The 54200-nt window shown below is 41.3% G+C and carries 59 protein-coding genes; 40 read left to right on the forward strand and 19 right to left on the reverse strand.

The features are described from left to right. Positions 1-135 precede the first annotated feature (135 nt). From mtnK to PHY84_RS09460, 3 genes are read left to right on the forward strand one after another with little or no spacing between them, the layout of a single operon-like run. A complete protein-coding gene (gene mtnK, locus PHY84_RS09450) occupies positions 136-1362 on the forward strand; it encodes an S-methyl-5-thioribose kinase (RefSeq protein WP_299859202.1) in 1227 nt (408 codons plus the stop codon). After that, entirely contained in the window at positions 1352-2431 is a 1080-nt protein-coding gene (gene mtnA / locus PHY84_RS09455) for an S-methyl-5-thioribose-1-phosphate isomerase (RefSeq protein WP_299859204.1), read from the forward strand. The genes mtnK and mtnA overlap by 11 nt, the downstream gene beginning before the upstream one ends. A 3-nt stretch (positions 2432-2434) precedes the next feature. Then, on the forward strand, positions 2435-4396 hold the full coding sequence (locus tag PHY84_RS09460) for a bifunctional aldolase/short-chain dehydrogenase (RefSeq protein WP_299859206.1): 1962 nt from the start codon (positions 2435-2437) through the stop codon (positions 4394-4396). Here the strand turns inward: PHY84_RS09460 and PHY84_RS09465 are convergent. After that, positions 4393-4839 (reverse strand): hypothetical protein, encoded by a 447-nt coding sequence (locus PHY84_RS09465; protein ID WP_299859208.1) that lies wholly within the window; start codon positions 4837-4839, stop codon positions 4393-4395. The genes PHY84_RS09460 and PHY84_RS09465 overlap by 4 nt on opposite strands. Positions 4840-4954: 115 nt before the next feature. Here PHY84_RS09465 and PHY84_RS09470 point away from each other — a divergent pair, with 115 nt between their 5' ends. The 5 genes from PHY84_RS09470 to PHY84_RS09490 are packed head-to-tail and all read left to right on the forward strand — an operon-like array spanning position 4955 to position 12801. Then, positions 4955-7753: a helicase-related protein gene (locus PHY84_RS09470; RefSeq protein ID WP_299859210.1), complete on the forward strand. Its 2799-nt coding sequence runs from the start codon at positions 4955-4957 to the stop codon at positions 7751-7753. 17 nt (positions 7754-7770) lie between these two features. Continuing rightward, positions 7771-8667, forward strand: a complete 897-nt coding sequence (locus PHY84_RS09475) for a DMT family transporter (protein WP_299859212.1) — start codon at positions 7771-7773, stop codon at positions 8665-8667. 29 nt (positions 8668-8696) lie between these two features. Further along, positions 8697-10841 (forward strand): EAL domain-containing protein, encoded by a 2145-nt coding sequence (locus PHY84_RS09480; RefSeq protein WP_299859213.1) that lies wholly within the window; start codon positions 8697-8699, stop codon positions 10839-10841. Between the two features lie 2 nt (positions 10842-10843). After that, positions 10844-12601: a Na/Pi symporter gene (locus PHY84_RS09485; RefSeq protein ID WP_299859214.1), complete on the forward strand. Its 1758-nt coding sequence runs from the start codon at positions 10844-10846 to the stop codon at positions 12599-12601. Next, entirely contained in the window at positions 12598-12801 is a 204-nt protein-coding gene (locus PHY84_RS09490) for a hypothetical protein (RefSeq protein ID WP_299859216.1), read from the forward strand. Before PHY84_RS09485 ends, PHY84_RS09490 begins: the two co-directional genes overlap by 4 nt. Here the strand turns inward: PHY84_RS09490 and PHY84_RS09495 are convergent. After that, positions 12798-13577, reverse strand: a complete 780-nt coding sequence (locus PHY84_RS09495; RefSeq protein WP_299859310.1) for a CheR family methyltransferase — start codon at positions 13575-13577, stop codon at positions 12798-12800. The genes PHY84_RS09490 and PHY84_RS09495 overlap by 4 nt on opposite strands. Beyond that, positions 13577-14146: a CheB methylesterase domain-containing protein gene (locus PHY84_RS09500; RefSeq protein ID WP_299859218.1), complete on the reverse strand. Its 570-nt coding sequence runs from the start codon at positions 14144-14146 to the stop codon at positions 13577-13579. The genes PHY84_RS09495 and PHY84_RS09500 overlap by 1 nt, the downstream gene beginning before the upstream one ends. 77 nt (positions 14147-14223) lie before the next feature. Between PHY84_RS09500 and luxS the strand changes: the two genes are divergently transcribed. The 6 genes from luxS to PHY84_RS09530 all read left to right on the forward strand — a co-directional run bounded on the left by luxS (position 14224) and on the right by PHY84_RS09530 (position 16878). Further along, complete coding sequence (luxS, locus tag PHY84_RS09505; RefSeq protein WP_299859220.1) at positions 14224-14727, forward strand: S-ribosylhomocysteine lyase; 504 nt, start codon at positions 14224-14226, stop codon at positions 14725-14727. Between the two features lie 4 nt (positions 14728-14731). After that, positions 14732-15034 (forward strand): hypothetical protein, encoded by a 303-nt coding sequence (locus PHY84_RS09510; RefSeq protein WP_299859222.1) that lies wholly within the window; start codon positions 14732-14734, stop codon positions 15032-15034. Beyond that, positions 15018-15518: a hypothetical protein gene (locus PHY84_RS09515; RefSeq protein WP_299859224.1), complete on the forward strand. Its 501-nt coding sequence runs from the start codon at positions 15018-15020 to the stop codon at positions 15516-15518. Before PHY84_RS09510 ends, PHY84_RS09515 begins: the two co-directional genes overlap by 17 nt. Positions 15519-15617: 99 nt before the next feature. After that, positions 15618-15911, forward strand: a complete 294-nt coding sequence (locus PHY84_RS09520; RefSeq protein ID WP_299859226.1) for a BrnT family toxin — start codon at positions 15618-15620, stop codon at positions 15909-15911. Then, entirely contained in the window at positions 15908-16120 is a 213-nt protein-coding gene (locus tag PHY84_RS09525) for a BrnA antitoxin family protein (RefSeq protein WP_299859228.1), read from the forward strand. The genes PHY84_RS09520 and PHY84_RS09525 overlap by 4 nt, the downstream gene beginning before the upstream one ends. Then, complete coding sequence (locus tag PHY84_RS09530) at positions 16108-16878, forward strand: MnmC family methyltransferase (protein ID WP_299859229.1); 771 nt, start codon at positions 16108-16110, stop codon at positions 16876-16878. Before PHY84_RS09525 ends, PHY84_RS09530 begins: the two co-directional genes overlap by 13 nt. Positions 16879-17061: 183 nt before the next feature. Here the strand turns inward: PHY84_RS09530 and recQ are convergent, their stop codons facing one another. Genes recQ through PHY84_RS09580 form a run of 10 tightly spaced genes read right to left on the reverse strand, consistent with a single transcriptional unit; the run spans position 17062 to position 27356 of the window. Next, positions 17062-18840: a DNA helicase RecQ gene (recQ, locus tag PHY84_RS09535; protein WP_299859231.1), complete on the reverse strand. Its 1779-nt coding sequence runs from the start codon at positions 18838-18840 to the stop codon at positions 17062-17064. Next, positions 18837-19448 carry a riboflavin synthase gene (gene ribE, locus PHY84_RS09540; protein ID WP_299859233.1) on the reverse strand — a complete coding sequence of 204 codons (612 nt, stop codon included), beginning with the start codon at positions 19446-19448 and terminating at the stop codon, positions 18837-18839. The genes recQ and ribE overlap by 4 nt, the downstream gene beginning before the upstream one ends. 2 nt (positions 19449-19450) lie before the next feature. Further along, a complete protein-coding gene (locus PHY84_RS09545; RefSeq protein WP_299859235.1) occupies positions 19451-19726 on the reverse strand; it encodes a type II toxin-antitoxin system RelE/ParE family toxin in 276 nt (91 codons plus the stop codon). After that, positions 19713-19973: a hypothetical protein gene (locus PHY84_RS09550; protein WP_299859237.1), complete on the reverse strand. Its 261-nt coding sequence runs from the start codon at positions 19971-19973 to the stop codon at positions 19713-19715. Before PHY84_RS09550 ends, PHY84_RS09545 begins: the two co-directional genes overlap by 14 nt. A 32-nt stretch (positions 19974-20005) precedes the next feature. After that, positions 20006-20692 carry a tetratricopeptide repeat protein gene (locus tag PHY84_RS09555; RefSeq protein WP_299859239.1) on the reverse strand — a complete coding sequence of 229 codons (687 nt, stop codon included), beginning with the start codon at positions 20690-20692 and terminating at the stop codon, positions 20006-20008. Positions 20693-20703: 11 nt separating this feature from the next. Then, a complete protein-coding gene (locus tag PHY84_RS09560; protein WP_299859241.1) occupies positions 20704-21483 on the reverse strand; it encodes an HDOD domain-containing protein in 780 nt (259 codons plus the stop codon). Continuing rightward, positions 21476-23809: an ATP-binding protein gene (locus PHY84_RS09565; RefSeq protein ID WP_299859243.1), complete on the reverse strand. Its 2334-nt coding sequence runs from the start codon at positions 23807-23809 to the stop codon at positions 21476-21478. Before PHY84_RS09565 ends, PHY84_RS09560 begins: the two co-directional genes overlap by 8 nt. Continuing rightward, positions 23793-25883 carry a nitrate- and nitrite sensing domain-containing protein gene (locus PHY84_RS09570; protein WP_299859245.1) on the reverse strand — a complete coding sequence of 697 codons (2091 nt, stop codon included), beginning with the start codon at positions 25881-25883 and terminating at the stop codon, positions 23793-23795. The genes PHY84_RS09565 and PHY84_RS09570 overlap by 17 nt, the downstream gene beginning before the upstream one ends. Before the next feature lie 13 nt (positions 25884-25896). Then, positions 25897-26256 (reverse strand): response regulator, encoded by a 360-nt coding sequence (locus PHY84_RS09575; protein WP_299859247.1) that lies wholly within the window; start codon positions 26254-26256, stop codon positions 25897-25899. Continuing rightward, positions 26253-27356, reverse strand: a complete 1104-nt coding sequence (locus PHY84_RS09580; RefSeq protein ID WP_299859249.1) for an HD domain-containing phosphohydrolase — start codon at positions 27354-27356, stop codon at positions 26253-26255. The genes PHY84_RS09575 and PHY84_RS09580 overlap by 4 nt, the downstream gene beginning before the upstream one ends. Before the next feature lie 120 nt (positions 27357-27476). On the opposite strand from PHY84_RS09580, the gene mnmG reads away from it, so the two are divergent. The 5 genes from mnmG (at position 27477) to PHY84_RS09605 (ending at position 32986) form a co-directional block, all read left to right on the forward strand. Beyond that, positions 27477-29351 carry a tRNA uridine-5-carboxymethylaminomethyl(34) synthesis enzyme MnmG gene (gene mnmG / locus PHY84_RS09585; RefSeq protein WP_299859250.1) on the forward strand — a complete coding sequence of 625 codons (1875 nt, stop codon included), beginning with the start codon at positions 27477-27479 and terminating at the stop codon, positions 29349-29351. After that, positions 29348-30214 (forward strand): hypothetical protein, encoded by an 867-nt coding sequence (locus PHY84_RS09590; protein ID WP_299859252.1) that lies wholly within the window; start codon positions 29348-29350, stop codon positions 30212-30214. The genes mnmG and PHY84_RS09590 overlap by 4 nt, the downstream gene beginning before the upstream one ends. A gap of 61 nt (positions 30215-30275) precedes the next feature. Continuing rightward, on the forward strand, positions 30276-30800 hold the full coding sequence (petA, locus tag PHY84_RS09595; RefSeq protein WP_299859254.1) for a ubiquinol-cytochrome c reductase iron-sulfur subunit: 525 nt from the start codon (positions 30276-30278) through the stop codon (positions 30798-30800). A gap of 13 nt (positions 30801-30813) precedes the next feature. Beyond that, on the forward strand, positions 30814-32028 hold the full coding sequence (locus tag PHY84_RS09600; protein ID WP_299859256.1) for a cytochrome bc complex cytochrome b subunit: 1215 nt from the start codon (positions 30814-30816) through the stop codon (positions 32026-32028). Positions 32029-32038: 10 nt separating this feature from the next. Then, positions 32039-32986: a c-type cytochrome gene (locus PHY84_RS09605; RefSeq protein ID WP_299859259.1), complete on the forward strand. Its 948-nt coding sequence runs from the start codon at positions 32039-32041 to the stop codon at positions 32984-32986. A 292-nt stretch (positions 32987-33278) separates the two neighbouring features. Here the strand turns inward: PHY84_RS09605 and PHY84_RS09610 are convergent, their stop codons facing one another. Continuing rightward, positions 33279-33743 carry an RDD family protein gene (locus PHY84_RS09610; RefSeq protein ID WP_299859261.1) on the reverse strand — a complete coding sequence of 155 codons (465 nt, stop codon included), beginning with the start codon at positions 33741-33743 and terminating at the stop codon, positions 33279-33281. 336 nt (positions 33744-34079) lie between these two features. On the opposite strand from PHY84_RS09610, the gene PHY84_RS09615 reads away from it, so the two are divergent. From PHY84_RS09615 to PHY84_RS09645, 7 genes are all read left to right on the forward strand, one after another. After that, the gene (locus PHY84_RS09615; RefSeq protein WP_299859263.1) at positions 34080-35279 is read left to right on the forward strand and encodes a hypothetical protein; all 1200 of its coding nucleotides are present in this window, start codon (positions 34080-34082) and stop codon (positions 35277-35279) included. A gap of 197 nt (positions 35280-35476) precedes the next feature. Continuing rightward, a complete protein-coding gene (locus PHY84_RS09620; RefSeq protein ID WP_299859264.1) occupies positions 35477-36121 on the forward strand; it encodes a DUF2846 domain-containing protein in 645 nt (214 codons plus the stop codon). A 19-nt stretch (positions 36122-36140) separates the two neighbouring features. Beyond that, entirely contained in the window at positions 36141-36350 is a 210-nt protein-coding gene (locus PHY84_RS09625) for a hypothetical protein (RefSeq protein WP_299859265.1), read from the forward strand. Beyond that, positions 36328-36663 (forward strand): type II toxin-antitoxin system PemK/MazF family toxin, encoded by a 336-nt coding sequence (locus PHY84_RS09630; protein WP_299859266.1) that lies wholly within the window; start codon positions 36328-36330, stop codon positions 36661-36663. Before PHY84_RS09625 ends, PHY84_RS09630 begins: the two co-directional genes overlap by 23 nt. 21 nt (positions 36664-36684) lie before the next feature. Continuing rightward, on the forward strand, positions 36685-37650 hold the full coding sequence (gene moaA, locus PHY84_RS09635) for a GTP 3',8-cyclase MoaA (protein WP_299859268.1): 966 nt from the start codon (positions 36685-36687) through the stop codon (positions 37648-37650). Further along, a complete protein-coding gene (locus PHY84_RS09640; RefSeq protein ID WP_299859270.1) occupies positions 37650-38408 on the forward strand; it encodes a 7-carboxy-7-deazaguanine synthase QueE in 759 nt (252 codons plus the stop codon). The genes moaA and PHY84_RS09640 overlap by 1 nt, the downstream gene beginning before the upstream one ends. After that, a complete protein-coding gene (locus PHY84_RS09645; protein WP_299859272.1) occupies positions 38408-38989 on the forward strand; it encodes a 6-carboxytetrahydropterin synthase in 582 nt (193 codons plus the stop codon). Before PHY84_RS09640 ends, PHY84_RS09645 begins: the two co-directional genes overlap by 1 nt. 239 nt (positions 38990-39228) lie before the next feature. Here the strand turns inward: PHY84_RS09645 and glp are convergent, their stop codons facing one another. Continuing rightward, a complete protein-coding gene (gene glp, locus PHY84_RS09650) occupies positions 39229-40449 on the reverse strand; it encodes a gephyrin-like molybdotransferase Glp (protein ID WP_299859274.1) in 1221 nt (406 codons plus the stop codon). A 69-nt stretch (positions 40450-40518) separates the two neighbouring features. Here glp and PHY84_RS09655 point away from each other — a divergent pair, with 69 nt between their 5' ends. The 12 genes from PHY84_RS09655 to PHY84_RS09710 all read left to right on the forward strand — a co-directional run bounded on the left by PHY84_RS09655 (position 40519) and on the right by PHY84_RS09710 (position 50807). Further along, complete coding sequence (locus PHY84_RS09655; protein ID WP_299859276.1) at positions 40519-40908, forward strand: hypothetical protein; 390 nt, start codon at positions 40519-40521, stop codon at positions 40906-40908. Then, positions 40905-41576, forward strand: coding sequence for a 16S rRNA (uracil(1498)-N(3))-methyltransferase (locus tag PHY84_RS09660; protein ID WP_299859278.1), 672 nt, complete (start codon positions 40905-40907; stop codon positions 41574-41576). The genes PHY84_RS09655 and PHY84_RS09660 overlap by 4 nt, the downstream gene beginning before the upstream one ends. Positions 41577-41692: 116 nt before the next feature. Beyond that, complete coding sequence (gene rpmE / locus PHY84_RS09665) at positions 41693-41893, forward strand: 50S ribosomal protein L31 (RefSeq protein WP_299859280.1); 201 nt, start codon at positions 41693-41695, stop codon at positions 41891-41893. A gap of 12 nt (positions 41894-41905) precedes the next feature. After that, positions 41906-42721 (forward strand): 16S rRNA (cytidine(1402)-2'-O)-methyltransferase, encoded by an 816-nt coding sequence (gene rsmI / locus PHY84_RS09670; protein WP_299859282.1) that lies wholly within the window; start codon positions 41906-41908, stop codon positions 42719-42721. A 47-nt stretch (positions 42722-42768) separates the two neighbouring features. Next, on the forward strand, positions 42769-43449 hold the full coding sequence (rlmB, locus tag PHY84_RS09675) for a 23S rRNA (guanosine(2251)-2'-O)-methyltransferase RlmB (protein WP_299859284.1): 681 nt from the start codon (positions 42769-42771) through the stop codon (positions 43447-43449). Next, complete coding sequence (locus PHY84_RS09680) at positions 43446-44309, forward strand: hypothetical protein (protein WP_299859286.1); 864 nt, start codon at positions 43446-43448, stop codon at positions 44307-44309. The genes rlmB and PHY84_RS09680 overlap by 4 nt, the downstream gene beginning before the upstream one ends. Continuing rightward, positions 44303-45130, forward strand: coding sequence for a hypothetical protein (locus tag PHY84_RS09685; protein WP_299859288.1), 828 nt, complete (start codon positions 44303-44305; stop codon positions 45128-45130). The genes PHY84_RS09680 and PHY84_RS09685 overlap by 7 nt, the downstream gene beginning before the upstream one ends. A 45-nt stretch (positions 45131-45175) precedes the next feature. After that, positions 45176-46396 carry an LL-diaminopimelate aminotransferase gene (locus tag PHY84_RS09690; RefSeq protein WP_299859290.1) on the forward strand — a complete coding sequence of 407 codons (1221 nt, stop codon included), beginning with the start codon at positions 45176-45178 and terminating at the stop codon, positions 46394-46396. Between the two features lies 1 nt (position 46397). Further along, on the forward strand, positions 46398-47660 hold the full coding sequence (locus tag PHY84_RS09695) for a homoserine dehydrogenase (protein ID WP_299859292.1): 1263 nt from the start codon (positions 46398-46400) through the stop codon (positions 47658-47660). Positions 47661-47665: 5 nt separating this feature from the next. Beyond that, complete coding sequence (locus PHY84_RS09700; protein ID WP_299859294.1) at positions 47666-48406, forward strand: SDR family NAD(P)-dependent oxidoreductase; 741 nt, start codon at positions 47666-47668, stop codon at positions 48404-48406. Positions 48407-48410: 4 nt separating this feature from the next. Continuing rightward, positions 48411-50474 carry a molybdopterin-dependent oxidoreductase gene (locus PHY84_RS09705; protein ID WP_299859296.1) on the forward strand — a complete coding sequence of 688 codons (2064 nt, stop codon included), beginning with the start codon at positions 48411-48413 and terminating at the stop codon, positions 50472-50474. Beyond that, positions 50475-50807 (forward strand): YraN family protein, encoded by a 333-nt coding sequence (locus PHY84_RS09710; RefSeq protein WP_299859298.1) that lies wholly within the window; start codon positions 50475-50477, stop codon positions 50805-50807. A 23-nt stretch (positions 50808-50830) separates the two neighbouring features. Here PHY84_RS09710 and PHY84_RS09715 read toward each other — a convergent pair whose 3' ends face one another. The 4 genes from PHY84_RS09715 to PHY84_RS09730 are packed head-to-tail and all read right to left on the reverse strand — an operon-like array spanning position 50831 to position 52138. Beyond that, positions 50831-51184, reverse strand: a complete 354-nt coding sequence (locus PHY84_RS09715; RefSeq protein WP_299859300.1) for a HepT-like ribonuclease domain-containing protein — start codon at positions 51182-51184, stop codon at positions 50831-50833. Next, entirely contained in the window at positions 51177-51494 is a 318-nt protein-coding gene (locus tag PHY84_RS09720) for a nucleotidyltransferase domain-containing protein (protein ID WP_299859302.1), read from the reverse strand. The genes PHY84_RS09715 and PHY84_RS09720 overlap by 8 nt, the downstream gene beginning before the upstream one ends. Before the next feature lie 51 nt (positions 51495-51545). Beyond that, on the reverse strand, positions 51546-51938 hold the full coding sequence (locus PHY84_RS09725) for a thioredoxin family protein (protein WP_299859304.1): 393 nt from the start codon (positions 51936-51938) through the stop codon (positions 51546-51548). Further along, positions 51935-52138: a hypothetical protein gene (locus PHY84_RS09730; protein ID WP_299859306.1), complete on the reverse strand. Its 204-nt coding sequence runs from the start codon at positions 52136-52138 to the stop codon at positions 51935-51937. Before PHY84_RS09730 ends, PHY84_RS09725 begins: the two co-directional genes overlap by 4 nt. Positions 52139-52203: 65 nt before the next feature. Here PHY84_RS09730 and PHY84_RS09735 point away from each other — a divergent pair, with 65 nt between their 5' ends. Next, positions 52204-53619 (forward strand): aldehyde dehydrogenase family protein, encoded by a 1416-nt coding sequence (locus tag PHY84_RS09735; protein WP_299859307.1) that lies wholly within the window; start codon positions 52204-52206, stop codon positions 53617-53619. Positions 53620-53707: 88 nt separating this feature from the next. Beyond that, positions 53708-54124: a substrate-binding domain-containing protein gene (locus PHY84_RS09740; protein WP_299859308.1), complete on the forward strand. Its 417-nt coding sequence runs from the start codon at positions 53708-53710 to the stop codon at positions 54122-54124. Positions 54125-54200 lie beyond the last annotated feature (76 nt).

A 54200-nucleotide genomic window follows, 5' to 3' on the forward strand; every position in this document is an offset into this window, starting at 1 on the left:
TATTTGATTGATGTTTTGTATTATTTTTGTGGTAAAAAATTATAACATTTACATGATTTCAAAAGGCTTTTTAAAATTTAAATTAGCTTAAATTATTGGTTGTTTGCGGGAATCTGCAAGTGGCTCAGGTGAATTATGGATTATAAAGAATTAAACAAAACAACTGTTTTGGAGTATGTTGCAAATGTTGATAGTGTCGCGGATTATTTTGCAACTGATGAGCTAGAAGTAGTTGAAGTAGGGGATGGAAATCTCAACTACGTTTATAAGATAGCCTCATTGAATGATTCAAAAAAGGCACTTATCCTCAAACAGGCGGTGCCGTATCTGCGTTGTGTCGGCGAGGAGTTTTTGTTAAGCAGGGATCGGATGCGTTTTGAAATACGTGCACTTCAAAAATTTTACTCTATCTTTCCATCATTTGTGCCAAAAGTCTATCATGCAAATGAGGATATGAGTTTGGTAGTGATGGAATACTTAGATGAGCATATTATCATGCGCAAAGGATTGATGGAAGGGGTTGTTTATAAAAATTTTAGCGAACATATCTCTACCTATATGGCGGCAACACTTTTTTATACCTCTTTGCTTCATATAAGCAGCGGTGAGAAAAGGGCGCTTGTAGAAAAATTTAACGGCAATGCGGAGTTGTGCAAACTAACAGAAGATTTGGTTTTTAGTTTCCCCTTTATGGAGCATGAAACCAACGATAATGAAAATGTAAAAGAGAATCATGATGCACAAAAACTTTTTTTAGATATGGAATTTAAAGAGAGAGTTTTAGGGCTGAAATATAAGTTTATGACACAAAGCGATGCACTTATTCACGGGGATTTGCATACTGGCTCGATTATGATTAATGAAAAAGAGACCTATGTAATCGATCCTGAGTTTGCATTTGTCGGACCTTTTGGTTTTGATATAGGCGCACTTTTGGCAAATTTGGCAAACAGCTATGTACATCACAGTGTTGTGACAAAAGACGAAGAGTATAAAACATGGCTTTTGCAAACCATCAGAGAGGTTTTAGAGAAGTTTAGTGAAAAATTTTTGAGCTTTTGGAGCGAATCGAAAAATTCTGCGCTTGTAGTAGATGGTTTTTTGGATGGGGCTGCGCTTCAAAAATATAAAGAAAAGTTTGTTTTGAATATTTTGCGAGAGAGTGTCGGATTTGCAGGATGCAAGATGGGGCGCAGGGTTTACGGTGTTGCCGGCGTTGCAGAGATACGCGGGATAAAAGATAGTAAGTTGAGAAGGCGAGCCGAATCAATGGCGCTGAGTGTTGCTAAAGCTTTTGTAATGGGGTATGATAAGATTCAAAATTGTGATGAGGTAGTGGAGATAATTAAAAATGCAGGGTAACTACAGGGCTTTATGGCTGAGTGATGCCATGTTTGATGAGTGTTTAGAGGTTATTGACCAGCGTCAACTCCCCTTCGTTTATGATACAAAATATTTGACAAACACCCAAGAGGTTGTAAATGCTATAAAAAATATGACTGTTCGCGGTGCCGGAGTGATTGGGAGTGTTGCGGCATTTGGGATTTATATAGCCGCCATAGAGGTTGATGGGGATTATGAAGCACTTTGTGAAAAAGCGGTTTTGATAAGAGAGTCTCGCCCCACGGCAGTCAATCTTATGTGGGCAGTCGATACGATGATGGAGCATCTTGAAGGTTCGGACGATGTTATAGAAGACGCAAGGGCTTTTGCCATAGAACTTAACGATAAAGAGGCGCAGGAGAGTAAAAAGATAGCGGAGTTTGGCTGTGACATCATAGAGGACATTTTAAAAAAGAGCGGCAAAACAAAGATAAATATACTTACCCACTGCAACGCCGGCTGGCTTGCGGTTATTGACGAGGGAACGGCACTTGCACCCATTTATGAGGCAAAGCGAAGGGGCATCGATGTGCATGTATGGGTGGATGAGACACGCCCCCGAAATCAAGGTGCGTCACTCACGGCATGGGAGCTATCCCAAAGCGGTATAGATTATACAATCATAGCTGACAATACCGGTGGGCATTTGATGCAGCATGGAATGGTGGATATGGTTATTGTCGGTGCCGACAGGGTAAGTGCAAACGGCGATGCGGCAAATAAAATAGGAACGTATCTCAAAGCGCTCTCGGCGTATGACAACGGTGTCCCGTTTTACGTGGCGCTTCCTATGTCAACTTTTGATTTTGAGATAGATGAGGGTCTTAAAGAGATACCTATAGAGCAGAGAAGTGCGGATGAGGTAGTGTTTATCAAAGGGATAGATGCAGAGGGCATTGTTCGTGAAGTTCGTATAACCCCGCAAGATTCAAAAGCACTAAATTACGGCTTTGATGTTACCCCTGCAAGACTGATAACGGGGCTGATAACAAACAGAGGGGTTTGCAAAGCGGACTTTGATGAGATAAAAGAAAAATTGAGAGGATAAAGAGTGAAAAGTTTATGGGATGATAAAGAGGCGTTAAATTATAAAATGGATTTGGATTTGAGGGTTTATACTTCAAGGCTGTTGGGGCGCGATACATCTTTGGTGCTTCACGGCGGCGGAAATACTTCTGTAAAATCAACTGCCGTAAATCTTTTTGGCGAGAGTGAAGAGATACTTTATGTCAAAGGCAGCGGTTGGGATCTTGCAACTATTGAGCCTGAGGGCTTTTCTCCCGTAAAGATGGATACGCTTCTTAAAATGGCGGAGTTGCAAGAGCTAAGCGATACCGACATGGTCAAGTATCAACGTCTTGCCATGACAAACCCGTCTGCTCCAAACCCGTCAGTTGAAGCGATTTTGCATGCCATCATCCCTTTTAAGTTTGTTGACCATACGCATGCCGATGCGGTTGTAACCATTACAAATACCCATGGCGGCGAGGAAAAAATCAGAGATATTTACGGCGATAAAGTACTTATAATCCCATATATAATGCCTGGGTTTGTGCTTGCAAAACTTGTCTATGAGATGACAAGAGATGTTGATTGGAGTGCTTTGGAGGGGATGGTTCTTATGAATCACGGGCTTTTTACATTTAGCGACAATGCCAAAAAATCTTATGAGAAAACCATAGAGTTGGTTGGCATGGCAAAGGAGTATCTTGAGAAAAAGGGTGCCGCTTTGGAGCTTGACAGCGTGGCTTCTTCAGTGGAGCTGCTCACCCTTGCAAAAATCCGCAAAGAGGTCTCAAACCTAAAAGGCGCTGCGGCTATCTCCATCTTTAACGACAGCGATTTGGCTGTGCATTTTTCAAAGCAGGATGTTGAGAAAATTGCAACGCAAGGACCGCTTACGCCTGACCATGTTATACGTACAAAAAGAGTTCCCGCCATTTTGGGAGATGATTTTAGCGCCGATTCGGCGGATTATGTAAAAGAGTATAAAGAGTACTTTCAAGCTTACAAAAAAGATGAGACACTCCTAAATCCTGCACCTAATTTTGCAATCCTTAAAAGCGGGGGAACGCTTTGTTTCGGTGCAAACGCAAAAGAGGCAAATATCATCAAAGATATAAACGAGCATACCTACGAGGCGATTCTTAGAGCGCAAAAGCTTGGCGGTTATAAGGCGCTTAGCGCTGCGGAGATTTTTGAAGTGGAGTATTGGTCGCTTGAGCAGGCAAAACTCAAAGGCGGCGCAAAGCTGCCGGAGTTTAGCGGAAAAGTGGCTCTTGTTACGGGTGCGGCAAGCGGGATAGGTTTGGCAATCGCCAAGATGCTAAATGCAAGGGGCGCAGCAGTTGTTGCCCTTGATATTAATGGCGAAGTTGAGAAAATCTTTTTAAAAGCCGATACAGTGGGCATAAAATGTGATTTGACAAAGAGCGGAGAGATTGAAAGTGCGGTTGCAAAAACAATCAAAAATTTTGGCGGAATCGACATAGTTGTAAGCAACGCGGGTATTTTTACGCCGAGCGAAAATCTTGACATGCTTAGTGATGAAAACTGGCAAAGAAGCATGGATATCAACCTCACTTCGCACCAGAAGCTTCTTAAACAGACGGCGCCGTTTTTAAAGCTCGGAATTGACGCGACAATAATTATGGTTGCTTCCAAAAACTTTCCGGCTCCGGGGAAGGGTGCGGCAGCTTACTCCGTTGCAAAAGCAGGGCAGACACAGATTGCACGCATTGCGGCGTTGGAGCTTGGAGAGTATGGAGTGCGTGTCAATACGCTTCATCCGCATGCGGTCTTTGACACGGCTATCTGGACGGATGAAGTTTTGGAAAAAAGGGCAAAAGCGTACGGTATGAGCGTGGAGGAGTACAAGACAAACAACGTGCTTAAAACAGAGATAAACTCAAGCGATGTTGCAGAGCTTGTCTGTGCCATGGCGGGAGTGGCGTTTGCAAAAACGACAGGCGCTCAAGTAGCGATAGACGGCGGAAGCGACAGAATTATTTAGCTCTTCATATAGAGCATTCTCTTGATATTGTCGGGCATATTTTCCAAGGCAAAACTCTTCTGGTCTTTGATGTAAGAGGGGAGTTTAAAATCTTTTGATGTCAAAAGTGTGAAGAGTTTTTGCAAATCCTCATTTTCGATGCGCTTGTGCTTTATCTCCATCTCTTTTGCGATGCGAAGAAAAAATGTGAGTAAAACCGACTCTGCTTTCTCGTTGACCGCATCGCTATAGATGATATTTTCAAACTCTTGACGCATAGTCAGGACATTGTACTCGCACAGCTCGTCAAGTTTTTGAGGATTTTCGGTACCCAGATAGTTTAAAATATTTAAGATAAGGTTGAGAAAAAGAAGGTTGGTTTTGTCGATGACCATATTGTTTTTTTCAAGCTTCTCTTTGTAAAGCAAAATCTGGGGTTGTCTTTCTTTAAAATAAGCTAACATTTTTTGAACCTTTTTTTTTAGGTTATTTTAGCACCATGAGGCTGATATCGCACTTTCTAAGTGGTGTTAAAGTAGAAAATTAATAGAATGAGAAGATATTGCAGGGAGCCAAAACATGGCAAAAAAAAGTAAAAAAAACTCCAAAATCAACCAGAAAATCAAAAAATATTTTGACGGCGACCCTTTTGATGTGGGGGTTTCAAGGGTAAGCACGCAGACGCTTAGCGAACTTTTTCATTATCTTGGCATCTATGATGTGGAGGGAAGCAAAGAGATGCTTCTTAAAGTGGCACGGATGATTTGGAGTGAGGTGGATAGTGATTATCGTGGGGCGATTTTGGATTTTTTCGAGCAAGAGGGCAGGATTTACAAAGCAACTGCACAAAAAGAGCAGAGTTTGGAGCGTGATGGCAAGATAGATATGCTCATAAAAGAGCTAGACACGACCCCAGAGGAAGCAGGGCTTTTGCGTGAAGCATTTATGGATGTGAGAAGCAAAAAAATCACCATCGAGAAGATGGAATCCAAACTTCGCCACATACGCTACAGCCTCAAAAAAGAGCGCATACAAAAGAGAGTGGACGGGGTTTTTGATATAGACGACTCTTTGGAGTTTAACGCCTCGCTTCGTTATGTTATCTATGGGCAAAATTTTCATAAAATCCTCACGCTAAACACGAAAGTTTATGAGTATGACTATCTGCAAGAGGGTGAAGAGGATGCGCTTGTCAAAGAGATAGAGACCGAAAAAGAGCGTGTTGTGGCGTTGAAGCAAAAAGAGATAGACGGCTTTTTGGCAACGCTTGGGGATGAGCATCCATATTTGAGCCAAAAAGAGATAGCAAGTGCGCTCAGAGCCGCACCGCCAAAGTCAAAGCTCTCTTACCCGCCGCTTAAAGAGGAGATTTTAAAGCGCATCGTCTCTGGTGTGTTTGGCGAGAGCGAGTTACAGCTTCATGATGAGGAGCTTCTTATCGCCATCGCCCAGAGTTGTACGCTTCCCTACGCAAACAAAGAACAACCCTATACTCTTGAACTGCATGTTGAGTTAAACTCGCTTTTGGGAGAGATTTGGAAGAGTAAAACGCTTGACTTTAGCGAGGTGATAGCGGCGGCAAAAAAAGAGCATGAGGAGCATTTTTTTGCAGACCTTTCATCTTTGGTTGCGGAGTGCGGCTCTTGTGCCACGCTGCTGCATCTAAGTCCTGAAACACTCCATGCAAAAGTATATGATGCCCTGCTTGAACTGCTTCCTATGTCGCTTGTTATCTCTCCGAAAACTGCACGCAAAACACTCAAACGCTTTACTTTCTCCATCCATGAAGCCATAGCCAAAAAACAGCGTTACGAACTCCTTGCACGCACGATTAGGGATTTTAAAAACCTCTTTCCGCTTGCCCGTGACATGCGGCGCAAACTCGTACTTCACATAGGACCGACCAACAGCGGCAAAACCTATCAGGCTATGCAAAAGCTCAAAAACGCCGATACGGGCTACTACCTTGCACCGCTAAGGCTTTTGGCGTTAGAGGGGTATGAAGATTTGAGAGAGAGCGGGATTGATGCCTCGCTTATCACGGGCGAGGAGCAGATACTTGATGAAGAGGCGACGCACATCAGCTCTACCATCGAGATGTGTAACTTTGATGTGGATGTGGATGTGTGTGTGATAGATGAGGTGCAGATGATAGATGACCGTGACCGTGGCTGGGCATGGGCAAACGCTATCATCGGCGCACCTGCAAAAGAGATTATCATGACGGGTTCGCCAAATGTCAGAGAAGCGATTGCCGCACTTGCGGCTTATTTGGGCGAGGAGCTTGAAATCGTGGAGTTTGAGAGAAAAAATCCGCTTGTGCTTCTTGATGCGCCCGTTCATGAGAGAGAGGTAGAAGAGAAAACAGCCATAATCGCCTTTAGTCGCAAAGATGTGCTTAAGCTAAAACAGATATTTTCAAAGTACTTTAGTGTGAGTGTGGTTTATGGAAATCTCTCGCCGGAGGTGCGGCGTGAAGAGGCGAGACGCTTTCGCTCGGGCGAGACGCAGATTTTGGTTGCTACCGATGCCATCGCCATGGGACTTAACATGCCCATCAAAACTATACTTTTTTCCAAAGCCGAGAAGTTTGACGGCGTAAACGACAGAAATCTTCTGCCGAGTGAAGTACACCAAATCTCGGGGCGTGCGGGAAGATACGGACTGCATGAAAAGGGATATGTTGGGGCTTTGAGTGCGGATGTACTGCATATAGTGAAGAAAAATTTTCACAAAGAGGCGCATAAAATCGCCGTACCTTTTAAAGTGATGGCAAATCTCGACCATATCAAGCTTGTAGGCACCATACTGGAGGAGAAGTCGCTTCATGAGATACTCAAGTTTTTTGTTAAAAATATGGAGTTTGACGGTCCGTTTGTGGCGACCAATCTTGATGATATGCTGGAAGCTTCCGTGCTTGTGGATAGTTACGACCTGGATTTGACCACAAAATACCATCTTACATGTGCGCCGCTTACGCTAAAATCGCCTTATATCACAAGCGTCTATGAGAGCTACCTTGGCGCAATGGAAAAAAAGATACCCATACCCTACGCCATGCCCATCCTTACAAGCTCGCACGCCCAAACCACAGACGATCTTTTGCGTGCGGAAGATATGGTAAAGGAGATTTCGCTCTACCTCTGGCTAAGTTACCGCTTTGGCGACTACTTTATCGACACAAACAGAGCAAGATCCGCAAGGGGAGTTTTGAACAAATTTATAGAAAACTCACTCCAGCAAAACCAACTCGCCACCAGATGCAGAATGTGCAACGCCCCGCTCCCCCCAAACTCCCCATACGGCATCTGTCAGGCATGTTTTAAGAAAAACTATACGGGGCGGGGAGTGAGCGGCAGGGGTTATAGAAGTAAATGAAAAAATAAAAGCTAAAAATGAACAACACTAAAAATCAGACACGCTATTTTATACTTATGATTATCGCTATGCTTTTTTGGGGCATCGCTTGGACGGCGGGGAAGGTGGCGGCGGAACATTCAAATGCTCAGGTGGCGGCATTTTGGCGGTATGGGGTCTCTTTTGTAGCTGTCATTCCTCTTGTGAGTTACTTTAAAACACCCTTTAAAAGTGATGCCAAAGGGTATGGCTATATGCTTTTGGCAGGGGTGCTTACCTCGCTTTTTAACTATCTCTTTTTTGCGGGGCTTTCTCATGGGGATGCCGGGTACGGCGGGACGATTGTTACCTCGCTTGCTCCAATCATCACTTATGCGCTCTCTATCTCTTTTTTGGGTACAAAAATCTCGTCAAGGCAGATTACAGCACTTTTCATCGGGGTTTTGGGTGCGCTTATCCTTCTTCGCATCCCTTTTGATGGGTTTGGGTTTTTGGATGCGCAGAGTTTGTATTTTTTGGGGTGTGCGTTTGTCTGGGCAATTGTAACGGTTGTCTCGCAAAAAGCGGCAAAGAGAGCGGATTTGATGTTTTACACTTTTGTTGTTTTTGGCGTAACGGCTTTTATAAATATGCTTTTCGCACTTCCTTATGCGCCGTTTGATTTTGCGGCGTATGACACTGTTTTTTGGGTAACCATCATCTTTATCGGAGTGATTCCGGGGACATTTAGCACTGCGCTTTATTTTGTCTCGGCGGGAGTGGTCGGGGCGCATAGAACTGGAGTTTTTATGTTTATAGTTCCTGTGGGCGCCATCATCTCAAGCTGGATTGTCTATGATGAAGTTGTGGCGCTCTCGACTGTGCTGGGCTGTATGTTGGCATTTGTAGCAGTTGCTTTGTTTGCTATGAAAAAATTTAGATACAATACAAATTAATGGAAATTTAAAAAAAGAGGCAGTTTTTCATGCAAAAAGATGTTTTGGTTAGCACCATACTGCACAACGGTGTAAAACCCTTAAAAAAAAGTGATTTGGTAAGCGATGCACTCTGCTGCATGGATAAAAACTCTATAAGTTCGGTTGTTATAACAGATGAAAACAACTCTCCTATCGGTATCTTTACGGAGAGAGACACACTTAAAATAGTATCCAGTGCTATAGACTGTAACACACAACTCTCAGAGGTAATGACAAAAAACGTTTTTTGTATAGATGCTGGTACATACATTCATGATGCTTATATTTTGATGGAACAACATGAATATAGACATATTGTCGTTGTCAACAAGAAAAATGAGTATATGGGCGTGATAACAGAGGGTGATTTTTTAAGACATATGGGATTTGAAGATGCCGCAAATGTCAAGTTGGTAAAAGACAATATGAACAAGTCCATATTGACGATAACGCCCAAGACTTCACTTGTCAAAGCCGCTCAGCTTATGACACAAAAAAAATGTGATTATGCGGTAGTTATGAGCGGCACAAAACCTCAAAGCGTGATACATGAAAGGGATATTACAAAATTTTTATCAAACCATAGTAACATCCATGAGGCGAGCATAGAGGAAGTGAACCATCACCGCATGTATGTTATAAAAAAAGATGCTTCGCTCAAAGAAGCTTCCGAGATGATGAGTCAGCATGGAGTTCATCAGCTTGTTGTCGTAGATGCTGCCGATGTTTTGGTCGGGCTAATCTCCAGACATGATCTGCTAAAAGCGATGCACAGAAGCTATTTTGACTATCTTTATAAAACCATTGAGGCAAAAGTGCAGAGAGAAAAAGAGTTGCTGCTGCATAAAGAGGAGCTTGAGAAGCTTGCAAATTATGATCAGCTTACCAAACTGCCAAATAGGCTCTTTTTTTTAACGTATCTCAAAAAGTCGGTAGCAAGAATGATTCGAAACAAGCAAAAAGTGGCAGTTGTGCTTTTTGGTTTGGATAGATTTAAAGATATCAATGACAGCTATGGGCATAACATCGGCGATGAGGTGTTGTACATTATAACCCAGAGGCTTTTAAAGAGAGTAAGAGAGGGAGATTTTCTCTCAAGGCTTGGCGGTGACGAGTTTGCTTTGATTCTTGAAAACATAGACTCCGCCAATGATGTCTCAATGGTACTTAGGGAGATGTTATCGGCTATTTCGGCAGTTGCGGAGCTGTCAAACGGGGTTGAGCTGCACATAGAAGCGAGTGCGGGAGTAACAATAGCGCCAAACGATTCTACGGATGTAAGGGAATTGCTACAGTATGCCGACAGTGCGCTAAATGATGCAAAAAAGAGCCATAAAGGGTATTTTTCCTACTATACAAACGAAATGACCCAAAAAGCACAGGAGAAGGTCACTTTTGAAAATGCTCTGCATAACAGCATCAAAAACGGTGAGTTGGAACTCTACTATCAGCCGCAAGTTTATATACAAACAGGAAAAATCATCTCAGCTGAGGCGCTGATACGATGGAATCATCCCGAGAAAGGTCTGGTAAGCCCAAATGTTTTTATCCCCATAGCCGAAGAGAGCGGTCTTATAAACAGTATCGGGGAGTGGGTTATTCATGAGGCATGCAGACAGGGAAAAATATGGGAAGATGCGGGCTATAACCTTACCATCGCCGTTAATGTTTCAGCCAGCCAGATAAAATACCAAAATATACCCAAGATAGTTCAGCAAGCGATTCAGGAGAGCGGATACAGTGCCAGCAAGCTTGAGATAGAGCTTACGGAGAGCTCTTTGATGCAAAGAGAGGAAAATGTTGTGGAGATGCTTCACCTTTTGCGTGCAAAAGAGATACGCCTTGCGATAGATGACTTTGGGACAGGGTACTCCTCTTTGAGCTATCTCAAGCGATTTCCCATAGATGTACTCAAGATAGACAAGAGCTTTATAGACGAGCTGCCACACGACCAAGATGATGCCGCTATCACCGTAGCCGTGATAGAGATGAGCAAAGCCCTTGGCTATCAGGTTCTTGCCGAGGGTGTGGAAAACGAAGAACAACTGGCTTTTTTAAAACAAAAAGGCTGCACGATGTATCAGGGGTATATCAAAAGCAAACCGCTTCCTGCACAAGAGTTTGAAGCATTGTTGAGGGCATGTTTGGTGTAGATATGATGCTACGAAAATACTATTTCCAATTTTTTTTACTCTCTCTTGCTTTTGTGCTTTTTTATGGAGAGGATTATAGAATTATTATTGCGGGGATAGCCATTTTTTTGGTGGGGATGCTCTTTATGGAAGAGGGCTTCAAACTCTTTAGCGGCGGGGTGCTTGAGAGGGCTTTGCAAGTAAGTACCGATACCCTCTTAAAAGCTATCGGTACTGGTTTTGCGGCAACTGCGATTATGCAGAGTTCCTCTTTGGTTTCTGTTATCGTCATCTCGTTTTTAAGTGCGGAGCTTATCACTCTTAGCGGTGCCGTTGGTGTTATATTTGGCTCAAACATAGGAACAACGGCAACCGCATGGATAGTTTCTGCTTTTGGTGTCAAGATAGATATCGCAACCTTCGCAATGCCTATGATAATTTTTGGTGTGGTTTTAAAATTTGCACAGGACAAAAGCTACCTTGGGTTTGGAAAGATTCTTCTTGGGCTTGGATTTGTCTTTTTGGGTATTGACTATATGAAAGACGGCTTTGAGGTTTTGCAGCAAACGTTTGATATGTCAAAGTTTGCAGTAGAGGGATATCTCGGTGCCTTGGTTTATATCTCGCTTGGGATTGTAGCTACTGTTATCATGCAATCAAGCAGCGCAACTATGGCGATAATCATTACAGCACTTGCAACAAACCAAATCGTTTATATAAACGCTCTTGAACTTGCAATCGGAGCAAATGTCGGTACAACAATAACAGCTGTTTTAGGCTCAATATCTTCAAACTCCAATGGAAAAAGAGTTGCTCTGGCGCACTTTATCTTCAACGTTACAACAGCTACGGTAGCGGTTGTTTTGCTCTACCCATTGAGTGATTTAACTGTATTTTTAGCTTCCAAAATAGGCATAGCAGACAGTGACTATGCGATGAAACTTGCTCTTTTTCATACTATTTTTAATATTATGGGTGTCCTTCTTGTCGCACCTTTTACGCAAAAACTTGTCAAATACCTTGAAACTCTTTTCATAGAGGTAAACATCTATGCACTCAAACCGCTCTATCTCGATAAAGTTGTTATCAATGTCCCCGATGCGGCGATTGAGGCGATAAAAAAGGAGACGATACGTCTTTATGAGAGTGCGATTGAGGCGATTGCGCACTCTATCTCATTGCACAGACACATGTTTATCAAAAGCCCCGATATCGCAAATGTTGTCAAAAACTCTGAGATAAGCATCAATGCGGATATAGATGAGTTTTATGCGAACAAGATAAAATCTCTCTACAGCGATATCATCCACTATGCAACGCTCTCGCAGGAAAATATGAATCAAGAGAGCCAAAATCGTGTTTATGAGCTAAAACTCGCCTCTCGGGACATTGTTGAGGCAATAAAAAATATGAGAGATTTGCAAAAAAATATCTTTTACTACTCAAAATCAAAAAATATTTACGTCAAAGATGAGTACAACACCATTCGTATCTATATCGCCAAAACGATTGATGCCATAGAGAAGCTTAAAGAGCATGCGGATGATTTGGATGTCCTCTTTGCAATCGAACTTCTAAAAGAGAGTACAAAGGCACTTGAGAGCATCAAAAACAGCCGTATTGATACGCTTATAAGAGAAAGCAAGGTGGACGCAAAAATGGCAACATCGCTTATAAATGATAGCGCATTTGCTTATGACGTAACACAAAAGCTAGTACACGCCGCAACAATTTTATGGATAAAAGATAAGGATATCAGAACTTTAGGGGGAGAAAAATGAAGATAAGTAAAGTTTTAGAGGGAATAGAGAAGCTCTTTTTTAGCGTCAATGATGACAAAAAACAAGAAAAGCTCAAAGAGAAGCTTTTAGATAAGATAGAAGAGACAAAAAAAGAGCTAAAAGATGCCTCTTCGGCAGAAGAACAAGAAAATCTCAAAGACAAGCTTTATATCCTAAAAAAACTGCTGGATCGGGTTTAAAAAAGATCCGCATGTCCAAAAAATATCTCTTGCTTTGGATTTGTACGTAAACTCTCCAAAATCTCTCTGGCTTTTAGTTTTGTTTCTTTATCAAAGTAGATGAGCATGTTGCGGCTGAGTATAAAATCAAACTTTCCGATGCCCTTAAATGCCGAGTCGAAAAGATTGAAGACTTTGAGTGAGACTTGCGATTTTATGCTCTCATGAAGTATGTAAACGCTGTCTTCTTGCCTAAAATAGCGTTGTAAAATAGTCTGGGATAGGTTTTTGATGTTGCGCTCTTTGTAGCGTGCCTCTTTTGCTTTGTCGATGGCATCTTGGTTTATATCTATCCCTAGTATATGAAATCTGCTCGGCGCAACGCCAGCCTCTAGGAGCGCTATGGCTACGCTGTAAGGCTCTTCTCCGGTCGCACACGGAGCGCATAAAATCTCTGCTCTCTCCCCAGAATTTTTCACAAGCGTTACAATTTCCTCTATCTGCCTAAATTCACGGTAAAAAAATGTTTCATTTGTTGTAAGTGCATCTATAAGCTCTTGTCTGAGCGTTTTGTCAAATGAGACTTTCTCTAAAAGTTTGCCAAATGAGCAGATATTTCTTTGTCTGCAAAATGTGATGAGTTTGTTTTTGAGGATGCTTGTATGTTTGTCAAAAGTAACGCCCGTTTCATTTTTGAAGTAGTTTGCAACCAAAAAAACATCATTATACTCTTCAACGCAATGCTCTTCTGTGCGGCTTGCATACGGCTCTTTTTTTTTGAAAAAATCGAAAAACATCAGTTGCAAAACTCTGCTATTTTATTTTTTATCTCATCTGTGCTTAAAACTTCTATGCCATCTACCTCTTGCCTTGCTCTTGCAGGCATGCCGTCAACGATGGCACTTTGGGCTGTTTGCGTGAGCATTCTTGCTCCATGAAGTGCCAGCTCTTTGCACCCTTGCACCCCGTCATCGCCTATGCCAGTGAGTATAACGCCGAGTATCTGAAATCTTTTGGCGTAAGGAGAAAATGCGCTAAAGACGGAGTTGATATCGGGGTTGAAATGGTTCTCTTTTGGCGGCGATAGGTAAAAAACAAGCCCCTCTCTCTCCTCAAGAAGCCTCACAACCCCTTGCGCAACATAGATGTATCCGGTCTCAAACACCATTTTGTCTTCTATGATGCGAACGCTGTTTTTGCTATGTTGACTTAAGCGCTTGGCAAAACTTCCAAGAAAATCACTAGCCATATGTTGCGCAATGATGATAGAAGTATATCTTAGAAGCACAAGTGCTTTGATGATGCTCTCTATCTGCCCCGGGCCGCCTGTCGAAGCTCCGATAAGAACAACTCTTCCAATTTCCATTTGCCACCACTGATTTTTTTGGTTATTGTAGTCTATTTTTCTAAAAACGATACAATAGCTTCAAAAAAGGAAATTTTATGCCGTTACTAGATAGTTTCAAAGTTGACCACACAAAAATGCCTGCTCCTGCCGTGCGCCGTGCAAAAGGGATGAAAACGCCAAAGGGCGATGACATCACAGTTTTTGATTTGCGCTTTGTTGCGCCAAATAAGGAGATTTTGTCTTCTGAGGGTATCCACACTTTAGAGCATCTTTTTGCGGGTTTTATGCGAGACCATCTCAATTCCAGTGATGTAGAAATTATCGATATTTCGCCGATGGGGTGCCGTACAGGTTTTTATATGAGCCTCATCGGTACGCCTGATGAGCAGAGAGTGGCTGATGCGTGGAGTGCTTCTATGCAAGATATATTAAAAGTAAAAGAGCAAAAAGATATCCCGGAACTCAACGTTTACCAGTGCGGCACTTGTGCGATGCACTCGCTGGAAGATGCCAAAGCAATAGCCGCAAAAGTGCTTGAGAGAGGCATCGGCGTAATGGACAATGATGCGCTGGCTCTTGATGAAACAAAGATAGGATAAGCCCATGTATATCTTGGTACCGATGGACGACAACGACCTAGAAGAGGCACATATCACAGCCATAAACGAAGCAACGGTATGGGTGCAGCTGCTAGTAGAAGAGGGAAGAGTCGTAGAGACAAATACAAACCAAGACAAAGATGCATTTGAGAACCAAAGCCAGATTTTAGTCGTAAAAGACGACAACGAATATGTCTGGCCATTTATAGAATTGGGCATGATGGTGTTGGTGGCGCATATCCAAAGAAGCGTTGATGATATAGTCGAGGCATATCTTTTTAGAGAACTCAATGAGCTTAGATACTAAACTCTCCCAATTTCGGGAGCTTTTTAATCCTTTGCCGGGCAACCGCTACCTTGAAGCAACAACCACCCCTGATGCTATCACTGAGCTTTTTGGCGAGATGATGCATCAAGTCGGCGGCGAGCTTCATCTAGCCCTTTATGGCACTCCAAACGAGGAAGAATTGGCAGGCATCAACGCAAAAGTAGAGCGTGGATTGGGTTTTGCCTCCCCGTTCCGTGCCGCCCCAAGAGACCATGACACAGTTTTGCTCAAAGATATATTTGCCGCACATCAAAACAAACCAATGATACTAAAACTCTCATACACAACTCTGGCAAACACCGCAAATATCATTATCATGGAGAAAAAAGGGATGATTGACACACTCGAAGTAATGCAGATGCTAGAAGAACATGAGTTCCGCTCCCCAAACACCATAGAAATAGTAGAAGGCTACGACCTTATCGTAGCAAAAAAGATGCACATGTGGGGTAATGGACTATAACTGTTTTTTGATAGCTCTAAAACCCAAGAAACTAGCAAATGGAATGTAAATGAAACACGGACACTTGACATATAATGATATAACCATTATACTAACATTATGAATTCATTAAAATTTGAATGGGATTTGGCAAAAGCGTCATCGAATATCAAAAAGCATGGCATTTCGTTTGTCGAAGCCAAAACGGTTTTTGATGATGACTTTGCAAGGTTGATACCCGATCCTGACCATTCAGAGGATGAGGAGCGGTTTATCCTGCTTGGGATGAGCTATATCCTCAAAATTTTAACAGTTGTTCATTGCTATAGAGACGAAGATGGAGTTGTACGGATTATCTCCGCTAGAGCTTCAACCAAAAATGAGGAACGACAATACAAGGAGTTTTTACCATGAGAGAAGAATACGACTTTTCAAAATCCATCCAAAACCCTTATGCTAAAAAGGTTAAAAAGCAAATTTCACTCAATGTAGATGTAGATACAATCGACTATTTCAAAGAGCTAGCAGCCAAAATGGGGCTACCGTATCAAACTCTCATAAACTCTTTTTTGACTGATTGCGCAAAACGACATATTGAGCCGGAATTGAAGTGGACGAGTTGATTATAGATATGTTTAACGATGCGCTACACCTTATGATAAAAAGTGCCGACGGGAGCTATACGGCTTATTCAAAAGAGTACGATGAGCATTACCACTCTACTAAAGACGGTGCGCTTTTTGAGTCGCTCAAAAAACATGTAGAGCCTGCTTTTGCGGTGAAAAACAGCTCAAAAGAACTGGCTGTTTTAGATATCTGTTTTGGGCTGGGATTCAATACGTTAGCACTTCTTTACCACCGGCAAAAAAACGCTCCCGACGTGAAGCTGCGTATCTTTTCGCCTGAGCTTGACGGCTCTTTGGTGGCGGGGCTTTTGGATTTTAGCTACCCAAAGGAGTTTGAAGAGTTTTTGCCCGTCATCGCCGCACTTGTTGCAAACGGGGTTTATGAGGATGCCACTACTTACATTGAGCTTTTTTTGGGGGATGCAAGGGCGTATGTGAAAAATTTTGCGCCAAAAACCTTTGATATAGTTTTTCAAGATGCTTTTTCGCCCGCATCCAACCCTGTTTTATGGACGAGGGAGTATTTTGCGGATATAAAAAATATCATAAAAGATGATGGAGTTCTCACGACATACTCTATCGCACTGCCCACAAGACTGGCTCTTTATGAGAACGGATTCGGGCTTTTTGTTAACAGCGGAGATGGGTTTCGTGATGCAACTATCGCCTCGCCAAGCCCGCTTGACGGATTTGAGAGAGTGGATATGGAGCATAAGATAAAGTGCAATCCTCTTGTTTGTTCGCTTAGGGATTAGGTTCGGTATTAAATTGTCCAGTAGTTTCAATAGACTTCTTGCATAACCTAAAAATTAGATTCCAAGTGACCAACGGAAATACCCTTGTGGTACAAGCTTGCCAATGACGAGATTTAGGAACATCCGTCACCCTGAACTTGATTCAGGGTCTTTGGTTTGCAAGAAGTCTAATTATAAATTCTGTCAAGTCGATAAAATAGACTCTAAAAACTGCTCTCCAAACTGCTCAAACTTCTTCTCCCCGACACCGCTTACCGCAAGCATACTCTCTTTGTCATGCGGTTTTGCGGCGGCGATGTTTTTAAGCACTTTGTCGGAGAAGATGATGTAGGCAGGAACTTTTAACTCTGCTGCGATGGAAGCTCTAAGTGTGCGCAACTGCTCAAACAGCTCTGTGTCCACATCATAACTTGCTTCCTGTTTTACTCTTTTTTCTTTTATGTTTATCTCTAGGCGGGAGGCTTTGATAAACAGCTCTTTTTTGCCTCTTAAAATCTCCGCCGCCTCTTGTGTGAGTTTGAGTGTGCTAAACTCTCCTAAAAGCAAAATCTTCAGCTCCAAAAGCCGCTCTAAGATAACAAACCACTCTTTTTTGGCAAGATGCACCCCGATACCATAGACAGATAGTTTATCGGCGCCGTTGTTTAGGAGTTTTTGCTCTTTTGAGCCTCTTAAAATATCGATGATGTAGTTTTTTCCAAAATTTTGCTCTGTTTTATAGACGGTGCTTAGAAGCATTTGAGCCTCTTTGGTTATATTTCGCCTCTCCTCTTTTAAGTTGAGACAGTTATCGCATCTATCTACACACTCATCTATAGCGTCATCAAAAAATGCGGCGATTTGTTGATGAAAACAGACCTCGCTTGTGGCGTACTTGTAGAGCGTGTCGATTTTTTGGCTTAGATGCTCTTTGTACTCACTCTGGGCAAGTTCTTCCAAAAACTTCTTGTGTTGCGCGATATCGCCTGCATTGAAGAGCAAAAGAGCCTCCGCATCCTCGCCGTCCCGTCCTGCTCTGCCTATCTCTTGGTAGTAGTTTTCAAGCGATTTTGGAAGCGACATGTGGACTACAAAACGGATATCGCTCTTGTCTATGCCCATGCCAAAAGCGATGGTTGCGACCATGATATTTACTTTGTCATTGACGAAAATCTTAAAATTTTGCTCTCGCACATGTTGGGGAAGTCCTGCATGGTAGGCAAGCGAGCGGTATCCGTTGGAGTTGAGATAACTGCTTAACTCCTCCGCCTTTTTGCGTGAACTGACATAGATGATACCGCTCTCGCCTTTGTAGCGGTGTAAAAAAGCTTTGAGCTGTAGATGCCCGTTACTCACCCTTCGCTGTGCAGAGATAAAGATATTTTTGCGAAAGATTTTCCCTTTTAAGAGGAGCGGATTTTCAAGGCGCAACTCCCGTAAAATATCTTCCGTGACATGCTCTGTCGAAGTCGCCGTAAATGCGCAGATAGGTGTGTGGGGAAAGTTTGAGCGTAACATGCCCAATGCTCTATAGTCATCTCTGAACTCATGCCCCCATTGTGAGATACAGTGCGCCTCGTCAATGACAAAAAAGTTTATATTTAAACCTCTTAGTATCTCTATGGTTGAGTTGTTGTTTAGGCGTTCGGGAGAGAGATACAAAAATTTCAACTCGCCGCTGTAAGCTCTTTGAATTATCCCGTTTGCTTCATCATAGGTTTGTGCTGAACTTATCATATCGGCACTGATTTGCTGTGCTCTAAGAGCGGCTACCTGATCTTGCATAAGAGCGATAAGCGGAGAGATGACGATAGTTATCCCCTCCATCATGAGCGTAGGAAGTTGGTAAACAAGTGATTTGCCCCCGCCAGTTGGGAGAATCATAAGCAAATCACGCCCGCTTAAAACTGCATCCACCCCTTCTTCTTGCAGCTCCCGAAAACTGTTATGCCCAAAGTAGTGTTTGAGTGCTTGGAGTTTCAATAGTGTGCCAAAATAGTATCGACTTCATCCCATGAGAGAGCGTTTTTTTTATGAGAGATGATATGTGCGACATAGCGGGCAAACATATCGGTCTCAATGTTTACCCGTGAGCCTTTTTTATAGTTTTTAAAAAGCGTCTCACGCATAGTGTGCGGAATGATAGTAAGCCTGAAGCTATCCTCAAATACATCATTGACTGTAAGGCTCACTCCGTCTATCGTGATAGAACCTTTAGGGATGATGTATGGGATAAATTTTTTCTCGATTTTGATAAAAACATCAAAAGAGTTGCCGTTGTTTTTTATCTCTTTTATCTCTCCGACAGCGTCCACATGCCCCTGCACGACATGCCCCTCAAACCTATCGCCCATCATCATAGCAGGCTCTATATGTACTTCGTCTTTGTAGTTCTCTATCGCCAAAAGTTTTTGGCTCTCAGGAGAGAGTTCCACGCTAAAACCGTCATTTGCAACGCTTACAACCGTAAGACACGCCCCATTTATAGCTATGGAATCCCCCAGCTTCGCCTTATGCTTGGCACGCAGACTAAGCGTACTCCCCGCCAAACTTTTAACATGCGCTATTTCTCGAATTAATCCTGTGAACATTTTTATCTCTCTTGATTGCTTTTGAAAATATTTAAGATGACTATTTTTTCATCTTCAACTAGGTAGGGTATGCAGTAGCCTTTGTATATCAAATCTCTGATATTTGCATCAGCGTGGTAGAGTGATTTTCTAAATTTAAAGGGCATAAACTCTAAGCTGTTCATCTTTTCATTTAACTCGCTGTTAAATAATAAAGCTTGATGCAAACTGTCCTTGGCAATAAATTCTAGGGTAGATTGGAGTGATGTTAAAAATTTTCTATCTTTAACTATTTGCATATTGTTCTTTTAGTTTCGATAAAAATAACTCCATCTCTTCATTATATTTTTTTGCATCTAGCAACTCTGCTTTATCATTTTTATACTCATCTATCTGTTTGCTTAAGGTCTCTTTATCTTTTTGAAATTGTATATCAAAACCACCGCTCTCAAAAGATGTCACATCCACATCATTTTTAAAATTACTTAGATAATTAAGAATCTTATGAGCGATTGAAGAGTCGTTGACATTTATGGCTATTTGCATAATTTCCCCCTTTTTCTAAAATTGTACCATACCTAAAAAACAATCTTGCCTTCGTTTTGAAGCCCTTTGATAATCTCTTTTGCTTTTGCGTGCCCTTTGTATGCGGCTTTGCGGCAATACTCAAGTGCCATATCGTGGTCTTGTTCGCATCCTATGCCTTGGTCGTACAAAAGTCCCAGATTGTAAAGTCCCTCGGCAAGACCGCCCTCGGCGGCTCTGCTGAAACAGATAAAACATCGTCTCTCATCCACGCTCACGCCATGCCCCTCTTTGTAGAGAACACCTAGATTGTTAAAGCACTCTAAGTTGCCTCTTTTTGCCCCCTCTTCATACCAAAAAGCCGCCTCAGAGAAGTTTTGCAGACACCCCAAACCACGCTCAAGCATAAGAGCTACTTCGTACATCGCACGAGGAATTTCACGGATTGCCGCCTCCATAAAAAGCTCATGCGCCTTAAACTGGTCATGCTCCACGCCGCAAAGTCCGTTCATGTATAAAATAGCAAGATTGTAGAGTGCATAGGGCTGTTTTAACTCTGCCGCTTTCTCGTAAAGCAATACCGCTTTTGCATCATCCCTTGCACAACCTTGAGCGTTTTGGTACATATAGCCAAGCGAGGTCATCGCGTCGGCATTGCCTTCGTTTGCAAGTTGTGTGTAGAGCGCAAAAGCTGTTTTGAAATCTTTTGCATTGTATGCGTCATGTGCTTTTTGTATCATTATCTTAAATCCTAAATCTCTATTTCTATCTTCTTGAGCGCTTGCGCAAATCTCTGTAAATCTAGTTCATATTTATAAAGCAACTCGGTTGCAGCCTGTATATTTGTATCCTCCAAAATACCCTTGCTGTTAATGGCAGTTGCCACAATATGTAAGATTTTATCTTGGGTTGTTAGAGGATTTGCTATATTTGAAATCAATTCTATAAAAGCGTCATCAAACCCCCACTCTCTGAACAAAAGCGAAGCTATCTCGTAGCTGCTCTTGTCAAAAAGTGCCTTCTCTGCCTCTAAAAGAGTGGAATTGTTGCATAATTGGAGAAAAATGTCCAAAAAACCGTTTTTTAAAATCTCATTGGATGTCACTATTTTTCCGCTTTCCATCAAAAAAGCCGCCGAAGAGAGGGTTGCAAAGTCGAGATTTTTATCTATATGCCACTCTTGCAGAAGCTTCATTCTTGCTATGCAGATTGCATCAAACTGCTCTATTGAGATTTTGTATGGCGAGAGATCAAGCGGAAATGATTTTTTTAAAACGGTAGCCATGACAATTCCCCGTATCACGGTTGTTCCAAGAAGTGCAACGGCGTTTTTTATGGAGGATACTTTGAGATGCAAGCCATAATAAGGGGAGTTTACAAGCTTTAAGATATTTGCACTTAAAAGAGGTTCTTGCTCTAGAAGCCTAACTAACGTAGGCACATCAAGATTGCCGCTTGCAAACATTTTTTGTATTTTTTGCACCGATGCAGGGAGGTTTGGAAAAGAGTCTGGGAGAGTGATTTTACTCATATCTCTCTCCTGTGATTGTGCTGCAGATAAGGGCAGAGTTCTTTTTGCTAAATACCCCGATGATATTTTTTGACTCTTGAAGGTGCTCTACTATTTTAAAGTCATCCTCTGCGGAGATGATGTAAGCGGGAGTCTCTATCTCTTTGTTTTCCATAAAAAAGAGAATCTCTGAACAGATACCATCAATAAGGAAAAAATCGAGGATAATTTTGTCATACTCGTTTTTCTCCAAAAGCTCTTTTGCTTTGTTGATGGAGTTTGTAACGGTGATGTTAAAGTGTCCTCTTAGGTTGTCAACCAAAATCTTGACATACTCCGGACTATCTTCTACGATGAGAAGTTTTTCATTGTCGCTATTTTTTGAAGAGAATATCTCTACCGTGCTTAGGTTGTTTTGAACCGGAATTGCTATGTTAAAAGTAGTTCCTATGTTGGGCTTGCTTTGTGCCCATATCCTGCCGCCGTGTAAATCCTCTACAATTTTTTTGGATATAACAAGCCCAAGTCCCGTTCCTTTGGAAGCGCTTTGGAGATGGTTGTCTATCTGGGTAAATGGGGTAAAAAGTTTGGATAGGGACTCGCTATCCATTCCCACACCGTTATCGCTTATGGAGAGGATATATTCGCCGACACTATTGTCAAAGACAATGCCAAGCGCCACTTCGCCGCCATCTGGGGTAAATTTGATGGCGTTTGAGATGATGTTGATAAGTACCTGTTTGATAAGCTGTGCATCGATAAAAAGAGCCAAAGAGATATCCGACGGGAGTGTCAGGGAGATTTTTTTCGCCTCTGCAAGCGGTGATACAATGATGGAGACCTCTTGAACAACCTCGGCAATAAGAGTCATTTTTGGATGATAGGACATTTTTCCTGCCTCAAGTTTTGCAAAATCCAAAATAGTATTGACAAGACCAAGCAGATTGTTTCCTGCAATTGCGATTTTTTGGATGTAAGAGCGCATATTCTCAGGTATTTCCGGTCTGAGTTGCAAAATTTGCGAGAAGCCGATGATGGCGTTGAGAGGAGTTCTCAGCTCATGCGACATATTTGCCAAAAAAACATCTTTGGAGCGATTTGCAGTCTCGGCTTTATCTGCTAAAATCATTAAGCTATGCTCTTTTTCTCTGTTGGTCAGAGTGATTTTTAAAAGCTCCAGAAAGATGCGCAGAGTGTCGAAGATAAACGCTTTGTACGGAATCTCTTTGATGCTCAGCGATATATGGATAGTTACGGAGTTAAATACTATCTTCTCAGAAATATCGTAGTGCAGAAGCGAATCGTTTTGACCGACGTGATAAGAAGAGATTGCCCATGAAAGAGAGTTATTTAAAGACTCTTTAAAGATGTTATCGACAAATGCAATCATCTCTTTTGGATTGTTAAAAGGGATAAATTTGGTCTCATTTAAGACATAGCTATATTTTTGAATAAAGCGTACTCCTGCATTTACCGTTAAAAATGTGAGTGAGGATACCTGCTCAAACGGTTTGTTGATATACTCAAAAAGTTTCTCGGATGTCTCTTTTATGGTTTGTACCTGCTCCTCCTGCATGGATAGCGGAAGTTTTTCATTGACGCATCGGCATAGTTTTTTTACATCAGCATGATATTGTTTATGCCATTTTTCTATATTGTCAATATCAATATTAAATTCATCAAGATTGGATAAAGAGTGTTTTATAAGCAAGAGCGTTGTATTGAATTTGCAATCGGTTGCATCCAAAGAGGGGAGTCTATCAGAGTTGTTGTTTGCAAGAGTTTTTGTTTGCCAAGCGTTGATGAGGTACTCTTGTTTTGTTTTATGAATCGAGAGCATCTCAAAAAGGGACTCTAGTGAGTTAATGATATTGGCTTTTGATTTCTTCTCAACTATTACACTGTTTTGTTGCAGCTCTTGTTGGGTTATAAACTCTGCAATATGCAAAAACTTTAGCACGGTTTTAAGCTGTTTTTGAAGATGATGATTGACAGAGGCGATATCAACGATGGTTTGAGTGATAATCTCAAACGTCGCAGCGACAATGTAGGGATTGACTTTTACAGGTGAGTTTTTGTACGCCTGTGCTATCTTCTCTATGAGTTTTTCATCAAAATCATCGTTAAACAAAGAGACGATAAACTCGGCACGCATCCTCTTTAGCCTCGGAAGTTCCGAAGGGTTGATGAGTTGTGCAAAATTTGGGTGCGATAAAAAGTAGTCGTAAAATCTATCCACTATGAGAGAAGATAGAGATTCAATATAAAGCCCGACACTTTTTCTATCTTCTAGAACCTGCTCGGTTATATTAAAACTTTTTGTGATGTACTCAAGAGTTTGTTTCATCTGTGTTCCTTAAAATAGGGATGTGGATACTAAAGCAGCTGCCTTGACCAAGCGTACTTTTGACTTGAATGATTCCGCCGTGCAGCTGTGCTATCTTTTGAGAGATAAAAAGTCCCAAACCTGTGCCTTTGATGGCTTTGTTTTGATGCTCTTTTACTTGTGAAAAAGGTGCGAAAATGGTAGATATCTGCTCTTGCGAGAGTCCTAATCCCTTGTCGCAAACGCTAATGATATGGTTGTTAGCCTCACGCTCATAAAAGATAGTAACGATTGTGTTTTGATTGGAAAACTTTATTGCATTGGATAAAATATTTATAACAACTTGCTTTAAGAGCTGCTCGTCTGCAACTATTTTTACCCCCTCAAAGCCGCTTTTTTCTAATTTGACATCCATCTTTACCATGGCGCTTTCGTTGAGCAAAATCGCATCGTCAATCATACCCTCCAAAAGAAACTCTTTTTTGTTGAGTTCCATTTTATCGGATTCTATTTTTGAAAAATCCAAAATATTGTTCACGATGCCAAGAAGATGTTTGCCCGAGGAGTTAATCTTTTCTATAAATGCTCTTACGGTTTCGGGGGGCATATCGCTTTTTGCCATCACTATTTGAGAGAAACCTATTACGGCATTCAGCGGTGTTCTGAGTTCATGGCTCATGGTTGCAAAAAAGGCACTTTTGGCTTTCTCGGCACTAAGCGCCTCTGCTTTTGCATGCTCCAAATCCGTAACATCCGTTCTTATTCCGATGTACTCTATGATATTGCCGTTGCTACCGAGTATGGGGTTAATCACGGCTTTTGTCCAGTATGTATCGTGATTTTTGGAGAGGTTTTTTATATCGCCGAACCATGGCTCTTTGAGCTCTCTTATGGTGTGCCACATCTCTTTAAAGAGCTTTTTGTCGGTGTCTGGATGCCTTATGATATTGTGAGGTTTTCCGATAAGTTCCTCTCTCGTGTAGCCCGATATCTTACAAAATGCGTCATTGGCATAGGTAATAATCCCGTTTGGATTGGTCTTTGAAACTATGAAGCTTCTATCGACGCTTGATTTATACTGCTCTAAAAGTGAGAGGGAGTTAAGGTAGTTTGCACTCAGCATATTGGCAGAGGCAAGAATTTTTTTAATAATAACTATAATGGTGATGAGGAGTACGAGGAGTGTAAAAAAAGAGAAAAAAGCGATAATAGAGAGTTTGTAAAAGAGAGATTGCAGTTTTGTGTCTGCAAGATTTATGGCATCTGCAAAAAGTCTCTCTTCGCTACTTTTAAGCACATCCATCGTTCTGCTCGCCTGTTCAAACCAGCTGTTTGCATCAATGCCAAAGCTTTTATGCTCTTTGTTTGCTATTGCGTCATTGATGATGCGAAACGTTTTTTCTACCTCGCTGCCCAAAAATGTTTTTTCAAAATTATCTAAAAAATTTTTTGATACGGTATTTTTAAATCGGCTCATATTTGAATGATAGGTTTTTAAAGATTCTGACAAGAGGGTAACTTCGTGCTCTTGCATTATATCTTTGATAAAGCCTATATTTAGGGTCGCTCTGATGATGCCAAGAGCCTCTTTGGCGGTGGATAGATAGATGTAAGATTGTATAAAATTTCTATTTTCCCTATCTTCTATATTGGTTGAGGTTGTTATGATGCAGTTGAGAAGTGCATCTATCTTCTGTGAGTAGTTCTTTTTTATCTCGGATGTCTCTGTGGTTGTGTCATTTTTTCTTTGCATCTCGATTGAATGGAGCAGATTAAGCATCTCTTTGTTATTTGATAGGATACGTTTGGCGTTACTAAGCGCCGTAGTTACTTTTTTATCTACGGATGTGAGTTTGGTATCTGTCCTATGGTCATTCTCTTGTGCCAGATATCCTGCTTTAAGCCCCCTTTCTATCTGCATAAAGTAGATGACTTCTGAAATGGCATTGGATTGTTCGATAGAGTTTTTTGTCAGTTCATGACTCTTTTTTTCATCAAGCGCATCCAAAAGAACGGTAGAAAAAAGCGCCAAAATAAGCAGCATCGGAACGATTGCCAAAAAAAGAAGTTTGAGTTTTATATCTGAGAGCTTCATTTCTTTTTGGCTCTTAAAGGGATGTAGCTAAAACTTTTTCCAGCTCCGTCATGTCTATAGGCTTAGAGATGTAACGGCTAAATCCTGCCATCAATATTTTTTCTCTGTCGCCCTGTACGGCAAAAGCCGTCACTGCAATAACGGGAGTTTGCATTTTTAGCTCCTCTCTTATCTTTTTAATGAGCTCGTATCCGTCCATCACCGGCATATTGATATCGCTGAGTATGAGGTTGAAGAAGTCATTTTTTAGTATTTCATACGCCTCTTGCCCATTGTTGGCGATTGTCACTTTTGCGTCGGGACGCAATATTTTTATCATCTCTTCAAGCACCATAATATTAAATGCTTCATCCTCTACAAGCAAAAATCTCATCTATACTCCTCAAGCAGGCTTATCATATGCGGTATCTCATCTTCGTCACAAAATTGCTCTTTGATTTTTAAAAACTCAGGAATGTTTTCAATAAACAAATCTAGCAGCGCGGGATCAAAATGGGTGCCTCTTTCGCTCTGCATGATAGAGAGCGTCTTATCAAGTCCAAAAGCATCTTTGTAAACCCTCTTTGAGGAGAGTGCATCAAAAACATCCGCTATGGCGACTATCTTTGCAAACAGGTGTATCTCATTCCCTTTAAGTGCGCTTGGATAGCCGGTGCCGTTATACTTTTCATGATGTTGCAAGGCGATAATGCGTCCCGCCTCTATGACTGGGTAATTTTCGCTCTTGCTCAACATAAGAGCGCCTATTTTGGTATGCTCTTGCATCATTTTAAATTCACTCGCCTCAAGCTTGCCATGTTTAAGAAGTACCGCATCAGGGATGCCTATTTTGCCGATATCATGGAGCGGTGAAGCGTATAAGAGCAGTTGTTCATCTTCGCTGCTCACACCGAAAAGACGACCCAAAAGTGCCGAATAGTGGCTTACTCTTTTTATATGCATACCGGTTTCAAGATCTCGGTATTCGCTTGCAAGACCAAGCCTTAGTGAGATTTCATACTCTGTCTCTTTGGCAAGTTTGAGTGCTTCGTTAAGCTCGGATGTTCTTTGAAGAACGGCTTTTTCGAGATTTGCATTGAGTGCTTCGAGCTCCAACTGCGTTTTATAGAGAGTAGTAGAGTTAAGTGTGCGGAGTTTAAGCTCTTTTGTATCCACCGGTTTTGCTAAAAAATCATTAGCTCCAAGCTCAAGTGCTTTGTGTCTTTCTTCGCTATTTGCAGTGATGATAATTACGGGAATTTTTGAAAAAACGCTATCTTTTTTTAGTATCTCAAGAAGTTCAAGACCGTTCATAACAGGCATTCTTATATCCAAAAGGATGACATGAGCGTCAATCTGGGGCAGTTTTTCAAGTGCGTCACGCCCGTTCATTGCCTTTATAATATTTACATTTGCCATATCCATAAAAGTAAGCTCAATGAGATCGAGATTAAACGGCTCATCATCAACAGCGAGTATATTTATTGTATTCACTTGCAGTCTTCCCTTGGTGATTATTTGCACCCATTGTAATTAATTTTATATTAATTTCTTATCAAGCAATGTTATTTTATAAGTAATGGATATAATTTCAAAAACTATGATGGAAAAGATATGAATTATGATGTAATAGTAATCGGCGGCGGTCACGCAGGTGTAGAAGCTTCTCTCTCATGTGCAAGGATGGGCAACAAAACTCTGCTCGTCTCCATGCTAGCCGAAAATGTAGGCGCAACAAGCTGTAATCCTGCAATCGGCGGTTTGGCAAAGGGACATTTGGTCAGAGAAATTGACGCACTGGGCGGAGAGATGGCTCTTATCACAGATGCGGCGGGGATTCAGTTTCGTATCCTAAATGAAACCAAAGGACCGGCCGTGCGTGGAAGCCGTGCGCAGATAGACATGGACAGATACCGTGTCATCGCCAGAAACACCATTCTCACTACTCCAAACCTTGATTTGGTTCAGGAGATGGCAGAGTCGCTCATCGTGGAAGACGGCGAAGTAAAGGGCGTAAAAAGCAACCTTTTAAATGAGTACAGAGCCAAAAAAGTCATTATAACCAGCGGTACATTTTTGCGTGGCGTTATCCATGTCGGCGAGATAAAGCAAGTCGGCGGACGCTTTGGCGAACAGAGCAGCGAGGGTCTAAGCCACTCGCTTAGAGCATGCGGCTTTGAGATGGGAAGACTAAAAACAGGTACATGCGCCAGAATCGATGCAACCTCTATCGACTTTTCAGTTATGGAACGTCAAGACGGCGATGCCACTCCAAGCCCTTTTAGTTTTCGCACCGACCGTGAAGAGTTTAGAAAAACCAAAAAGCAAGTCCCATGTTACATCGCCTACACAAACGAGACAACCCACAATATCATAGAGAGCAACTTCTACCGTGCACCGCTTTTTACAGGGCAAATTGAGGGAACAGGACCTCGTTACTGCCCAAGTATTGAGGATAAAATCAACCGTTTTCGTGACAAAGAACGACATCACCTCTTCATAGAGCCGCAAACTTTTGAAAGCACAGAGTGCTATATCAACGGCATGAGTACCTCGCTTCCTCCCGATGTTCAACAGCAGATGATTCGCTCCGTAAAGGGAATGGAAAATGCCAAAATCGTGCGTTACGGCTATGCTATCGAGTATGATTTCGTTGACCCCAGAGAACTCAAACACTCGCTAGAGACCAAAAAAATCAAAGGTCTTTATCTGGCAGGACAGATTAACGGCACGACAGGCTACGAAGAAGCAGCCGCTCAAGGGCTTATGGCAGGTATCAACGCATCACTGAGCATCCAAAACAAAGAGCCGCTGGTTTTACGCAGAGATGAGGCATACATCGGTGTTCTTATAGATGATTTGGTAACCAAAGGGACAAAAGAGCCATACCGCATGTTTACGTCCCGTGCCGAATACAGACTTCTTTTGCGAGAAGAGTCTGCCGATGTGCGCTTAAGCGGTTACGGACATGCCATAGGGCTGATTGATGATGCTCTTTATGAGAGTGTCAAGGCGAAAAAAGAGCAGATAGAAGAGGGACTTCAACTTCTCCAAGAAAAAATCTTCACGCCAAACAAAGAGTTTTTGGCATTTTTAGAGAGTATCGGAGAAGATAAGATTAGTGATTCACTCACTGCACAGCAGCTTGTTTCACGCAAAAGCGTAGATGTCGCAAAAATGGTACGTATCGCTCCGGAACTAAACGGACTTGACCCATACATCCTTGAAGAGATTTTAGTAGAGGCAAAGTACGCCCGCTATGTACAAAAACAGAGCGAAGAGATAGAGAAGATGAAGAAGTATCTCAAAGTCTCCATTCCGCAGGATTTTGATTTTAAAAATATCAGCGGACTAAGCAAAGAGATAGTAGAAAAACTTGAAAAGTTCAACCCCCCAACCCTACAAGCAGCATCCCAAATAAGCGGCATAACACCCGCAGCGATAGAGATTTTGCATATCTACATCAAAATAGAGCAGAGAAAAAAATGAGACTTTTTTACTACGTTCACACGGGGCACCGCATCGGGTTAAACAGGTTTCGCCGTGCTTGTACCATCATTCGTGCTCTTGGGGATGTTGACATCACGCTTTTATGCTCCGATTTTCGCATAGCAAATGAGGCACGCCACTTTGGAGTTTCCAAAGCCGTAGGTGTTGATGTTGTTCAAAATATCCCAAAGATAGCCAACCACGGAGACAAAATGATTTTTGACTCCGATGAGGCAAACCCCATTATGCTTGAAGATATGCGTAACTACTTTTCTACTTTTATCCGCATAACCGATACAAAAGATGACATAAAAGCAGCGGGCGAGTTTCTTATCTCGCCATATTTAAGCGGCGAGGGGATTTGTAACGGAGTTGCAGTAGATGAGCGCTATTTTGAAGAAAAAGCCAAAACCATTGACATCGCCTACTTCTTTGGAGATGATGATTATGAAAAAGATTTAGAGAAAAATCTTGATTTCGTAGCAGACCTAAATCCACATTTGCAGCTTGGATTTTACTACTTTTTAGACTATGAGGAGATGCTGCGTAAAAAATTCACACATCATCATGAGTTTGAAGATTATGACGATGTGATTCAAAAGAGCAAAATCCTCATCACCGCATCGCCACAAGCCGCCTTAGAGTCCCTCGCAGCAGGCGCAAAACCCATATATGTGCAAAGAGAAGACCATTCGGTTGACTATATATCACTTTTTGAGAGCTTGCACATTCCTATTGTTTTTCATTATGAAAAAGAGATGCTTATGGGTATCATAAGAGACATCAATAATATAAACTATTTCAAAACGGAACACTCTACCCAAAAAATTGCAAATTTCTTAAAAGAAACCTTAAATTTATAATTAATTAAAACTATTTTAGTATATAATCAGCCTTTAATTTTAAGGGAAAGAGAGCAAACACATGCATAACAGTAGCCGTAGAGGTTTCATGGGTAAAGCATTTGGTGCCGTAGCAGGTGTCGGTGCCGTTGGGTCATTGGTTGCAATGAAGAAGACTTGGGATCCGCTTCCAAGCGTTAAAGCTGCCGGTTTCACAACTCTTGATATGTCAATATACAAAGAGGGTGAGATAATAACAGAAAAATGGAGAGGGAAGCCAATTTTCGTTCTAAGAAAAACAGCAGCGATGGTTGCTAAACAGACAGAATCACAAAAAGCAAGAGATGTCGTTGTCGGTGATGCACACTACATGCTAGCGATTGGTCTATGTACACACTTAGGATGTATTCCTGCATACATTCCTGCAGAAGAGTCATTCCTATGTGCATGTCACGGCGGTCAGTTTAACTGGGCGGGTGAAGTTACAAAAGTTCCACCACCGCGCGGATTCGATATTCCTCCATTCAAAATCGATGGAACAAAGGTTATCTTAGGCGAAGTCGGTCCGGAATATCAAAAAATGAAAGATAGCGGCGTAACGCTGTAAAGGAGGGGATTAAATGGCACATTTTACAAAAGCAACAAGTGTTAAAGATTGGTTAAACCAGCGTTTGGCAATTGAAACAGTTGAAAAAGTTATGGCATCTGAGTATTGGATTCCAAAAAACATTAACTTCTTGTGGGCGATGGGTATGGTTCTTGCAATCACATTCTCACTACTTTTAGTTTCAGGTATCTTCTTGTTGATGTACTATCAACCGGATGTTAAAGATGCGTTTTACAGCGTAAACTACACTATTATGAGAGATGTTGACTATGGTTGGTTGTGGAGACATATCCACGGTGTTGCTGCGTCGGTTGTTTTCTTGATTATCTATATCCACATGTTTACAGGTATCTACTACGGTTCTTATAAAAAAGGTCGTGAGATGATTTGGGTTTCAGGTATGCTTCTATTTGTTACGTTCTCTGCTGAGGCATTCTCAGGTTATATGCTTCCATGGGGACAAATGAGCTACTGGGCAGGTATGGTTATTACTAACATCTTCAGCCTTGGCGGATTACATTTGGATGGTTTGGTTGAGTGGATTAGAGGGGATTATGTTCCGGCTCAAGCGTTCTTAACTCGTTTCTTTATGTTACACGTTCTTTTACTTCCATTAGCGATTATGGGACTTATCGGTCTTCACTTTGCGGCACTTCGTATTCCTCACGTTAACAACCAAGACGGTGAAGAGATTGACTTTGAAGCTGAATCTAAAAAATACCTTGCAGGCGATACTGCCGGTTCAAAAGTTATCCGTTTCGCTAACGACTTTATGAGTAAAGATTTGATGGTTGTAGGATTCTTCCTTATCTTCTTCTTCTACCTTGTATTCTTCCAGTACGGTTTTGCACTTGACCCGGTTAACTTTGACCCGGCTGATGGTTTAAAAACTCCGGCACACATCTACCCTGAGTGGTACTTCTTGTGGTCTTATGAGATTTTACGTCCGTTCTCTGTAAATATCGGTCTTGTAGCTTTTGGTTTTGCACAAGTTATCTTTGTTCTTTTACCATGGTTAGACAGAAGTCCAAATGCAGTTCCTGCAAGCCGTCGTGGTATGTTCAAAGTTTGGTTCTGGGTACTTCTTGTCGATATGATTGTACTGACAGCTATGGGTAAATTACCACCGGAAGGTATCTTTAGTACTATTGGTTTAGTTGCTGCACTACTATTTATTGTATTGTGGATAGCTCTTCCATTTATAACGAAAAACGAAAAAAAAGCGTAAGGAGAATAGGATGAAAAATAAAGAACCTTTGATTCTGGTTGTTGTTGTTGCTTTTACTCTTCTAACGTATTGGTTAGTTGAGCCGTATGCACACTCGGTTATGCACAAACATGTAGAGAGCCAAAACTTTGCTTATGCAGATTTGAAGCCTCTTACAAAAACTGGCAATGCTGCGGCAGGTAAAGATTTAGTTATGGGTGCTGCTGCTTGTACAGGATGTCACTCAATCGAAAAAGCCGGCATGCCATCTGCAATGGATGCAGTTTCTGCTGCTGCAAGCTATGGTGTTAATCCACCGGATTTGAGCAATGCAGGTGCTATTTACGATGCTAAGTTTTTGGCTGATGTTATCGTAAACCCTGCTCACGCACTTAAAGTAGAGCATAAGTTTGATGCTTCTAAAGGTAAGATGCACCCAATGGCTCCATTTGCAGGTGCAGGCGGAGAGCTTGAGCAAGAAGTTGCAGACATGGTTGCGTACTTACAGTCTATCGCTGTAAAACCAGACCAAGTTACACCTAAAATGGCGTATGAAAATGCGTGTGGTAGATGTCACTCTGTTTCTTATGAGAAGTGGACACAAATCGGTGAAAAACCTGCATTCAAATTTGAAAAGGACTCTTTGGCATTTGACATCAAAGTGTTAGAGTACCAAGAATCTTTGACAAAATATATGGGTAAACTACCACCTGATTTATCTATGTATATCCGTTCTCGTGGTGAGCACTTCATCAGCACATTTATTGAAAACCCTCAAGCGCACCTTGAAGGAACTGCAATGCCTCGTGTCGGTGTAACTGCTGATGCTGCTCATAAAGTTATCGAGTATCTTGAAGATGCAGGCGATACAAAGAGACATGAGAGAGCATCTGTCGGCAAGATGGTGCTAATCTTCTCTGTAGTATTTGCAATCTTTGCTCTTCTATGGAAAAAACAAGTTTGGAAAAACTTACACTAATTTTCCAAAAATAGCTTGCCTCTTTTGAGGCAGGCTCTTCAACCTCTTAAAATCTACTATATTTTCTCTTTACCTTGACATAGATTATTTGTATATAGAATTGGATATCTAAAAATAGACTTCTTTCATAACCTAAAGATTAGATTCCAAGTGACCGTAGGAAATACCCTTGCGGTACAAGCTTGCCAATGACGATATTTAGGTACATCCGTCATCCTGAACAGTAATCTCGTCACCCTGAACTTGTACCGCAAGGGTATTTCCGTTGGTCATTTAGGGTCTAACACTAACCTTACTTCTTAACACCCACAACCAAAGTATGGCAAATCAAATCATGTAACGCTTTTTTGTCTCTTCTGTAAAAAGGAACAAAAAGCCCCAGAAGCGTAGCTGCCGTAAACAAGAAAAGCACAAAACGCAAAATCGCTCTTAAAAAGCTTATGGTTTCTCCGCTCTTATCATCCACCACTTTTATCTCATACGCCTTTTTCCCGGGTGTCTGCCCAAACCTGCTCACAAGAAACGCATAGATAACCCCATAAAGCGCAACCCCTGCAAACGGAGCGAGCTGTGAGGACTGAAACTCCTCTTTCCCACCCATGGCAACATAAGTGATAACATAAAGTATGGGCGCGTAAATCATAAAGAGGTCTGTGATAAAAGCTTTAACCCTGTGGCTATAAGGAGCATAAACATAACGAGGCTTCTCTTTTGTCTGCTCTTTTTTTTGTCTGTTTTTAATGTTTCTAAATCTCATAATGTAATTGTACCAAATCATCCGTCATTTCAAACAAAACCAGTCATTCCAATCCCAACCCCGTCATTCCAAGCTTGACTTGGAATCTCATTTTTTGGTTACAAAAGAATTACAACAACAAAAAAAACGCATTTTTAGTCCAATAAATAACAATCTGTTAATAAATCATTAACAAAACTCTGAATTTAAACTTACTTTAAAAATTACGAGTGTAGAATGCTTTCAGTCGTAATAAATCATATAACAAAAAGTGATATTTAAGTGATAATTTTATCACATTACATATCACTTCTTTGTTAGGTGATAAATTAAAGAGACAAAAAACAGGAGAGATAAATGAGAAAAATTATACTATCAGTCGCTGTTGCAGCAATGGCACTTTCTACAACTGCAAGTGCATTAGAGGACATCAAAGTAAACGGTCAAGCGAAGCTTTGGTATGAGACAAACGATGTTGGTGTTGGTACTGATTCAAATTCTTTATTTGAAAATAAAGCTGGGGGAACATCGGGGGAGATTGTTTTTAAACTTGGCGTAACAGGTAAGCAAGGCAATGTTGGTTTTGGTGCAACTTTGTACAATACAACAGACCTTGGCTTAACAGGTGAAGCACTGACTGCTACTCGTTCTGATACGACAAACAGTGATATGTTCTTAGGTGAGGCGTATGTAACTGCACCTATGGGTTCTATGGCTTCATTAAAACTTGGAAGACAAGAGCTAAATACTCCGTTCCTATTTACTGAGACTTGGAATGCTCTTCCAAACACGTTTGATGCAGCGGTAGTTACTGTTAAGCCTATGAATGATTTATCATTGGTAGCTATGTATGTAGGTCAAGATAATGCAGATACTAACTTTAAAGTTGATGGTGCTGCAAGAACTAGCATATTTGGTGGTGCACTTGTAGTTGGAGCACTCTATAAAAACAGCGCATTCGATGCAAACTTCTGGTACACAAATGTAGGTAACTATAATAATCCTAATACTACTCTTGTCACAGAAGATGAGACTCTCTCCGCATTTTACCTAGATGCTGGTACAAAGGTAGCAAATGTAAATCTTAGAGCTTATGCTGCAACGGTGGATGGTTCAGATAGCGAAAAGAGCACAGAAGCGTACGCACTAAGTGCAGGGACAAAGGTTGGAACTTTTGATCTCTTTGCCGCTGCTTCTACAACAACAGACGATGGTCACCATTCGGTAGCAAACATTTCTACGGTTAACAAGAAGTCTTTCTTGCCTACAGAAGCGGTTTATACAGACGGTCTTTATGTAGCTCATCCGGATTCAACTGCATTCAAAGTAAAAGCATCTACTAAGCTTGGTTCAACTGGTATAGCACTTCAGGTTGTTGACAATTCAAATGACACTACAGCTACAAAAGAGACTACAGAATTTGACCTTTTCTTAACTGACAAATTCGGTGATTTCAGTACAACTGCTATCTTAATGCACCGCAGTTTTGATAAAGATGCAGAAGATGATGCACAGGGTGGTATATACGCTCGTTTCATCGTTGCTTTAAACTTCTAATTACACAACTCTTTCCTCAGGCTTTGGCTTGGGGAAACCCCTCAAAACTCCCCGTTTATGCTAAATTTAAAAATATTCTTGTATAATCATGTAAACCCAAACAATGCAATATAAATCTACCATATAGCACAAATCGTTTGGCTTATGGCAAATTTCTATTGCATAATCTGGGTTAAATTCATAAAAAGATGGTTATCATGAAAAAAATGCTGGTTTTTGCTTCACTTCTCTTTGTTGGTCTGCTCTTTGTGGCATGCGGTTCCAAGTCTCCTTATGTAGAGCGAAAACCGCTTGACAATGCGGCTCTTGTTTATGTTTATGTGGTTCCACAAAGCGGCGTTACCGACAACAACAGAGACCACGCTTATAAGATTAAAGTAAACGGAAAAAATGTTGAAGGTTATGTAAAAGCGGACGAGTACATGGCACTAGACCTAAAGCCGGGCAATGTAGAAGTAAGCGCTACAAGAGCAGACGTAGAGACACAGTCTCTCAAGTTGCAGCTTAAAGCAGGGGATGTTCATTACCTAAAAGTAGAGAGCTATTCAGACGCTTTTGCAAAGTTTGACATCGTCAAATCACAAAACATGATTGCAAAAAAAGAGATAGTAAAAACCGTTGACGCAGCTTCTAAAAACATCGTAGAAAAAGAGATAGAAGGCGTAAGCGTATTTGCAGATAAAAAAGAGAGTGCTAAAGAGAGCACAGTCCAAACCACTGCAACCGCAGCCGCTCCGGTTTCAAAAACAGATGAACTAGAAAAAGCCTACAAGCTAAAAGAAAAAGGCATCATCACCGAGGAAGAGTTTAAAACTCTAAAATCTCAGATTATTACTAAGTAATTTTAGGTATTGAAATACAATGCAAACAATAAGATTAGAGGTAGAAGATTCAAAACTTAGTATAGTTTTGAATCTTATTGCGAATTTAAAAGATAGTGTTATTGCAAAATATGAAGTAGTAAATGAGACTAAAGAGAGTAGAGACTTTATAAATATTTCACAAACATCATTCGAAAAAACTTGGGATAATCAAGAGGATAGTGTTTATGACAAATTTTTACAAGTATGATGTAGTTGTAGTAAGATTTCCATTTGCCAGTAGTTTAAAGTACAAGGCTAGACCAGCCGTAATTATCTCGTCTGAGACATACAATAAAAACAAAAGAGGAACTCTTTTAATCATGGCTATATCAAGCATGATTGATACAAAGCTAGATTTTGAGTTTGAACTCCAAAATTGGAAAGAGTCCGGACTTCTAAAACCATCTGTTTTTAAATCTTCAATTGCAACTATTGAAAAAGATTTTATCATAACAAAGTTAGGCACACTCTTAGATGTAGATAAACTAAGGGTACAGAAACTAATAACAACAGTATGTTAAAATTTAAAAATAGGAATTATAATGCTAATAGATAGCTATGATAGAGTAGTTGACTATATTCGTATCTCCGTTACGGAGAGATGTAATTTTAGATGTCAGTACTGTATGCCGGAGAAACCTTTTTCATGGGTGCCAAAAGAAAACCTGCTTACATTTGAAGAGCTTTTTATGTTCATTAAAGTAGCTATTGACGAGGGTGTCAAAAAGATTCGCATCACAGGCGGAGAACCGCTTTTGAGAGAAGATTTGGATGTTTTTATCAAGATGATTTATGACTATGCCCCGGATATTGATTTGGCAATGACGACAAACGCTTACCTGCTCAAATCAACCGCACAAAAGCTCAAAGATGCAGGACTAAAACGCCTCAACGTCAGCATAGATACCCTAAAACCTGATGTAGCGCAAAAGATAGCTCAAAAAGATGTTTTGCAAAATGTCTTAGAGGGTGTTGAAGAGGCACTCTCGGTTGGGCTTAAAGTAAAAGTCAACATGGTTCCTATGCACAACATGAACGCCGATGAGATAGTCGATGTGCTGGAGTACTGCAAAGCCAGAGGTATGACGGTGCGTTTTATAGAGTATATGGAAAACCGCTACGCATCAAAAGAGATAAGCAGAGTGCCATCAAGCGAACTTTTGGCGACTTTGGCACAGCATTATGATTTTGTCGAAGATGGTTATGACGGAGCGTCACCTTCACGCTACTACCGTATGGGTGATGGCTACAAATTTGGCATCATAGAGCCATACGGAGATGATTTTTGCAAGCAGTGCAACCGCATCCGCCTCACCGCCGAAGGACAACTCATCCCATGTCTCTACTTTGATGAAGCGCTAAGCATAGGCAAAGCCATAAAAGAGGGAGACATAGCAGCCGCAGCAGAGGTGCTAAGAGAAGTTGTCAAAAACAAACCCGAAAAAAACCGATGGGGCGGAGAAAACGCCGAAGTCTCATCAAGAGCCTTTTATGAAACGGGTGGGTAATGATATATCTCGTTGAACATTTTTACTCTATTCAAGGCGAGGGTCGCTATGTTGGCAGACCGTCGCTTTTTTTCCGGTTTGGCGGCTGCAATATGCGCTGTGAGGGTTTTGGTTGCACTGAGAGTGCACCTGATGGCGTAAAAGTTTTAGGGTGCGACACGGTCTATGCGGTAAACAGGGAGCATTTTTCGCAAAACTGGATTCCCATCCAACATGAAAACGAGCTTTTGGGTATCTTGAATCTTTATGATTTGCCTTATGCGGTGGATGTGGTTCTTACCGGCGGAGAACCGCTTTTGTATGCAAATGATGCTGTTTTTGTCTCATTTTTAGAAGCTTTGGATGCGATGGGGCATAGGATTACCTTTGAGACAAACGGTTCTTTGCGTGTTGACTTTGAGCGTTTTGGTATCTATAAAAAGTGCATCTTTGCCCTCTCTGTAAAACTCTCCAACTCAAATGAGCCTTTAAGCAAGCGTGTGCGAGGCGAAGTTATCAGTGAGATAGCGCTCGGTGCGAAAGAGGCGTTTTTAAAGTTCTCTATCGATGCAGACTCCATAAATGCCGCTTTGGAAGATGAAATCGCAGAGATTTGCGCATATGCGCCATCTCTTGAAGTTTACTGCATGCCTCTTGGCGGAAACAAAAAAGAGGTGCAAGCCAACACAGAGCCGCTGATAGAATTTTGCAAGGCAAAAGGATATAGCTTTAGCGACCGACTTCATATAAGGATTTGGGATCAAAACAAGGGTGTGTGATGTTGATACGAAAACTTTTTAAATTTGAAAATGCGCATGTTGTGCGAGGCTGCTCCACCGTGCGGTGCAGAAGCTCCATCCATGGACATTCCTACGGAGTTGAGCTTTTATTTGAGTCCAACTTTTTAGATAACGGACAGATGGTTTATGATTTTGGGCTGATGAAGCAAAATATGAAAGACATCGTCGATAGTTTTGACCATGCTATCGCTATTTGGAGCGGCGATGAGGAGAGCTATAAAGAGGATATGAAAAAACACTCCGCACGCTGGATAGAAATCCCTCTCTCTCCATCAGCAGAGCAATTCTCTCGCCTCTTTTTTGTCCTTGTTGACAAGCTGCTTTCGCTGACAACCACAGTCAACGGAGAAAAAGAGGTAAAACTTCACAGTATCATCGTTCATGAAACCCAGACGGGGTACGCACAAGCTTTTCGAGAAGATGCTTACTCTCAAAACATGGGTTTGATTGATTTGGATGAGATTGTGTTTAGCGAGGAGATACAAAAAGAGTGGCATGACGCTAGACTTTTTGAGAAGATAAAAAACGGCAAGAGGTTTACCAATCCTAAGAGTGTTTAATATAGATTGACTTGTTTATTTTAAATGATTATAATTTTCATCGTAAGTATTAGTTTGTAGTAATTGATGGAGTGGTAAATCAAGGTTAGGGGAAGTCATGAGCCTCTAGCCTTTTTTTTTGCCCTCCAAAAATTATTACAGGGGGTTCTTTATGGATAAGCTAATACTTACAATACTGCTTATGTGCATTTTTGCACCACTACTTTGGTAGTGCCAAGGGGTTTTTACCCCTTGCCCCCCTATTTTGTATTTACCAAATCAACTCTGCTAGAAGATGTAAAACTAAAGCGTGTCGGAACTATTTTGACACTCTCCCCTTTTTGAAAAATCTCGCAGCTGCTATCGATAATCATAAAAGCGTTTGAGTTTGCAAGAGGTGTTATCATGCCCGGAGCAAATTTGTCGTAAGGTGCAAATGTCATTCCGTTGAAATAACCGGGAATCACGCTTCTTCTTCCCCCCTTTAGCGTATAGTCATTTGCCATTTTTATCTCTATGGGTGCAAGATATTTTGCCACGTCGCCGCTAAGAGCTAAAATGATGCTTTGTCCAAAAAGCTCAAAGTTAAGAGCTGCCGCCATCGGGTTTCCGGGGAGATTTAGGACAAGAGTTTTGCCAATGCGTCCAAAAGTAGTCGGTTTTCCGGGCTTAATCTCCACTTTGTCAAAAAATATCTCATATCCAAAAGCCCCAAACGCCTCTTTGGTAAAGTCGGCATCGCCTACGCTAACGCCGCCCGAGGTAATAATAAGGTCGCTTTGCAGCGCACTTTTGATATGCTCTTGTATGCTTTGCAAAGAGTCGTTTGCCGTGCCTATAAAGTCAACATCACATCCAAGTTCTTGCACTCTGCTAAAAAATGTAGGCGAATTTGTGTTGTAGAGTTGATGTGCCGCAACGCTCTCAAAATACATCTTAAGCTCATCTCCTGAAGCAAAAATGGCAACACGGGGCTTTTTATGGACTTTTATATGGCTTATGCCCTGAGATGCAAGAAGCGTGATATGGTGTGCGTAGAGCTTCTGTCCACAATGCAGCAGTGTTGTGCCGCTCTTGATATCTTCGCCGCAAAAACGGATATGAGAGTTTTTTTTGATATTTTGAGGCAAAACTATCTTGCCGTCTTGATGCGTAACATCTTCAATAGGGATGATAGCCTCGCAGCCCTCTGGAATCTTTGCGCCTGTCATGATTTTTATGGCACATCCGCTCTCAAGTACCGCATCCGAGTTCTCACCTGCAAAAATGGTTTGCATAACGCTTACGCTTTTTGCGGCATCTTCCATTTTTATGGCGTAACCGTCCATGGCTGAGTTGTCATAGGGTGGGAGATTGTAGGATGCAACGATATCTTCTGCCAAGACAGAGCCAAGCGCATTTTCAAGCGGCATGATTTTAAGTGATGTCGGAATGGTGTTTTTATAGATAAATTCAAGTGCTTCTTCGATGGTAACAGCCATATTTTCTCTTTGGGTTTGATATTTATACACTTTTTATTGTACTATTGCGACATGAATGAAATGTATGATATGGGAATTGTAACACATAACTGGGGTGTTATGTCGGTTTTGGGCGCAGTAGTAGTCAATCTTTTACTCCTTTTTGGTATAAAAAGCAGAGTAAAGTACACAAGAGCCATGACGCTTTATACTCCGATAGTGGGAACGACGATAGGTATGGTTGTATTTACAGGTGTGGTTATGATGGCGGCAAAGCATCTTGATTTTACGCTTGAAAATATAGCGATGATACTTTTTGCAACGCTTCTTATCATCCTTGAAGTAAAACGTTCCAAGCATCTTGCAAATGTGGACAGAAAAGATGAAAATAGCTTTATGGAGCATAGAAAATATGCGCTAAAAATTTTTCTTGCACAGATAGTTATGGTACTTAGCATCTCTTTTTGGATGTGGGCATGATTTATATCTTGGACGATGAAGCGGGAGTGCAAAGCCTTCATATACGAGGGGAAGGACACAAATATCTTATCAAAGTACGCCGCCACAAAGAGGGCGATTTGCTCTCTTTTCGCTCAAGAGAAAATCTCAAAATGCTTCATACGTACAAGATAGAGAGCGTTGAGCCGCGAAGTGCGGAGCTTTTGCTTGTTGCATCGGAACTTAAAGAGGTCAAAAGTGCAAAAGAGCTTCATATCGGTTGGTGTATCATTGACACAAACTCTATAGAAAAAGTGCTCCCCTCTCTTTATGAGATTGGCGTGAGCAAGATAACATTTATCGCATGTGAGCGAAGCCAAAAGAACTTTAAGCTAGATTTTAAACGCTTTGAGAGGATTGGGGAAGCTTCAATGCAGCAGTGCGGGCGCAGCAGCTATATAGAGATGGAGAGTTGTAAAAGCGTGCAGGAGTTTATCAAGGCGTATCCCGAGACAAAGGTTTTTGATTTTTGTGAGACAACTTTGCAAGAGTGTAGTGACATAACAACTGTTCTTATAGGTTGTGAGGGCGGATTTTCTCCAAAAGAGAGAGAACTTTTTGCATCAGTGCAAAGTTTTAGACTTGATACTCCGATGGTTTTGCGCTCTGAGAGCGCCACTCTTGCCGTGGCTAGCAAAATACTTCTTTAAGAGTCTGTTTTTTAAGATAATTTTCGGTACAATTCGCCCCGTAATAATCCGCCCCCCATACGGATTTAAAAAATATATAGATATTCGCACACTAACGAGTATCAAAAGGTAAAAAAATGAAAAAAGATATCCATCCAAAATTAGTAGCTTGTACAGTAACTTGTTCATGCGGTAACAGCTTCGTAAACGAAGGAACAAAAGAAGAGATGAGAGTTGACATCTGTAACGAGTGCCACCCATTTTTTACAGGTTCTGAGAGAATGGTAGATACTGCCGGAAGAATTGACAAATTCAACAAGCGCTACGCTAAAAACTAATCAAGATTTTTCTTGCTTACGCTCATTCCAACCCCGATTGGAAACATAGGCGATATTTCACTTAGAGCTATAGAGGCGCTAAGTGAAGCCGACATACTTCTATGTGAAGATACAAGAGTTACAAAAAAACTTATCCAAATCCTCAAAGAGCGTTACAACACCTCTTTTAAATCAGAGCAACAATTTATTTCACTCCATTCACACAATGAAAAAGAGTTTATCGAAAAACTTGACCCCGCTTTTTTTGAACAAAATATTATCTATGCAAGCGATGCAGGGATGCCCGGTATCAGTGACCCGGGACAGGCACTTGTAAAGTATTGTCAAGATAACGGCGTGAAGTATGATGTTCTACCTGGTGCAAACGCACTTCTCACTGCTTTTGTAGCAAGCGGATTTGTTACCACAAAGATGCTTTTTTGGGGATTTTTACCGCATAAAGGCAAAGATAGAGCGGCTTCGCTTCTTGGTGCATTAAACAGCGGATACACAACAGTTCTTTACGAATCACCGCACAGACTTGAGAAACTTTTGGATGAACTCTCACATGAGGAGCCTTCAAGAAAGATATTTTTGGCAAAAGAGCTTACAAAAAGGTATCAAAAATACTATCTTGGAACTGCCGATGAAATCAAGCAAAAAGTTGATGTAAACCTTAGAGGCGAATGGGTTGTCGTTCTTGAAGCAAAAGAGACACTCGGCAGCTCTGCCATCAGTCAAAACGATATTTTAGAACTTGATTTGCCAAAGAAAGTTCAAGCAAAACTTGTCAGTAAAATAACAGGCGAAAACACAAAAGCTTGCTACGAGAGATTATTACACATTTAGAGGTGTCCCCTATACACTATTTTAATTTTTTTGGATAAAATGCCCACATGTTAATATATGCAAAGCAACCCATAAACTATATCATTCAAAATCATCCGAATAAGATAAAGAGACTTTATCTTGCCAAAGAGATAGATAAAAAAGAGTACTCTCGCCTTATGAAAATGGGCTTTGAGATAAAAAGAATCCCATCGGATGCGGCCGGAGCGATGTGTAAAAATGCTTCACATCAAGGGATGCTCGCAGATGTGGAGGCGTACGGACTTCACGACTATAAAACATTTTTAAATTATGAATTTGTGCTTGTTTTGTCGGGTCTTACGGATGTCGGAAACATTGGAGCTATCATAAGAACTGCTTATGCACTTGGCGTGGACGGTGTCATAGCGTGCGGTGTAAAATCACTCCCGCTTGAGGCAATAGTGCGTACAAGTACCGGCGCACTTTATGATACTCCTTTTGCCATAGAGACTAATGTACACAATGTTCTCAATGACCTCAAAATGTCAGGATTTACGACTTACGGGGCTGATATGGGCGGCAAAGATATCCGAGAAGTTACCCTCAAGCCAAAAAGAGCACTTTTCTTGGGAAGCGAGGGCGAGGGACTGAGTGCAAGGGTAAGCTCAAAACTTGATGAGATAGTAAGCATAAAAATGGCGCATGCGTTTGATTCCCTAAATGTAGGTGCGGCAGGTGCAATTTTAATGGATAGGATGCGAAAATGAGTGCCGGCATAGATAAGTTAAAAAATATTGGTATCCAAAAAATTCATGAAGATACACATATATCAAGAGCGCATATAGAGGCGATATTTCAAGAAAATTTTGAAGATATGCATGGTGTGCAGTTTAATGGGTTTCTTTCCATACTTGAGCGTGAGTATGACGTTGATTTGAGTGATTTGAGGGCAAAAGCAAAAGAACATTTTGGGTATGTTGCAAAATATATGAAGCCCGAACAATCAATCCAAATGTTTAAAACAGACAATAGAAAGAGAAATTTAACACTTTTTTATAGTGCTTTAGGAATTGCACTTTTTCTTTTATTTGCATTTATAAGTATAAAAAACGGCAACGAAGAGCTTGCTGCTGCAAAGTCATTGCAACAAACACTTCAAAATACTCCGCCGCAGCTTCAAGAGAGCAAAATCGTGCAGCCTCAAGAGCAAGAACAAAACCGGACTATTGCAGATGAAAATCTAACTGCCAATGAAAATAACAGTAGTGTAGCAGAGCAAAATACAACACAGGTTGAGAAGAAAAAAGAGCATATTGAAGCAGTGCCGCAAACTCCAAACACTCAAAACAGCCTGCTTAAGATTGTGCCAAAGAGCAAGGTTTGGGTAGGATATATAGATTTGCAGACAAACGAAAAATTTCAAACAACATCTTCGGATGAACTTTTGCTGGATGCTTCAAAAGAGTGGCTTCTTGCATTTGGGCATGGAAACATAAATATTGAGTTAAATAGTGTTTCACATGAATTTAAAACACCGAAGAATATGAGATTTATCTATAAAAATGGTGCCTTAAAGCAGATAGACGTTGAAGAGTATAAAACTTACAACGGCGGCAGTGCATGGTAAAAACAGTAATTCTTCTGTTTTGCCTCCTTTCGCTTTCGCATGCACAGGATTTGCTTATGCAAAAGATTCAAAACTTGGTCAGTCCTAGAACTTTTGCTAAAGACAAAGCTTTTATAGAAACCGTATTTTCCCCAAAGAGTGCCTATTATACGGAAGACGGAAGAGTTGATTCTATCAAAGTAATCAAGACGCTAAAAGATAACGGGATTTTAAATCTTTTTTTTAAAACCCCCCGCGAAATCAATATAAGCTTTAAGACACAAGGCAAACCTCTTTTATTTGTTAAAATCATGAGCGACTCTTTGCAAAATATCGGGTATTACAAATACATGACAAAAGAGTCGAGTTTTGAAAATTCAGAGTTTGTATGGAAAATCAATCTTACTTCAGAGTATGCGGCTGACCCTATTATTCTAGCACAAGAGCTTGAGAAAAACAGCTGTAGGATTGTTGATGTTGTGCGTGAAAATGAGAGTGACTGGAGCTACAGCATTGATATGCAAGATGCCAAACTCAATGTCGCTACACTTGAGAGCGGTGTAGATTTTAGTCTTAAACGCTCACTTTATGCCTACTGGCTTGATGTTTCTAAAATCGGCACACTTGACATCGTCAGCTCTTTGAGAAACGATTGGTATCCTTACATCGCCTTTTACGATAAATCTCTTAAGCTTTTGAATGTGATGAAAATGGATACGAAAAAAACAAATATCACATTAGAGATTAATCCGGAGGCATACTACATAAAAATATCGGATATCTACACGCTTAAAAATATCAAAGATGACCTTGTCCTTACTTCTTTAGGGAGAAAAAATTAAAATTTTTTCGATAGAATGTCGCTAATTATTTGAGTAGGAAAAATCATGTTTGATGAGATACAGTTTGATAGAATGAAGCGGTTGCCGAAGTACGTTTTTGCTGAGGTAAATGAACTTAAAATGGCTGAGAGAAGAGCAGGTGTGGATGTCATCGACTTCTCTATGGGAAATCCTGACGGAGACACTCCTGAACATATCAGAGAAAAGCTTATCGAATCTGCCCAAAAGACAAAAACACATGGCTACTCGGTTTCAAAAGGTATCCCAAAACTTCTTGTTGCCATAGCAGACTGGTACAAAAGAAGATACGGCTGTGACTTAGACCCTGCGACTGAATGTGTTGCAACGATGGGCTCAAAAGAGGGATACGCACATCTGGCGTACGCTATCACAAATCCGGGTGATGTGGCAATCGTACCGGACCCGACTTACCCTATCCATGAATACTCTTTTATCTTAGCGGGCGGAAATGTTGCAAAGTTTGGCATTGAGTTTGATGAGGATTATAAACTTAACGAAGATAAATTTTTTGAAGATTTGGATAGAGTTTTCAAAGAGAGTTCTCCTAAGCCAAAGTACGTTTTGGTAAACTTTCCTCACAACCCTACAACAGCGACTGTAACACAAGATTTTTATGTTCGTCTTGTTGCTATGGCAAAAGAGAAGAGATTTTACATTATCAGCGATATCGCTTATGGCGACATCACGTTTGACGGGTATGTAACACCTTCTATCATGAGCGTACCAGGGGCAAAAGATGTGGCGGTTGAGAGTTTCACACTCTCCAAGAGCTACAACATGGCGGGCTGGCGTGTAGGTTTTTTTGTAGGAAACAAAAAACTTATAGGTGCATTGCAAAAAATCAAGTCATGGCTAGATTACGGTATGTTTACCCCAATCCAAGTAGCAGCTACCGTTGCGCTTAACGGTGATCAGCAGTGCGTAAAAGACATTACCGACAAGTACAACCACCGTCAAGAGGTTCTGCTTGATGCTTTTGAGAGAGCAGGCTGGCATATCAGAAAAAATCAGGCGAGTATGTTTGTCTGGGCAAAGATACCTGAATGTTGTAAAGAGTTGGGCTCACTTGAATTTTCAAAGAGACTTCTTAAAGAAGCGGGCGTTGCGGTTGCTCCGGGGATTGGTTTTGGAGTTTACGGCGATGAGTATGTGCGTATTGCACTCATTGAAAATGACAACCGTATCCGTCAGGCAGCACGCAATATCAAAGAGTTTTTGAAAAAATACCAAGACGAAAAAAAATAGCATGATAAAAGTCGGAATCATCGGTGTCGGAACCGTAGGAGCAAGTGTTGTCAATATCTTAAGAGATAACGCCGATGTTATCTCTGCACGCGCCGGTGTGGATATAGTCGCAAAAAGCGGTATCGTCAAAAACATGAGCAAAGACAGAAGCTCTCTGGGTATCAAGATTTCGGACAATATCGATGATGTTTTGGAAGACAAAGAGATAGATATAGTCGTTGAGCTTATGGGCGGCGTGGAAGAGCCTTTTGAGATTGTCAAGCGTGCTCTTAAAAACGGTAAAGCGGTTGTTACCGCAAACAAAGCGCTTTTGGCATACCACCGCTATGAACTTCAAGAGATTGCGCAAGATATAGCTTTTGAGTACGAGGCGAGCGTTGCAGGCGGTATCCCTATCATCAATGCACTGCGTGACGGTTTGTCCGCAAACCATATAGAGTCCATTATGGGTATTATGAATGGCACATGTAACTATATGATGACGAAGATGACCAACGAGGGCGTGGCGTACGAGACTATTTTAAAAGAGGCTCAGGAACTCGGCTATGCAGAGGCAGACCCTACTTTTGATGTGGGTGGCTTTGATGCTGCGCACAAGCTTCTTATCTTGGCAAGTATCGCCTATGGGATTGATGCAAAACCGGAAGATATCCTTATAGAGGGGATACAAAATATCTCTCAAGACGACATCGCATTTGCCAAAGAGTTTGGGTATGTCATAAAGCTTCTTGGAATCGCAAAAAAAGATAAAAATGAAGTTGAGCTTAGAGTTCATGCGTCTCTTATCAAAAAAGAGGCGATGATAGCAAAGATTGACGGTGTCATGAACGGCATAAGCGTTGTGGGCGATAAAGTAGGTGAGACGCTCTACTATGGAGCCGGAGCGGGCGGCAATGCAACGGCGAGTGCGGTTGTGGCAAACATCATAGATATTGCAAGAAGCGGAAAAAGCAAACCGATGCTTGGCTTTGACAGACCGATGGAAGGCAAGCTTACACTCAAAGAGGCGGGCAATATTGAGTCAAAATACTATCTGCGCATCAATGTTTCCGACAAGATAGGTGTTTTAGCACGCATCACAAAAATATTTGAAGAAAACAGCATCTCAATTGAGGCGATTTTACAAAGACAAGCTTCCCATGACAGCGCAAACCTGCTTATCTCGACGCACACAGCGTATGAGCATGACATCCAAAATCTCATAAGCTCTCTTGAGAAGCTTGAGTTTGTCAACCAAAGACCTGTTATGATTAGGATAGTGTAAAAAAGGTGAAAATCCTCATAACAGGTGCAAGTAGCGGTATCGGAGAGGCACTCTCTAGGCTTTATGCTACAAAAGATAACGAGCTTTTTCTTCTTGCCAGAAGAGAAGAGCGGCTGCAAACACTTTGCAGGGAGCTTGAAAAAGAGGCTTTGAGTATGCAGATTGTGACTGTTGATGTTACTAATTTTGCTCTGCTTCAAGAAAAAATCAGAGCAATCGGGGATGTGGATATGGTTATCTTAAACGCCGGCGTTTCGCTTGGACATTCGCTAGAGATTACTCCTATGGATGATTTTCAAAAACTCTTTGATGCAAATCTCCTCTCTAGCCATGCGATTTTAGAGGTTTTACTGCCGCACTTTAGAGCAAAAAGAGGCGGAAAAATCGTTTTCATCTCCTCTTTGGCTTCACTCATTACTATGCCTACATCCTTAGCTTACAGCACATCCAAAAGAGCATTAAATGCCTATGCAGAGGGGCTAAGATACAAATACAAAAAAGAGGGAATAAAAGTTATCAACATTTTACCCGGGTTTATCAAGAGCGAAATGACTGATAAAAACAGCTTTAAGATGCCGTTTTTTCTAAGTACCGAGGCTGGTGCAAAGAGAATTTACGATGCTATAGCAAAAGAGAAGCGGTTTTATCCGTTTCCTTTTAGATTTTACACTATTATTAGATTACTCAATCTGCTTCCTGATTTTTTAAAAGAAAAAATTATACACTCACTAACTCAAAGGAGCTAACTTCATGGAAAACATAAAAACGATAGACAGCGTTTGTACCTACTGCGGTGTCGGATGCGATATAGCGGCCGATGTTAAGGATAATAAAATCGTTAGGATTTTTGCACATAAAGACGGTGTTGTCTCGCAAGGCAAGCTTTGTGTCAAGGGAAAGTACGGGTTTGACTTTGTGGACTCAAAAGAGCGTTTGAGAACTCCGCGAATCAAAAAGAGTTTTTTAGAGAAAAACCCTGCTATTAAAGAGGCTATTGCGTCATCTTTGGTAGAGTTTGATGATATTTGGTATGAAAGTGACCTTGATGGTGCAACGACTGCCGCTGCGATGAAACTCAAAGAAGTTCAAGCAGAGTATGGGCGCAAGAGTGTCGCTTCCATCGGCGGGGCAAGAACATCGTGCGAGAGCGTCTATATGTTTCAAAAATTTACGCGTCATACGCTTAATTCTCCGCATGTTGACAACTGTGCCAGAGTTTGCCACTCGCCATCGCTCAAAGGTATGCGAACAACTATCGGCGAGGGAGCTGCAACCAACCCTTACAACGACATCTACAACTGCGAATTTATGATAGTTATCGGCTCTAACACAACAGAAGCACACCCGATCATCGCAAACCGTGTCGTAGAGGTAGCTCAAAAGCATGACAATATGGCGGTTTTTGATGTCAGAGAGATAAAGCTTCATAAATTTGCAAAGTATAAAGCCATCATCCCCTATGAGGCAAATCTGCTTGTTCTCAATATGCTTGCCTATGTTATCATAAGCGAAGAGCTTTATGATGAGAGTTTTGTTGCAGAGCGCACAAAAGGCTTTGTAGAGTTTAGAGAAAAAATCATAAACGACCCTTTTGCAAACCCGAAATATTTTGAGCAAATTGATGGTTATGAGTACCTAAGCAAGATGATTCCAAAAATCGCAAGAGAGTATGCGCTTAAAAAATCGATGATTTTTTGGGGGCTTGGTATCACGGAGCATATAGACGGCTCTTATGCGGTTATGGCGATAACACACCTCGCTCTTATGACGGGTAACATCGGTAAAGCGGGAGCGGGACTTATGCCGCTTCGTGGGCAGAACAATGTTCAGGGAGCATGTGATATGGGAATGCTTCCATACTATGATCCGGATTATCAAACACCAAAAGAGGTAGGTTTGATGACGCCGGAACTTGTAGATGAGATGCTTGAAGGGCGATTAAAAGCAGTTATCAATGTCGGAGAGGACTTGACGCATATCCATCCAAATATCAATAAAATAGACAGAGCGCTTGAAAATCTTGAACTCCTTATGGTGCAAGAGCTTTTTGTAACAGATATAACTTCAAAAGCCGACATCATAGTGGGTGTAAAGTCGGCGTATGAGAAAACCGGTGTATATATAAATGCGATGCGAAGATTGCATCTCTCACAGCCTTTGGTGGAGTCTGATTTGCCAGATGACTGGGAAGTGCTTCAGATGCTAGACAACAAAATGGGCGGAGAGAGTGCTTATCAAAACTCCAACGAGATTTGGGATGAGGTGCGCAAGGTAGCTTACCACCGTTTTAGCGGAGCATCTTATGTGAGGCTGGAGAGACACAGAAAAAGAGGGCTTCAATGGCCTGTTCATACAGAAGACACGCCAATCCTTCATCAGCTTGACTTTAGAACGGATGACGGCTTAGGTGAATTTCACTATCATCAGTACAAACTTCGTGGCATGGTGCAAGAGATTGTGGAAAAAAGGCTAAGCGGCTACTACCTCACAACCGGCAGAACCATTGCGATGTACAACAATGCCGCACAGACAAAACAGACACTAAGTCTTGTCGATAGATACGATGAGGATATTTTGCTTGTTTGTGAAGAGGATATGGCGGATTTTACAAGCGAGAGAGTAATCCTAAAAACCGTACATGGAGAGACAAAACCGCTCAAAATCAGATTTACGGACAAAGTCGCACCAAAGACGCTTTTTGTAACATTTCATTACGCAGATTCTAAAATCAACGCACTCTTTGGAGATGAGAGAGATGAGCTGATTTTAACGGCTGCCTTTAAATCTGTAAAAGTAGAGGTAGTAAATCTTTAAATGAGCAGAGCCAAAGGAGACTATGCAGAGGAGCGGGCATACGCATACCTTTTAGAAAAAGGGTTTATGGTAGTTGAACGCAACTTCTCCTCCCGCTTTGGCGAGATAGATATTATCGCAACCAAGGGTGGAGTTTTACACTTTGTCGAGGTAAAAAGTGCGCTTGATTATGAACTAGCCATCCAAAACATCACCAAATCAAAACTCTCAAAACTTATAAAAACCGGTGATGTTTACCTCAAAAAAAACGCTCTGCACAACACGGACTACATGCACGATGCTATCATCGTAACACCGCTGGAGATTTGGCATTTGGAAAATATTACGATTTAGGGAGCTTTGTATAAAAACTATTTTTAGGAAAAATCTAACTCTTTTGTCACTATAGCCTTTATGATTGGTATGTTGATTCTTAAAACATCTTCAATAATCGAATCATCTACACTATCATAGTCATGGGCGATAAAATTTCTAACGGCGCTGATGCCTTTTAAATCATTGCTTGAAAACTTCTCAAGTACATCAAATGCGTTGTCTTCTTTAAGTTTGTTAAATTGTTCGGCAATTTTTATGATGTGCATTCGTATAGCTGGTTTAAGTATTTTATTTTCTATGGCTTGTGTGATTTTAAAATCTACGCTGTGTAAAATAAACTCTATATCTTCGATAGCATTTTTGATATTTTTGAGTCTTTGTTGAGGGCTAGACATAAATCAGCTCTTTTTTAATATGCTCAATTAGCTCTTTATTGCTTGAATTTAGCGATACCAAATCAACTTTTCTTTGAAATACTTTTTCTAACTCGTTTTTTATATCTTCAATTCTTAAAAGCTTAGAAAAACCATCTTGATATTTTTGACTGAATTTTTGATATTCCAAGCTATATGCCAAATCAATATCACTAAATTTATTATCACTGCCTCTTGCACATGAACCGAAAATACCGACGATGTTAAAGCCTTCTTTGGCATAAATATTTTTATATTTTGATAATGTTTCTACGGTGTTTGTTATGTTCATGCTCCATCCATTATTTTAAAATGTATCGTTAAAAATTATACCACAAGCAAACTACTCTTTTTTCAGTCCAACTTCATCAAGCAAGCTTAAAAAACCATCTGGCTCTCTGCTGCCTCTGTCTTCATAGATGATGGTGCCGTCACTCTTTAAAAAGTAGTGCCTCGGCACGCTTTGGGTTGTAAATCTCTCTGGGATTTTGTGTCTGTCTCTTGAGAGGTAGAGTAGTACATACTCTTTTTTGAGTCTGGCGATAATATGCTTTTTAGAGAGTGTCATATCTTTAAATCTGTCACACCATCTGCAAACATCGGCCCCGATAAAAAGGTATATCTCTTTTTTCTCTTTTTGTGCCTGCTTGATGGCTGCGTCGTAGTCATGAAGCCAAGGCAGGTCTGCACCAAAGAGCGAACTCAAAAGTACGAGTGTTAAAAAGAATCCCCTCATGCGTAAAGGTCAAGCAGTTTGTTTGTGTTTGTGTTTTGTGTGTTTTCTTGACTTGTTTTGCTCTCAAGCGAAACGACGTTTGCCACTGGATTACTGCTTGTATCGGTTTGGTTTGTATCGGCATTTGTACTTGTTTCCGCTCGTCCAAACTGAACAGATTGTGAATAAGGCGATTGGTATATATAGCGAGTTACTTCCATAACTTCTCTCCTTCTCCGTTTTTGTATTATAATAACATAAAATAGAGAAGATACGGAGATTTTTGATGAGAGCGGGTGTCTATTTTGGTTCGGTTGAGGCAACAAAAGAGCGTATGAGCGAGAGAAGAAGCCCTTATAGCGGCGAGGTAGTCTCTTATGCTCCTTTATGTGATGCGGATGATGCGAAAAAGGCACTTCTGGTTGCAAAAGAGGCGGCAAAAGAGGCGGCAAAGGCGACACTTGCACAAAGATGCAGTTGGCTTTTGGATGTTGCACAAAAGCTAAGAGAGCATAAAGAGGAGATGGCAAAAACCATAACCGATGAAGTCGGCAAACCCATAACTTTTGCACGCATAGAGGTTGAACGGTGCATTGAGACGGTTACACTCTCAGCCGAGACGATGCGCACGATGCACGGAGAGACCATTAACAGTGACGCTTTTGTTTCGGGCAAAAAGACAATGGCATTTTTCAAGAGAGTTCCATGCGGCGTGGTTGTGGCGATTACCCCTTTTAACTTTCCGTTAAATCTTGTCGCACATAAAATCGCTCCCGCACTTGCAGCGGGCAATACGGTTGTGCTTAAACCTACACCCGAAGCGCCGCTCACTGCCTATAGATTTGCAAAACTTTTTATTGAGAGCAAGTATGCCATCAAAGATGCGTTAAGCGTGCTTTACGGGGATGCTGAAGTTGGAAGCGCTCTGGTAAAGAGCGACATACCAAGAGTTATAAGCTTTACGGGAAGTGTCGGGGTTGGGGAGATTATCACAAGAAGTGCGGGGATAAAAAAGGTCTCACTGGAACTTGGCGGCAATGCGGCGACTTATATAGATGGGAGTGCAGATTTGGATTTGGCGGCTATGCGGTGTGCGCTTGGGGCGTTTATAAACTCAGGGCAGGTCTGCATCTCGCTGCAACGTATCTATGTCCATGCAAAAGTATATGACGCTTTTGCCGCAAAGATGGCGCAGGAGAGCGCAAAACTTGTTGTCGGTTCCCCTTATGATGATGAGACATTTATGGGACCCCTTATCAATGATGAAGCGTGCCAAAGAGCCATGGAGTGGGTGCAGAGTGCCAAAGAAGAGGGAGCGGTTGCACTGCTGGAGCCTAAAGTGGAGGGGAGAATTTTCTCTCCATGTGTTATGGCAAATGTGCGCTCGGACATGGCAATTGTCTGTCAGGAGGTTTTTGCGCCAATTGTCTCTTTGATAAAGGTTGAGAGTTTTGACGAGGCGTGCAAGATGATGAATGACTCGCCTTACGGACTGCAATTTTCCCTTTTTACCAACGATTTGGCACTTGCAAAAGATGCCATAGATGCGCTTGATGCGGGTGGTGTGGTAGTAAACGATATGCCGACACTCCGCTTTGACATCCAGCCCTACGGCGGCGTAAAGCTGAGTGGAGTAGGTCGTGAGGGGGCTCGTTTTGCCATTGAAGAGATGACAGAGATTAAGAGTATTATTATCTGCTAGCGTTTTTAAAAATATCTAGAAGCTGGAAAAGAACTTTTAGGCGAGAATGTGATATTATGTTCGTTGAAGGATATAAAAAAGGGGTGGTATGTTGCGTTATTTTATTGTGTTTATGCTGATTGTTTTATCTTTGTACGCAAAAGAGCCATCAAAGGGTGCGGTGTTGGTTTTTGCTTCCGGAAATAACAAATTTGTCTTGCCTGAGGTGGTAAAGAAGTTCAATCTTCTCTATCCGGAAGCTGAAATTTTGGTAGAGTACGGTGCTACGGGTGATTTGGCAAACGCAATTATGGACGGTGTGAATTACGACATCTTCTTGGCGGCAGATATACAGAGTGTAGAAAAAGTTTATCTTGCAAAAATGTCGGTTATGCCTCCAAAACAGTATGCACAAGGCATTTTGGTTATGCTTGTTCCGCTCGATAAGACTTTAGAGCAGAAAAAATTAAATATTCGAGCCACTTGCAAATTCAATCCCCACCAAGTAGCTAATTTTTCATTGTAGCTATTTTTTACTTTAAAAAAATCATTCTCATTTTGCTTTCGCGTTGTTTTGCTCTAATTAACTCAATTTTCTTAAA

The organism is Sulfurimonas sp. (assembly GCF_028694605.1).
Lineage (GTDB): Bacteria > Campylobacterota > Campylobacteria > Campylobacterales > Sulfurimonadaceae > Sulfurimonas.

Bases quoted from the DNA above. Each gene is read 5' to 3' on its own strand.
- mtnK (WP_299859202.1), top strand. From the start codon at position 136: ATGGATTATAAAGAATTAAACAAAACAACTGTTTTGGAGTATGTTGCA.
- mtnA (WP_299859204.1), top strand. From the start codon at position 1,352: ATGCAGGGTAACTACAGGGCTTTATGGCTGAGTGATGCCATGTTTGAT.
- PHY84_RS09465 (WP_299859208.1), bottom strand. From the start codon at position 4,839: ATGTTAGCTTATTTTAAAGAAAGACAACCCCAGATTTTGCTTTACAAA.
- PHY84_RS09470 (WP_299859210.1), top strand. From the start codon at position 4,955: ATGGCAAAAAAAAGTAAAAAAAACTCCAAAATCAACCAGAAAATCAAA.
- PHY84_RS09475 (WP_299859212.1), top strand. From the start codon at position 7,771: ATGAACAACACTAAAAATCAGACACGCTATTTTATACTTATGATTATC.
- PHY84_RS09480 (WP_299859213.1), top strand. From the start codon at position 8,697: ATGCAAAAAGATGTTTTGGTTAGCACCATACTGCACAACGGTGTAAAA.
- PHY84_RS09485 (WP_299859214.1), top strand. From the start codon at position 10,844: ATGATGCTACGAAAATACTATTTCCAATTTTTTTTACTCTCTCTTGCT.
- PHY84_RS09490 (WP_299859216.1), top strand. From the start codon at position 12,598: ATGAAGATAAGTAAAGTTTTAGAGGGAATAGAGAAGCTCTTTTTTAGC.
- PHY84_RS09495 (WP_299859310.1), bottom strand. From the start codon at position 13,577: ATGTTTTTCGATTTTTTCAAAAAAAAAGAGCCGTATGCAAGCCGCACA.
- PHY84_RS09500 (WP_299859218.1), bottom strand. From the start codon at position 14,146: ATGGAAATTGGAAGAGTTGTTCTTATCGGAGCTTCGACAGGCGGCCCG.
- luxS (WP_299859220.1), top strand. From the start codon at position 14,224: ATGCCGTTACTAGATAGTTTCAAAGTTGACCACACAAAAATGCCTGCT.
- PHY84_RS09510 (WP_299859222.1), top strand. From the start codon at position 14,732: ATGTATATCTTGGTACCGATGGACGACAACGACCTAGAAGAGGCACAT.
- PHY84_RS09515 (WP_299859224.1), top strand. From the start codon at position 15,018: ATGAGCTTAGATACTAAACTCTCCCAATTTCGGGAGCTTTTTAATCCT.
- PHY84_RS09520 (WP_299859226.1), top strand. From the start codon at position 15,618: ATGAATTCATTAAAATTTGAATGGGATTTGGCAAAAGCGTCATCGAAT.
- PHY84_RS09525 (WP_299859228.1), top strand. From the start codon at position 15,908: ATGAGAGAAGAATACGACTTTTCAAAATCCATCCAAAACCCTTATGCT.
- ribE (WP_299859233.1), bottom strand. From the start codon at position 19,448: ATGTTCACAGGATTAATTCGAGAAATAGCGCATGTTAAAAGTTTGGCG.
- PHY84_RS09545 (WP_299859235.1), bottom strand. From the start codon at position 19,726: ATGCAAATAGTTAAAGATAGAAAATTTTTAACATCACTCCAATCTACC.
- PHY84_RS09550 (WP_299859237.1), bottom strand. From the start codon at position 19,973: ATGCAAATAGCCATAAATGTCAACGACTCTTCAATCGCTCATAAGATT.
- PHY84_RS09555 (WP_299859239.1), bottom strand. From the start codon at position 20,692: ATGATACAAAAAGCACATGACGCATACAATGCAAAAGATTTCAAAACA.
- PHY84_RS09560 (WP_299859241.1), bottom strand. From the start codon at position 21,483: ATGAGTAAAATCACTCTCCCAGACTCTTTTCCAAACCTCCCTGCATCG.
- PHY84_RS09565 (WP_299859243.1), bottom strand. From the start codon at position 23,809: ATGAAACAAACTCTTGAGTACATCACAAAAAGTTTTAATATAACCGAG.
- PHY84_RS09570 (WP_299859245.1), bottom strand. From the start codon at position 25,883: ATGAAGCTCTCAGATATAAAACTCAAACTTCTTTTTTTGGCAATCGTT.
- PHY84_RS09575 (WP_299859247.1), bottom strand. From the start codon at position 26,256: ATGAGATTTTTGCTTGTAGAGGATGAAGCATTTAATATTATGGTGCTT.
- mnmG (WP_299859250.1), top strand. From the start codon at position 27,477: ATGAATTATGATGTAATAGTAATCGGCGGCGGTCACGCAGGTGTAGAA.
- PHY84_RS09590 (WP_299859252.1), top strand. From the start codon at position 29,348: ATGAGACTTTTTTACTACGTTCACACGGGGCACCGCATCGGGTTAAAC.
- petA (WP_299859254.1), top strand. From the start codon at position 30,276: ATGCATAACAGTAGCCGTAGAGGTTTCATGGGTAAAGCATTTGGTGCC.
- PHY84_RS09600 (WP_299859256.1), top strand. From the start codon at position 30,814: ATGGCACATTTTACAAAAGCAACAAGTGTTAAAGATTGGTTAAACCAG.
- PHY84_RS09605 (WP_299859259.1), top strand. From the start codon at position 32,039: ATGAAAAATAAAGAACCTTTGATTCTGGTTGTTGTTGTTGCTTTTACT.
- PHY84_RS09610 (WP_299859261.1), bottom strand. From the start codon at position 33,743: ATGAGATTTAGAAACATTAAAAACAGACAAAAAAAAGAGCAGACAAAA.
- PHY84_RS09615 (WP_299859263.1), top strand. From the start codon at position 34,080: ATGAGAAAAATTATACTATCAGTCGCTGTTGCAGCAATGGCACTTTCT.
- PHY84_RS09620 (WP_299859264.1), top strand. From the start codon at position 35,477: ATGAAAAAAATGCTGGTTTTTGCTTCACTTCTCTTTGTTGGTCTGCTC.
- PHY84_RS09625 (WP_299859265.1), top strand. From the start codon at position 36,141: ATGCAAACAATAAGATTAGAGGTAGAAGATTCAAAACTTAGTATAGTT.
- PHY84_RS09630 (WP_299859266.1), top strand. From the start codon at position 36,328: ATGACAAATTTTTACAAGTATGATGTAGTTGTAGTAAGATTTCCATTT.
- moaA (WP_299859268.1), top strand. From the start codon at position 36,685: ATGCTAATAGATAGCTATGATAGAGTAGTTGACTATATTCGTATCTCC.
- PHY84_RS09640 (WP_299859270.1), top strand. From the start codon at position 37,650: ATGATATATCTCGTTGAACATTTTTACTCTATTCAAGGCGAGGGTCGC.
- PHY84_RS09645 (WP_299859272.1), top strand. From the start codon at position 38,408: ATGTTGATACGAAAACTTTTTAAATTTGAAAATGCGCATGTTGTGCGA.
- glp (WP_299859274.1), bottom strand. From the start codon at position 40,449: ATGGCTGTTACCATCGAAGAAGCACTTGAATTTATCTATAAAAACACC.
- PHY84_RS09655 (WP_299859276.1), top strand. From the start codon at position 40,519: ATGGGAATTGTAACACATAACTGGGGTGTTATGTCGGTTTTGGGCGCA.
- PHY84_RS09660 (WP_299859278.1), top strand. From the start codon at position 40,905: ATGATTTATATCTTGGACGATGAAGCGGGAGTGCAAAGCCTTCATATA.
- rpmE (WP_299859280.1), top strand. From the start codon at position 41,693: ATGAAAAAAGATATCCATCCAAAATTAGTAGCTTGTACAGTAACTTGT.
- rlmB (WP_299859284.1), top strand. From the start codon at position 42,769: ATGTTAATATATGCAAAGCAACCCATAAACTATATCATTCAAAATCAT.
- PHY84_RS09680 (WP_299859286.1), top strand. From the start codon at position 43,446: ATGAGTGCCGGCATAGATAAGTTAAAAAATATTGGTATCCAAAAAATT.
- PHY84_RS09685 (WP_299859288.1), top strand. From the start codon at position 44,303: ATGGTAAAAACAGTAATTCTTCTGTTTTGCCTCCTTTCGCTTTCGCAT.
- PHY84_RS09690 (WP_299859290.1), top strand. From the start codon at position 45,176: ATGTTTGATGAGATACAGTTTGATAGAATGAAGCGGTTGCCGAAGTAC.
- PHY84_RS09695 (WP_299859292.1), top strand. From the start codon at position 46,398: ATGATAAAAGTCGGAATCATCGGTGTCGGAACCGTAGGAGCAAGTGTT.
- PHY84_RS09705 (WP_299859296.1), top strand. From the start codon at position 48,411: ATGGAAAACATAAAAACGATAGACAGCGTTTGTACCTACTGCGGTGTC.
- PHY84_RS09710 (WP_299859298.1), top strand. From the start codon at position 50,475: ATGAGCAGAGCCAAAGGAGACTATGCAGAGGAGCGGGCATACGCATAC.
- PHY84_RS09715 (WP_299859300.1), bottom strand. From the start codon at position 51,184: ATGTCTAGCCCTCAACAAAGACTCAAAAATATCAAAAATGCTATCGAA.
- PHY84_RS09720 (WP_299859302.1), bottom strand. From the start codon at position 51,494: ATGAACATAACAAACACCGTAGAAACATTATCAAAATATAAAAATATT.
- PHY84_RS09725 (WP_299859304.1), bottom strand. From the start codon at position 51,938: ATGAGGGGATTCTTTTTAACACTCGTACTTTTGAGTTCGCTCTTTGGT.
- PHY84_RS09730 (WP_299859306.1), bottom strand. From the start codon at position 52,138: ATGGAAGTAACTCGCTATATATACCAATCGCCTTATTCACAATCTGTT.
- PHY84_RS09735 (WP_299859307.1), top strand. From the start codon at position 52,204: ATGAGAGCGGGTGTCTATTTTGGTTCGGTTGAGGCAACAAAAGAGCGT.
- PHY84_RS09740 (WP_299859308.1), top strand. From the start codon at position 53,708: ATGTTGCGTTATTTTATTGTGTTTATGCTGATTGTTTTATCTTTGTAC.